The organism is bacterium, from assembly GCA_035505375.1.
GTDB lineage: Bacteria > Hydrothermota > Tepidihabitantia > Tepidihabitantales > Tepidihabitantaceae > UBA2258.
Genome location: DATJQV010000004.1, coordinates 1 through 57,671, shown reverse-complemented (window position 1 = coordinate 57,671; position 57,671 = coordinate 1). Strand labels below are relative to the sequence as shown.

Annotated in this window: 50 protein-coding genes and 1 pseudogene (1 of these 51 running past the window's edge); 23 read left to right on the top strand and 28 right to left on the bottom strand. The window is 62.1% G+C overall.

Annotation, left to right across the window (positions count from 1 at the left end):
- From VMH22_00910 to VMH22_00865, 10 genes are all read left to right on the top strand, one after another.
- Positions 1–38: the 3' end of a four helix bundle protein gene (locus VMH22_00910; protein ID HTW90255.1), read on the top strand. The gene continues 316 nt to the left of window position 1, outside the view; 38 of the gene's 354 nt are visible here — the last part of the coding sequence; its start codon lies off the left edge, out of view; it ends in the stop codon at positions 36–38.
- 55 nt (positions 39–93) lie between these two features.
- Complete coding sequence (locus tag VMH22_00905; protein ID HTW90254.1) at positions 94–495, top strand: cobalamin B12-binding domain-containing protein; 402 nt, start codon at positions 94–96, stop codon at positions 493–495.
- Positions 496–639: 144 nt separating this feature from the next.
- The gene (locus VMH22_00900; GenBank protein HTW90253.1) at positions 640–2,313 is read left to right on the top strand and encodes a carbon starvation CstA family protein; all 1,674 of its coding nucleotides are present in this window, start codon (positions 640–642) and stop codon (positions 2,311–2,313) included.
- 71 nt (positions 2,314–2,384) lie between these two features.
- A complete protein-coding gene (locus VMH22_00895; protein HTW90252.1) occupies positions 2,385–2,594 on the top strand; it encodes a hypothetical protein in 210 nt (69 codons plus the stop codon).
- A gap of 163 nt (positions 2,595–2,757) precedes the next feature.
- The gene (locus VMH22_00890; protein HTW90251.1) at positions 2,758–3,732 is read left to right on the top strand and encodes a TRC40/GET3/ArsA family transport-energizing ATPase; all 975 of its coding nucleotides are present in this window, start codon (positions 2,758–2,760) and stop codon (positions 3,730–3,732) included.
- A gap of 118 nt (positions 3,733–3,850) precedes the next feature.
- Positions 3,851–4,294 carry a GxxExxY protein gene (locus VMH22_00885; GenBank protein HTW90250.1) on the top strand — a complete coding sequence of 148 codons (444 nt, stop codon included), beginning with the start codon at positions 3,851–3,853 and terminating at the stop codon, positions 4,292–4,294.
- A 162-nt stretch (positions 4,295–4,456) separates the two neighbouring features.
- Positions 4,457–5,437, top strand: coding sequence for an ArsA family ATPase (locus VMH22_00880; protein ID HTW90249.1), 981 nt, complete (start codon positions 4,457–4,459; stop codon positions 5,435–5,437).
- Between the two features lie 73 nt (positions 5,438–5,510).
- On the top strand, positions 5,511–7,733 hold the full coding sequence (locus tag VMH22_00875; GenBank protein HTW90248.1) for a hypothetical protein: 2,223 nt from the start codon (positions 5,511–5,513) through the stop codon (positions 7,731–7,733).
- Between the two features lie 962 nt (positions 7,734–8,695).
- Positions 8,696–10,213: a right-handed parallel beta-helix repeat-containing protein gene (locus VMH22_00870; protein ID HTW90247.1), complete on the top strand. Its 1,518-nt coding sequence runs from the start codon at positions 8,696–8,698 to the stop codon at positions 10,211–10,213.
- A 163-nt stretch (positions 10,214–10,376) separates the two neighbouring features.
- Positions 10,377–11,228, top strand: a complete 852-nt coding sequence (locus VMH22_00865) for a carboxypeptidase regulatory-like domain-containing protein (protein HTW90246.1) — start codon at positions 10,377–10,379, stop codon at positions 11,226–11,228.
- A 23-nt stretch (positions 11,229–11,251) separates the two neighbouring features.
- Here VMH22_00865 and VMH22_00860 read toward each other — a convergent pair whose 3' ends face one another.
- Both VMH22_00860 and VMH22_00855 read right to left on the bottom strand, forming a co-directional pair.
- Complete coding sequence (locus VMH22_00860) at positions 11,252–11,992, bottom strand: hypothetical protein (GenBank protein ID HTW90245.1); 741 nt, start codon at positions 11,990–11,992, stop codon at positions 11,252–11,254.
- A gap of 84 nt (positions 11,993–12,076) precedes the next feature.
- Positions 12,077–12,763, bottom strand: a complete 687-nt coding sequence (locus VMH22_00855) for a CPBP family intramembrane glutamic endopeptidase (GenBank protein ID HTW90244.1) — start codon at positions 12,761–12,763, stop codon at positions 12,077–12,079.
- A 172-nt stretch (positions 12,764–12,935) separates the two neighbouring features.
- On the opposite strand from VMH22_00855, the gene VMH22_00850 reads away from it, so the two are divergent.
- From VMH22_00850 to VMH22_00835, 4 genes and pseudogenes are all read left to right on the top strand, one after another.
- Complete coding sequence (locus tag VMH22_00850; GenBank protein ID HTW90243.1) at positions 12,936–13,574, top strand: hypothetical protein; 639 nt, start codon at positions 12,936–12,938, stop codon at positions 13,572–13,574.
- Positions 13,575–13,646: 72 nt separating this feature from the next.
- Positions 13,647–16,757 carry a M14 family zinc carboxypeptidase gene (locus VMH22_00845; GenBank protein ID HTW90242.1) on the top strand — a complete coding sequence of 1,037 codons (3,111 nt, stop codon included), beginning with the start codon at positions 13,647–13,649 and terminating at the stop codon, positions 16,755–16,757.
- An 83-nt stretch (positions 16,758–16,840) separates the two neighbouring features.
- Positions 16,841–17,278 (top strand): annotated as a pseudogene (locus VMH22_00840) (cytidine/deoxycytidylate deaminase family protein).
- Between the two features lie 154 nt (positions 17,279–17,432).
- On the top strand, positions 17,433–17,726 hold the full coding sequence (locus VMH22_00835) for a T9SS type A sorting domain-containing protein (protein HTW90241.1): 294 nt from the start codon (positions 17,433–17,435) through the stop codon (positions 17,724–17,726).
- 127 nt (positions 17,727–17,853) lie between these two features.
- On the opposite strand, the gene VMH22_00830 is transcribed toward VMH22_00835, so the two are convergent.
- The 5 genes from VMH22_00830 to VMH22_00810 all read right to left on the bottom strand — a co-directional run bounded on the left by VMH22_00830 (position 17,854) and on the right by VMH22_00810 (position 20,106).
- Positions 17,854–18,309: a HEPN domain-containing protein gene (locus VMH22_00830; GenBank protein ID HTW90240.1), complete on the bottom strand. Its 456-nt coding sequence runs from the start codon at positions 18,307–18,309 to the stop codon at positions 17,854–17,856.
- Positions 18,294–18,854, bottom strand: coding sequence for a nucleotidyltransferase domain-containing protein (locus VMH22_00825; GenBank protein ID HTW90239.1), 561 nt, complete (start codon positions 18,852–18,854; stop codon positions 18,294–18,296). The genes VMH22_00830 and VMH22_00825 overlap by 16 nt, the downstream gene beginning before the upstream one ends.
- Before the next feature lie 40 nt (positions 18,855–18,894).
- Positions 18,895–19,155: a hypothetical protein gene (locus VMH22_00820; GenBank protein ID HTW90238.1), complete on the bottom strand. Its 261-nt coding sequence runs from the start codon at positions 19,153–19,155 to the stop codon at positions 18,895–18,897.
- 93 nt (positions 19,156–19,248) lie between these two features.
- Positions 19,249–19,476 carry a type II toxin-antitoxin system HicB family antitoxin gene (locus tag VMH22_00815; GenBank protein HTW90237.1) on the bottom strand — a complete coding sequence of 76 codons (228 nt, stop codon included), beginning with the start codon at positions 19,474–19,476 and terminating at the stop codon, positions 19,249–19,251.
- Positions 19,477–19,854: 378 nt separating this feature from the next.
- Positions 19,855–20,106, bottom strand: a complete 252-nt coding sequence (locus VMH22_00810) for a DUF433 domain-containing protein (protein HTW90236.1) — start codon at positions 20,104–20,106, stop codon at positions 19,855–19,857.
- Positions 20,107–20,395: 289 nt separating this feature from the next.
- Between VMH22_00810 and VMH22_00805 the strand changes: the two genes are divergently transcribed.
- A complete protein-coding gene (locus VMH22_00805) occupies positions 20,396–20,728 on the top strand; it encodes a hypothetical protein (protein HTW90235.1) in 333 nt (110 codons plus the stop codon).
- A gap of 804 nt (positions 20,729–21,532) precedes the next feature.
- Here VMH22_00805 and VMH22_00800 read toward each other — a convergent pair.
- Together VMH22_00800 and VMH22_00795 are read right to left on the bottom strand one after the other, a co-directional pair.
- The gene (locus VMH22_00800; protein ID HTW90234.1) at positions 21,533–22,987 is read right to left on the bottom strand and encodes a hypothetical protein; all 1,455 of its coding nucleotides are present in this window, start codon (positions 22,985–22,987) and stop codon (positions 21,533–21,535) included.
- Between the two features lie 78 nt (positions 22,988–23,065).
- Positions 23,066–24,733, bottom strand: coding sequence for an NAD(P)H-hydrate dehydratase (locus tag VMH22_00795; protein ID HTW90233.1), 1,668 nt, complete (start codon positions 24,731–24,733; stop codon positions 23,066–23,068).
- Between the two features lie 244 nt (positions 24,734–24,977).
- Between VMH22_00795 and VMH22_00790 the strand changes: the two genes are divergently transcribed.
- The gene (locus VMH22_00790; GenBank protein ID HTW90232.1) at positions 24,978–25,535 is read left to right on the top strand and encodes a signal peptidase II; all 558 of its coding nucleotides are present in this window, start codon (positions 24,978–24,980) and stop codon (positions 25,533–25,535) included.
- Positions 25,536–25,541: 6 nt separating this feature from the next.
- A complete protein-coding gene (locus VMH22_00785) occupies positions 25,542–26,708 on the top strand; it encodes an aminotransferase class V-fold PLP-dependent enzyme (GenBank protein ID HTW90231.1) in 1,167 nt (388 codons plus the stop codon).
- Positions 26,709–26,801: 93 nt separating this feature from the next.
- Here the strand turns inward: VMH22_00785 and VMH22_00780 are convergent, their stop codons facing one another.
- From VMH22_00780 to VMH22_00725, 12 genes are all read right to left on the bottom strand, one after another.
- Positions 26,802–27,221 carry an archease gene (locus VMH22_00780; protein HTW90230.1) on the bottom strand — a complete coding sequence of 140 codons (420 nt, stop codon included), beginning with the start codon at positions 27,219–27,221 and terminating at the stop codon, positions 26,802–26,804.
- Positions 27,222–27,353: 132 nt separating this feature from the next.
- Positions 27,354–29,486, bottom strand: coding sequence for a hypothetical protein (locus tag VMH22_00775; GenBank protein HTW90229.1), 2,133 nt, complete (start codon positions 29,484–29,486; stop codon positions 27,354–27,356).
- Entirely contained in the window at positions 29,483–31,153 is a 1,671-nt protein-coding gene (locus VMH22_00770; GenBank protein ID HTW90228.1) for a SpoIVB peptidase S55 domain-containing protein, read from the bottom strand. Before VMH22_00770 ends, VMH22_00775 begins: the two co-directional genes overlap by 4 nt.
- 100 nt (positions 31,154–31,253) lie before the next feature.
- Positions 31,254–31,805 (bottom strand): hypothetical protein, encoded by a 552-nt coding sequence (locus VMH22_00765; GenBank protein HTW90227.1) that lies wholly within the window; start codon positions 31,803–31,805, stop codon positions 31,254–31,256.
- Positions 31,805–32,467, bottom strand: coding sequence for a hypothetical protein (locus VMH22_00760; protein ID HTW90226.1), 663 nt, complete (start codon positions 32,465–32,467; stop codon positions 31,805–31,807). The genes VMH22_00765 and VMH22_00760 overlap by 1 nt, the downstream gene beginning before the upstream one ends.
- Positions 32,468–33,442: a hypothetical protein gene (locus tag VMH22_00755; GenBank protein ID HTW90225.1), complete on the bottom strand. Its 975-nt coding sequence runs from the start codon at positions 33,440–33,442 to the stop codon at positions 32,468–32,470.
- Positions 33,443–33,471: 29 nt separating this feature from the next.
- Positions 33,472–35,151, bottom strand: coding sequence for a tetratricopeptide repeat protein (locus VMH22_00750; protein HTW90224.1), 1,680 nt, complete (start codon positions 35,149–35,151; stop codon positions 33,472–33,474).
- 110 nt (positions 35,152–35,261) lie between these two features.
- Positions 35,262–35,996, bottom strand: a complete 735-nt coding sequence (locus VMH22_00745) for a 2-phosphosulfolactate phosphatase (protein ID HTW90223.1) — start codon at positions 35,994–35,996, stop codon at positions 35,262–35,264.
- Positions 35,993–37,345, bottom strand: coding sequence for a biotin carboxylase N-terminal domain-containing protein (locus tag VMH22_00740; GenBank protein ID HTW90222.1), 1,353 nt, complete (start codon positions 37,343–37,345; stop codon positions 35,993–35,995). Before VMH22_00740 ends, VMH22_00745 begins: the two co-directional genes overlap by 4 nt.
- Before the next feature lie 140 nt (positions 37,346–37,485).
- Entirely contained in the window at positions 37,486–38,043 is a 558-nt protein-coding gene (gene efp, locus VMH22_00735; GenBank protein ID HTW90221.1) for an elongation factor P, read from the bottom strand.
- A 37-nt stretch (positions 38,044–38,080) separates the two neighbouring features.
- The gene (locus tag VMH22_00730) at positions 38,081–39,139 is read right to left on the bottom strand and encodes a Xaa-Pro peptidase family protein (protein HTW90220.1); all 1,059 of its coding nucleotides are present in this window, start codon (positions 39,137–39,139) and stop codon (positions 38,081–38,083) included.
- A 32-nt stretch (positions 39,140–39,171) separates the two neighbouring features.
- On the bottom strand, positions 39,172–40,092 hold the full coding sequence (locus tag VMH22_00725) for a hypothetical protein (GenBank protein HTW90219.1): 921 nt from the start codon (positions 40,090–40,092) through the stop codon (positions 39,172–39,174).
- Between the two features lie 404 nt (positions 40,093–40,496).
- Between VMH22_00725 and VMH22_00720 the strand changes: the two genes are divergently transcribed.
- From VMH22_00720 to VMH22_00700, 5 genes are all read left to right on the top strand, one after another.
- Positions 40,497–41,360, top strand: coding sequence for a hypothetical protein (locus VMH22_00720; GenBank protein HTW90218.1), 864 nt, complete (start codon positions 40,497–40,499; stop codon positions 41,358–41,360).
- A gap of 50 nt (positions 41,361–41,410) precedes the next feature.
- Entirely contained in the window at positions 41,411–44,557 is a 3,147-nt protein-coding gene (locus VMH22_00715; GenBank protein ID HTW90217.1) for a hypothetical protein, read from the top strand.
- A 187-nt stretch (positions 44,558–44,744) separates the two neighbouring features.
- Complete coding sequence (locus VMH22_00710) at positions 44,745–45,329, top strand: hypothetical protein (GenBank protein ID HTW90216.1); 585 nt, start codon at positions 44,745–44,747, stop codon at positions 45,327–45,329.
- A 181-nt stretch (positions 45,330–45,510) separates the two neighbouring features.
- A complete protein-coding gene (locus VMH22_00705; protein ID HTW90215.1) occupies positions 45,511–45,654 on the top strand; it encodes a hypothetical protein in 144 nt (47 codons plus the stop codon).
- 270 nt (positions 45,655–45,924) lie between these two features.
- A complete protein-coding gene (locus VMH22_00700) occupies positions 45,925–48,111 on the top strand; it encodes a hypothetical protein (GenBank protein ID HTW90214.1) in 2,187 nt (728 codons plus the stop codon).
- A 362-nt stretch (positions 48,112–48,473) separates the two neighbouring features.
- Here VMH22_00700 and VMH22_00695 read toward each other — a convergent pair whose 3' ends face one another.
- Both VMH22_00695 and VMH22_00690 read right to left on the bottom strand, forming a co-directional pair.
- Positions 48,474–49,082 carry a hypothetical protein gene (locus tag VMH22_00695; GenBank protein HTW90213.1) on the bottom strand — a complete coding sequence of 203 codons (609 nt, stop codon included), beginning with the start codon at positions 49,080–49,082 and terminating at the stop codon, positions 48,474–48,476.
- Positions 49,083–49,348: 266 nt separating this feature from the next.
- Positions 49,349–49,735: a hypothetical protein gene (locus VMH22_00690; protein HTW90212.1), complete on the bottom strand. Its 387-nt coding sequence runs from the start codon at positions 49,733–49,735 to the stop codon at positions 49,349–49,351.
- A 1,499-nt stretch (positions 49,736–51,234) separates the two neighbouring features.
- Between VMH22_00690 and VMH22_00685 the strand changes: the two genes are divergently transcribed.
- Positions 51,235–52,671: a tetratricopeptide repeat protein gene (locus VMH22_00685; protein ID HTW90211.1), complete on the top strand. Its 1,437-nt coding sequence runs from the start codon at positions 51,235–51,237 to the stop codon at positions 52,669–52,671.
- A 178-nt stretch (positions 52,672–52,849) separates the two neighbouring features.
- On the opposite strand, the gene VMH22_00680 is transcribed toward VMH22_00685, so the two are convergent.
- From VMH22_00680 to VMH22_00660, 5 genes are all read right to left on the bottom strand, one after another.
- The gene (locus tag VMH22_00680; protein HTW90210.1) at positions 52,850–53,311 is read right to left on the bottom strand and encodes a hypothetical protein; all 462 of its coding nucleotides are present in this window, start codon (positions 53,309–53,311) and stop codon (positions 52,850–52,852) included.
- 192 nt (positions 53,312–53,503) lie between these two features.
- Positions 53,504–54,391 (bottom strand): nucleotide-binding protein, encoded by an 888-nt coding sequence (locus VMH22_00675; GenBank protein HTW90209.1) that lies wholly within the window; start codon positions 54,389–54,391, stop codon positions 53,504–53,506.
- A gap of 31 nt (positions 54,392–54,422) precedes the next feature.
- A complete protein-coding gene (locus VMH22_00670; GenBank protein ID HTW90208.1) occupies positions 54,423–56,552 on the bottom strand; it encodes a hypothetical protein in 2,130 nt (709 codons plus the stop codon).
- Between the two features lie 311 nt (positions 56,553–56,863).
- Positions 56,864–57,157: a DUF2442 domain-containing protein gene (locus tag VMH22_00665; GenBank protein ID HTW90207.1), complete on the bottom strand. Its 294-nt coding sequence runs from the start codon at positions 57,155–57,157 to the stop codon at positions 56,864–56,866.
- Positions 57,158–57,165: 8 nt separating this feature from the next.
- Positions 57,166–57,306, bottom strand: coding sequence for a DUF4160 domain-containing protein (locus VMH22_00660; GenBank protein HTW90206.1), 141 nt, complete (start codon positions 57,304–57,306; stop codon positions 57,166–57,168).
- Between the last annotated feature and the right edge of the window lie 365 nt (positions 57,307–57,671).

Below are 57,671 nucleotides of genomic sequence, written 5' to 3'. Positions count from 1 at the left end.
CTATTCTCAAGAAGCGCCGTGCTGGAGTTGAGACTTGATACTTGCTTTGTCCTTTGTACTTCGGACTTTGGACTTGGCAGTGATGGAGGACTGATGGGTAAGAAGTTGCGAGTTCTAGTTGCGAAGCCCGGCTTGGATGGTCATGACCGTGGGGCAAAGGTCGTTGCCCGCGCCTTGCGTGACGCCGGGTTCGAGGTGATTTACACCGGGCTGCACCAGACCCCGGAGATGATTGCCGAGGCGGCGTTGCAGGAGGACGTTGACGTCGTTGGGCTGTCAGTACTGTCCGGCGCGCACATGACGCTCTTCCCCGAGACGTTGCGCCTGCTCAAAGAAAAGGGCGCTGGGGACATCCTCGTGTTCGGCGGCGGAATCATCCCGCGCGAGGACATGGAGGAGCTGTACAAGCAAGGCTGCGGTCGGCTCTTCGGCCCTGGCACACCGACTACCGACATCGTCACCTACCTGAAAGAGAAGTTCCCAGATCGCGTCTAGAAAAGTACAAAGGACAAAGTACGAAGGACAAAGCAAGTACGAAGTGAAAAGCCGAGTCGCGTCCGGACTTGGTACTTTGTCCTTTCCACGTTGGTTTGTCCTTTGTCCTTTGGACTTTGGATTTTCCTCGCTAGGAGGCTCTGAATGAACTCGGTCGTCCTTCCGGTGCTGGGTGCGGTGGTGTACCTCGTTGGCATGAGGGTGTATGCTGCGTATGTAGACCGCAAGGTCATCGGGGCTGACCCGAAGAGGGCTACCCCGGCGCGGATGTACGCTGACGGCGTGGACTTCATGCCGACCTCGCGCAGCATCCTGTTCGGCTATCAGTTCAAGTCCATCGCCGGTGCCGCGCCGGTGCTTGGGCCTATTATCGCCATCAAGTGGGGCTGGCTACCAGGCCTCGTCTGGATTCTTCTGGGTACGTTCTTCATCGGGTGGGTGCAGGACTACACCAGCGCCATCGTCTCGGTGCGCAACGACGGCAAGACCTTCGGCGGCATCTCGTTCTCGCTCATCTCGCCACGGGCGCGCACCATCCTGATGACGTTCATCTACCTCTACCTGCTGCTGATTGCGGCCGCGTTCGCCAACATCGTTGCGACCGCGCTGGCCAACGCCCCGAGGATACCTCTTGCAATCCTCATGCTCGCCGTGGCCGGCGTGATTGTCGGATATCTCATTTACCATGGCCGGATGCACCTTGCCGTCGTCACCGTCATCGGGCTCGTCCTGTTCTATGGCGCGCTGGTCCTGAACGGGCAGTTTGACATCAGGTTCGGCTCAGTCCACACCAATTGGCTGGTCTGGGTCGTCTTCGCGCTGGTCTTCTCGCTCTTCGGCTCGCTGCTACCGATATGGAGCTTCGTCCAGCCCATCAACTATCTTTCATTCTACATCGTGCTCATCGGCATGGCGATCGCGGTCGCGGGCCTCATCGTCAAGCACCCGGTCATGCAACGGCCGATGTTCACGGGCTTCACTGCGGATAACCTGCCGCTCTGGCCCATGCTCTTTGTGACCATCGCCTGCGGCGCTATTTCCGGCTGGCACGGCGTGGTTTCTTCGACCGGAACGTCCCGCCAGTTGCAGAGCGAGACCGACGCGCGACCGGTTACGGCCGGCGCCATGTTCCTCGAGATGATACTGGCGCTGATTGCGCTGGCGATCGTCGGCATCACGGCCGCGGGCACCACGGGTTCGCCGGACCAGCTCTTCGCTTCCGGCCTCGGGAGCATATTCGGGTTCCTGCACCTGCCGGCGAAATGGGGCCTGGCATACGGCCCGGTACTCATCGCGATTCTGGCGATCACGATTCTGCACCTCGTGGTCAGGTTCATGCGTATTGCGACCAACGAACTGCTGGGGCGGGTCCTGCCGGTGATGCGCGTGCCCGTAATCGGCACGGTCGCGGCGCTCATCCTGACCTTTGCGCTCGTGACTACCGGTACGTTCAAATACATCTGGGTGCTGTTCGGCTCGGCCAACCAGCTCATGGCCAGCCTGGCTTTGATGATCGGGAGCATCTGGCTGGTATCTGAGAAGAAGAAGGCCGGATTTGCGCTCGTGCCCATGGTCTTCATGTATTTGACAACGATGGCCGCATTGGTGTTGACCTGCTGGCAGTTGTTGCGGCAGGCAGCGACCGGCCTGAGTCTGGCCGGGGCGAAACTGCCCGCAGGACAGATTGCGGGCAATTGGATAGCAGGCGTCATCGGCGTGGCGCTGTTCATTGCGGCGTTGGTGCTGGCCTACGATGGAGCGAGCGCGCTGTTCCGATTCGGCAGCAAGAAGCGAGAGACTGCGAAAGGAGTTGCCTAGTGGGCGACGACAAGAAGGACAAGAAGAAGGGTTTCGGGCTAGGGAAGAATCTGAGGGAGTTCGTGTACGGCATGGCCGCGCACGACACGGCCCGGTTCGCATTGAAGACGCGCGGCAGCATGGAGCATCTTTTCATCCTGATAACCATGGGCGACATGCTCGGCATCCCGATTCTGCCGCCGTACTACTCGCTCCGGCTGCTGCCCTACGTGGTGCCGCAGATCTCCACCTGGAAGCGCCGGATGCTGCGCGAGAAAGACTTTACCGATACGCTAGCATGAAGGAAAGTACAAAGGACAAAGTGGTAAGGACAAAGCAAGTGACAAGTGAGAAGCCCCGGTCCGGTCCGTACTTGTTACTTTGTCCTTTTCGTCTTGCTTTGTCCTTAGTCCTTTGTCCTTACTACTTCACGGCCTCGCAGTGGTCGAGTGCAGAGGAGTTACTATGAACTTGAGCCAAGTCCTCACGAACAACCCCCGCATGAAGTATCTCATGTTCGGGGGCAAGGGCGGCCTCGGGAAGACGACGTTCTCAGCCGCGGCCGCGTACCATCTGGCCAGGCAGGGCCATAAGGTGCTGGTCTTCTCGGTTGACCCGCAGGCATCGCTCTCCGATATCTTCCAGCGCGACATCTTCGGCAAGGGCGCGACTGAGATCATGCCTAACCTGTTCGCGCAGGAGATAGACGCGGACCGCCGGATCCACGACTTCCAGAATGAGATCCGCAAGAAGATTCTCGACCGGTACGGGTTCGACAAGGTGCCGGAGGAAATAGAGTCGTACATCGCCGCGGCGTCGAGCGAGCCGGCGATGGAGGAGAGTGCCATATTCGACGCGGTCGTGGATATCGTGTTTCAGGGCCAGTACGACTACTACATCTACGACCTGGTGCCGCTGGGACACGCGCTCTACTACCTCTCGATGAGCAGTATCTACGACGAGTGGATAAACAAGGTGACCGAGCTGCGGTCCGAGATGCAGAAGTACGACAGGGTTGCGTCCAAGCTCAAGTCCGAGGAGAAATCCGAGGAGGACGAAATCCTGACCGAGCTCGAAGAGATCCGCCGGCGCATCAACCTCTCGTCGTCCATCTTCACCGACAAGGAGAAGACCGGTTTCTTCTTTGTGGTCACACCCGAGGAGATGACGATTCTCGATACCAAGAAGGCCGAGGGCCTCTTCTCCAAGTTCGGTGTCCCGATTGGAGGTTTCATCGTGAACCGAGTCATCCCGGAGAGTCTGCTCGGTGAAGCGATACCGGACTACCTGCGGCACCGCATCGAGTTGCAGCGCCAGCCGATGGCACGAATCGCCGAGACGTTCGGCGACCGGGTGGTCGGGAACGTGCCCGAGTTCGAGCGCGACATTACGGGTCTGGACATGATTGCCAAGGTAGCCGACCAGCTCTTCGGCCCGTGAACCACAGACTACGGACAGAGGAGAACCGCAGATGATGCAGATGTCAAAGATGGCAAGAAACCCGACGGACGGAAGTGAACCGCAGATTACGCAGATGTCGCAGATGGTCTGAACGGACATGACAGCCGAGGATACAAAGAAGGACCCGAGAACCTACGCTATCATTGGTGCCGCCATGGAAGTACACCGGGTGCTGGGAAGTGGTTTCCCTGAGGCGGTCTATCAGGAGGCGCTGGAGATTGAGCTGCGGGCTCGCGGCATTCCCCATGAACGGGAAGTGGAGTTGCCCGTGTCCTACAAGGGTGAGAGACTGCGGACATCGTACAAGGCAGACTTCGTCTGCTTTGGGGAGGTGATTGTGGAGTTGAAGGCGATCGCGAAGCTGACGAAGGTGGAGGAAGCACAAGTCATCAATTACCTGAACGCATCAAGCATCGAGACCGGCTTGCTGTTGAACTTCGCCGCAGAGCGTCTCGAGTATCGCCGCTTCGCCCTGACCAAGTCAGCGTCATCTGCGGCTAGTCCTGACGGGGATCCGTATCCCAAGGACCGCGTACCGTGAGGCCGTTCAGTCTCCGTCGGGAACTGCGGCCCGGAAGATGCTCCCTCTGTTCTGTTTCGAGCCATCTGCGTCATCTGCGACATCTGCGGTTAATCTCGGGTCCTGTTCGGGACCTTGCACCTTGGACCTGCTGCAGTCTGCGGTTAGAACTGGAGTGTGACTATGTCTATATCCGAGTCCGAGAATCTGCGGACTTTCTTTGCGGAGCACCCGACTCTGAAGTACATCTACTTCGGTGGGAAGGGCGGCGTGGGCAAGACCGCGTTCGCCGGGGCGACGGCGCTCTATTTGGCGGAGCAAGGGCGGAAGGTGCTTCTTGCCTCGACCAACCCGGTTCACAGCCTGAGCGGGCTCTTGAAGCAGGATGTGTTCGGCAACGAGACCCAGGTCGCAGGCACGCCGCTCATCGCCGTCGAGATCGACACCAAGGATACGATTCTCAAGAAGAAGCAGGAGATCAAGGGTAAGATCGAGTGGTTCCTGAAGTACGCGGACCTGTCCGGTCAGAAGACCGAGGACTTCGTCGAGTCGGCGACCATGAACCCGGCGTTCGAGGAATCCGCCATGTTCGAGCGGATGGTGGACCTGATGTTCGAGAACCGCTACGACGTCTACGTGTTCGACACGGCTCCGACCGCGAACGCGCGACGTCTGCTCGGCATGTCAAAGGTCTACGGGCTCTGGGTCGAGAAGATGCTCGCCAGCCGGAACGAGGCTGCGTCGCTGGCCAAGACGCTCTCATTCTCCAAGAAGGAAGAAAAGGACCCGCTGCTCGACTACCTCCTGACCTTCCGCGACCGGATAGACAAGGTGCACAAGCTGCTGACCGATGAGCAACTGACCTCGTTCTTCTTCGTCACTCTGCCGGAGGCGCTGCCGATAGCGGTCATCAAACGGTTCATCGGCTGGTTTAAGGACTTCGGCATCCCGGTCGGCGGCGTCATCGTCAACGGCTTGATTGACCGGGCGCTGGTCACGGACCAGACCCACGAGTTCGTCCTCAACCGGATTGCCTCGCAGGAGAAGTACATGGAGGACATCCGGAGCTCGTTCCCGCACGTCCGCGCGGTCGTCCCGCGCCTCGAGCACGAAATCCAGGGCGTTGATCGCATCCGCGAGACGTTCCGCTACCTGTTCGCCTAGCCGCGGGCCGGCCATGTCGGCATGGCAGGCTACGGCTGCTTGACTTGACTGGAATCCGGCATAGACTGGTCGCGTGAACAGACCGGTGGCCGTTCTCCTTTGCGCGGCCCTCGCGGCTGCGGTCCTCGGCCGTGAGCCGGGGTTCGTGCCGTATCGCGCCGTGCAGGAGTCGCTGGCGCGAATGCCAGCGAGGTACAGGGCGGAGTGGCTGCAGAAGCACGGGCTTGATGCGTCGCGCTACACCGAGTACCACAAGCCCGAGTCTGCGTCTACGGGATTGAAGCTCGTCGGCAAGTACGGTCGTGGCGAGTCGAACGCGGTGACCGGCAGGGGGAGCCTCGTGGCGCTGACTCTCGGCAGCGAGGTGGCGCTCCTCAACTTCGCCAAGCCGGATAGCCCGGTTGTGCTTTCCGAGATACAACTCGACTTCACCCCCGCTCAGAGCGCTTTGCACGATTCCTTTCTCTTGACCTGCGGGAACGGTATCGAGATCTGGAACATCGTCGACTCGACGCATCCGGTCTACCGCAACGTGATACCCTACGCGGTCGGTGACTTCGCCATCTTCGACACCTTCCTGTATTTCGCCAGTTCCGGCACGTTCTACTCCTATAGCATCGCCAACACGGCCAATCCCAGACCGCTCGGCACGTGTGCGGAAAACGGAGGTGTCACTGCGGCCACGAAGAAGGTAGTCGTAGCGAAAGAACCGGGTGGCCTGGCATTCATCGACGTGTCGAATCCGGCTGCACCCGAACGGGTCGGCACCTATGGTATTGGTGCCCTCGGTGTTGACGCGCGAGGGAACATCTGCGTTGCCAACGGGTACCAGAACGGGGATCAAGACAGGCTCTGGGTGGACGTGCTCGATATTTCGGACCCGACCAACCCTCGTTTGCTGGGCGAGGTTGATAGCGTTGGTGGATACGATGTTCACCTGAGCGGGCCATTGGCTTTCACATCCGGATATTACTACGGTTGGGGTTTCGCCATCATCGACATCAGCGACTCGACCCGGCCGCACGACGTCTCGCAAATAAAGACACCGAACGATGGCTTCGCCGTGTGGGCCGATTGGACTTCCAACCACGCATATGTTGCCGACGCAATGGGCCTTGCTGTGATGGACATCCATGATATCAACCATCCCGTTTATGACACGACCGTACTGCCGGCCCATGATGCTTGGGATGTCTGGTTGGACGGATGCCGAGCATACGTTGCTGATGGCGGCGCGGGACTGCGGATTCTGGACGTGACGAACCCAGCCAACCCGATTGACCTTGGTGGCATTGACACAGCCAACATCCATGCGTTCGAGACGCGGTCAGCCGTTGGACAAGACAGTTTTGCGTTCATGAGCTGGTCGCAGCCACCGCCCTTGCGGACCATAGACGTTACCGACCCGGCCCGGCCCTCTATGGCTGGTGCCTGCTCGCTCTTCGACCCCCCGAAGGATATGGTGCTTCGGGATAGCTTCCTTTACTGCGCCGAGGCCTATCGCTTCCAAGTCGTCAACGTTGCCCGGCCGCGTCAGCCGGTGCTTGTCGGGAGCTGCGTGCTGCAGAATGACGTCATGGACTTGTGGCTCAAGGATTCATTGGCGTACGTATCGAGTGTCCCCAGCTACATCATCAACGTTGCGAACCCAACCAACCCCTTCATCGTGGGGAACATCAGCAGCGGAACATATGGTATTGCGGTCATCAGGGATACGTATGCTGTCACGACACCGGGATACGACTCGATTGTCGTGTACAACGTCTCCGTTCCGTCCGTGCCCTACCCTATCGCGAGCTTAGCCCTGTCTGGTGGTCATCAAGGCGTATACGACGTCGAACTAATGGACGACACCCTCGCGGCGGTAAGCGGCAACTACGTGCACCTGGTGAACGTCAGGGACCCGCTGAGCCCGCGAGAAGTCTGCCGATGGAGCACGCCGAGCGGCGGTTCGCCTCATCTTAGTTACGTGGCGCCTTATCTCTATGTTGCGTGCAGTGACGCAGGTGTCTGCGTGCTTGAGACGACGGCGACAGGCGTTGCCGAGCCCAAGCAAGTCGAATCAGTGCGTACGCGGAAGGGGGCGACCGTGGTCAGGGGAGTGCTGATGATAGGAGACCGGGGACAGAAGACGGGAGACCGGGCGGAACTACTGGACGTCAGCGGGCGGAAGGTGATGGACCTGAAACCGGGCGCGAATGACGTGCGGGCGCTGGCGCCGGGCGTGTACTTTGTGAGAGAGGCCCAAGCGCAAGCACAAGCGGTCCGCAAGGTCGTGCTGACCGGTAGGCGGTAGAGAAGACAGTTTGCAGTAGACGGCAGATCAAGCGGGGCGGCCTTGGGGCCGCCCGCAATACTGCCGGGCGCGTCTCTTCGCATGAGTCCAATAAGACTCACGCGGATCGATGGCTAAGATGGGGGATAAGTCCTTGTATTAGTGGCGGTTTGGGACGCTGGGCGACTCGCCTTGGGGGTCACCCCGGGAACGGTTCCCAGAGTGGTTCCGATGGTGATTCGGCTCAGGACTTGGAGGGGGACTCTCGGAGAGACTTGGCGGGCGATGTTCAGGGTGACCTGTGCTGCGGTTTGGAGTGCGACCTGCACCATGACTCGGCGCGTGATTGTCGGCATCTCTCGGACGGCAATTCGCGACGTGACCCGCGGCGTCATTCGCGAGATGACCTGCACTGCCACTCGCGGCGTGACCCGGAGGATAACTTGCGGGGCGATTCGCGGGGCAAGTCCCCAAGCTTCCTGGGTCTGGCTTCCTGGTGACACATACTGACGGCACTTGTGTGGGAGTGGAATCTGCGTTCACTCCGACAATCTGTGGGCGGTCCGGTCTTGGCGTTCTTGGGGCCCTTGGTGGTTTTCACGTCTGCGTCATCTGCGGGGGAGCAGTGGTCAAGTGGTCTAGTGATCTAGTGGCGGAGGAAGAGTGGATGTAATCTGTGTGATCTGCGAAATCTGTGGATAGTCTCCTTCGGGTCGGGCTTGGGACACGATTGCGCGCGAACGCCAAATGGGGACAGTCCCACGGAGCGCTTGCGTCGGACTCAGCGCGGTACAGTCCCCATTTGGGCCGATCCCAATTCTTCAGCGGAATTGGGTCATGTCCCCGCCCTCGGGACATCTGCGTCATCTACGGTTGATGTTCTCCGGGTTGGGCTAACATGGCGCTTGACTGGGGCGAGGTCGGGGCATAGGATTAGCTCAGGTGAGAGATGCAGTTGAGCCTTGCGCCTTAAAGGAGGCCAGATGGAGTTGAGACTGTTGTTCGCGCCGGCAGCGCTGGTTGCGTTAGCCGGTGCAGTGGTAATTCACGTGCCGGGCGATTCGGCCACGATTCAGCGCGGGCTTAGAGGGGCGCTGGCCGGGGACACGGTGCTGGTAGCGCCGGACACTTATTATGAGAGGATTGTCTGGCCGGCCCGTGACAGCATTGTGCTCTTAGGTGAGTCCGGTGCGGACTCGACCGTGATTGACGGCAGTGATTCGGGCCGGGTAGTGAACATGACCGACGCGAGCTACACTAATGCGACCGTGCTGGAGGGGTTCACGATTGCGCACGGCCTGGTTGCGATCGTGGACGACGGAGGTGCGGGCATCAAGTGCACGGGTTCGCCGGTGATATCCCGCAACCGCATCGTCTGCAACAAGCTGACCGAGTTCGGATACGGCGCCGGCGTGTATGCGTCTGGTGGGCCGGTGCTGAGCTACAACCTCATTGCGTGGGATACGATTATCAATCAGGGCGGAGGGGGCTGGCGGTACGGGCCGGGCGTGCATTGCGCCGGGTCGGGTGTGTTCTACCAGAATGTGTTTGAAGAGAATGCGGCGCTGGGCGGCGCGGGAGGCTTCTGGTACGGCGGCGGGCTGGCTCTCGCGGGCGGCGAGCCGCTGGTCTTCTCGAACCTGTTCCTGAATAACCGGGTTGGCTCGACCGCCGGCGGCTTCGCGTACGGAGGCGGTCTGTACATCGGTGCGGGCTCGGCGTACGTCGCGAACAATACCTTCTTCGGCAATCGGTGCTCAACCGGCGTAACGTATGGCGGCGGCATCTACGTCGACCAGTCGTGGACCTCGACGATCAAGAACAACATCATCAGCGGGAACGCGGCCGAGGGAATCGGGCACATGGGCGGCGGTATCGCGTGTTACACCGATACGGCTCACCAGCCCCCCGTTTTCGACTACAACGATGTCTGGGGCAATTCGCCGGACAACTACTATGCCTGCTTTCCCGGCTCCAATGCGTTATCGCTGGATCCGCTATACGCCACAGGCTCGAAAGGCGACTTCTATCTTGGCTGCGTCGCGGCCGGGCAGGATTCAAGCAGTCCGTGCATTGATGCCGGGGACACGCTGCTCGCGACTGCCCCGCTCCGGCTCGATTCGCTGGTGCACGCGTGGACGACGCGCACCGATTCGGTGCCCGATGCCGGCGCGATAGACATGGGTTACCACTATCCACTGGAGCCGATGGTCGTCGGGCTCGACGGACGTCTTGCGAACGCGAGTCTGGCGCGCCTGAAGGTGCGGCCCAATCCCGTGCGCCTGCGCGCGGCGGTCGAGTACTCGACTGTTCACGCCGGGCGGGTCGAGGTCACGGTCGTGGACGTGGCGGGTCGGGTGCGGGCGATTCTGCTGGACCGGTGGCAGCCGGCCGGCGACCACTCGCTGCCTTTGGGCGGGCGACTGACCCCGGGCGTGTATCTGGTTACGCTCAAGTCCGGCGCGCTCCGGGCTACGGCTCGCTGCGTCGTGGCCGAGTAGGGGAGCGGTCAGAGAAGAGAGGCGAAGTCAGAGTGCAGAAACTGCTGGGCCTCGCACAGGTTGTAGCTCACCTGCGTCACCCTCACCCTTCCCTCCCCCTCAAGGGGGAGGGAATAGAAGGGAGGGGGCAGAGTGCTGCATTGCTGTTGTGGAGGTCAATGGAATGTTGAAAGCAGGAGCAGGAATCCGCGCGGCGATGATTCTGTGCGCCTGCTTCTTTGCAGGCAGCGCCGCACCGGTCTTGATTACGCGAGTGCAGGACGGCGAGACTAGGCAGCCGTTGGCCGGGGCGATGGTGATGAGTGCGGGCAGCGACATCATGGCAGTGACCGATTCGGCCGGGCAGTGCATGGTCGTGTCTCTGCCAAGGAAGGGTGGGATGCTCGTGGCCTCGCGCAGCGGCTATTCCGACCTGCGGTTTCCTTGGTCGCCGCCCGCCAGGCCGGGTCCGGACACGCTGACTGTCGCGCTGACGCTCTACACGAGCGGGCCGCGCGTGGTCGTGGGCCGGGTTTCTGACGCCGCGACCAAGCTGGCCATCGCCGGAGCGCTGGTTTCAGTTGCCGGGGCCAGGTTGGCAGAATCGACACGCGCGGATGGTGGATTTCTATTGAGCGGTTTCCCGCCCGGCCCGCAGACACTGGAAGCGTCTTGCCTCGGGTATCCTGCGAAGTCCGTCGCGGTTCAGGTCAGGAGCGGAGAGACGGACACCGTTGAGCTGTACCTGATGGACACAACGAATGTCGGCAGAGCGGAGGGGACGGTGTTCGATGCCGGCACCGGTAGGCCTGTAGCCGGTGCGCGAATCAGTGTGGAGGGGACCGGCTGCGAGGCGGTCACCGACTCAATCGGACACTACTCAATCGGAGACGTGCCGGTCGGCATGAACAAGGTTCTGGTCAACTGCGAGGGCTACCTCAAGGCCTACACAATTGTCAGGCTGGTGAAAGACTGGGCAGTTACGGTGGACCTTCAACTGCGGCAGTCGCCTTCGCAAGCCGGACCCGGCAGGTAGTCGCCGCGCTCCGGCATCGGCTGCTATTGGTTGTAGGCTCCTGCGTAGTGAAGAAACGCCGCGACGAACATGATGGCAAAGGCAGCGACCGCGACGGCAATAACGAGCAGCGTATAGCACCCGACGAGGTTGGCCGTGACGAGTCGCTTCTTGTGTTTGGCAAGCTGCCGGGCGCCGATGACGAGGAGGGCCGCACTGGCAAGGAAGAAGGCCGTGCTCGCGGCAACTTTGCCCATCTGTTCCGGTATCAGTTCCGCCAGCCGTCGGTAGCAGTACGCGACCGATGCTACGAAGCCGATGGCGAGCACGATGACCAGCATCTTCATCCATCGGTCCGGGTCGGACTTGACCGTCCGTGCCTCGGGCGTGCGGCCGTTGCAGAGCAGGATGAGCCGGTCGCGCAGTTCGTGAAGTTCCTCGGCGCGGGCGTGGAGCAGCGCGCGGCCCTCGGGCGTGTCGTTGCCCTCACGCAGCTTCTGGTCGAGCTCGTCGTGCGCGGCAAGCCCCTGGTCGTAGCGGGTTTTCAACCCCATTATCTCGGCGACGCGTAAGGGGTCGCCGATCTGGGTCTGCTCGACTTCCTCCGCGTTCCAGCCCTCGTCGGTGCGCGTCACCAACCGGTAGAAGCGACCATTGACGGTCACGAAAACGGTCCCCGGCTGGACCCAGATTCCCGGAATCCATGACCACGGTTCCGAACCTGAATACGGGAATCCTACCAGCGGGCGCGAGGCTACTGCCGTGTCGGGAGTACGAGTACCCACGCGATTCAGGATAGGCCGCGCGCCAAGGATGTCAAACGAAGGCAGAAGTCAGGATGCACAAGTGACCAATCCGAACGAACCGCGCTAGACGTGGACGACGGCGAGAATGTCCATGGTCGCCGCGACCGACCAGTGCAGGATCGTGCCGGGAATGAAGCTGCGGCTCCTGAGGGCGATGATGCCGAGGGCGATGCCGGCGACGATGGAACCGACAGCCTCGAGACCGGGCTTGCCCGCGTGCATTATGGCAAATGGGATGGTCTGAATTGCGATGGCCGCAGGCCCGCCGACCCGGCGCTCGAACCCGAACAGCAGGTAGCCGCGGAAGAAGAACTCCCAGATGAACATCTCGACCGCCTTGATGCCGAGCCCCAGCAGCAGACTGCCGGCGCCGAGACGCTCAAAAGCGAAGTAGGGATAGGCATGCTGGAAATCGGGACGGCGAGAGGCAAGATAGACGATGGGCAGCATCACCAGGTAGAGCAGTCCGATGTCGCGAATCCAGCGGCCGTGTTTCTCCAAACGGAAACCGACCTTCCCGAGAGGCAGCCGCAGCGGGATGAGCGACAGCAACGGCAATACCAGGTAGAAAGCGCTGCGCCAGAGCACCGTGACCGCGCCCTGCCATCCCGGCCAGAGATGGGGCGTGCGCGGTCGGAGATACGGGGGGAGCAGCGCGGCCAGCGCGAAGGTCGCGCTCAGCAGGAGCAGGTCGGGCGCGGCCGAGATGTTCCTGCGTGCATCGGTCCACAGACCGCGGAGATAGTCCACTGTTCTAGGGAAGGACGAAGTACAAAGGACAAATGACAAAGCGAGGAGGGCGGGCAAAGCTGCGCAGAGCCGGCGACCTGCGGTCGTCCATGGGTGAAGATAGGCAGGGTCGGCCTGGCGGTCAAGTCGGGCGAGGAATTGACAAGGCGAACTCCCGGCATAAGCTTCAATCATGCGTATCTGCCGAGTGGTTCCGATTGCCTGCCTGTTGGTTCTGGCCGCCTGCTCGAACAACCACGCGCCGATTGTGCCGTCGCTGCTGGTTCCCGATATGGCCCAGCGCGGCGACTCAGTCTGGGCCCAGGTGCAATCGTACGACCGGGGCGGCCACCTGATGTACTTCCTGATTGACTGGGGCGACGGAACCCAGTCAGGCTGGGTCGGACCGGTGCCGTCCGTCACAGCGTACGCCGTCCCGCATGTCTACACCGACACCGGGGTCTTTGGCGTCCTGGCAAAGGCGAAGGACTCAACCAGTGAAACCGGCTGGTCCGACACTTCTTTCATCCATATCGGCGAATTCGGGCCGTTTGTTCCGAACCGACCTTCAGGCCCGGATACAGTAAAGGTCGCAGATTCGGTGGACTACTTCACGTCGGCCGGACATCCTCTTTACCGACGAGTTTCCATTCAGTTCGATTGGGGCGACACCCTGGGCGACTGGAGCGAGTTCATGGCTCCAAGCGCATCCTACTACGCGCGGCACGCATTCTCTCGCTCCGGAATCATGCCGGTGCGGGCGCGCGCCAAAGACAGCCTTGACCACGTGTCCGACTGGTCCAGACCGGAGTCGGTCACGGTGGTGCCATGATGAGGCTCAGCCTTCAGGCCGTTCGTCCTATTGGTCCATTCGTCCTATGCCGGACTCTTTCCCGGAGGCACCATGAATAAGTTCCTGTTGTTCTGTCTTGTTGCCCTTGCCGCGGTCGCGTCGGCGGCGAGTTCTCGCTATGTCGTCGAGAAGAAGGTCAAGGTCTACGCAACGCCGGACCAGCTCGCCCGCATCGCGCCGGACGTGCTCGAGTTCTACGGCAAAGGTGAGGGCTGGTTCATCGGCGCGGTGAAGGAGCCGGTCTACGAGAAGCTGGTGAAGGAAGGGTTCAAGATCGATGTGCTCGTGCCGGATGTGCGTGCCGCGGCGCTGCGGAACACTGCCGCTTTCCATACCTATGAGCAAATCCGCGATACCCTGGCCATCATCGCTCAGAACCATCCGGACATCTGCCGGCTGGATACGATCGGCTATTCGGCCAACGGCAACCTGATGCTGGCGATGAAGATAGCGGAAAGCGTGAACGTATTTCGTGGTAAGCCGCGCATCTGCTTCGACTGCTCGATTCACGGCATCGAGAATAACGGCTGCGAGATCGGTCTCTATGCGATTATTCAGCTTGTCAGCGGCTACAACGTGGACCAGGACATCACGCGCTGGGTGAAGGAGCGGGAAATCTGGATTATCCCGATGACCAACCCGGACGGCCTGATTGCGCGCACGCGCGAGAACGGACACGGCTACGACTGTAACCGGAACTACGGCTACGCCTGGGGTCCGAACGCGAACGGCGGCACCGGGCCATTTTCCGAGCCGGAGGATCAGGCGCTATACCACCTGGCTGAGAACCATCCGATGCAGGCATGGAGCCAGTACCACAGCGGAGCGACCGACGCAATGTGGTGCTGGGGATACACGACCAAGGCGGCAATGGACTCGGTCCTGGTCGATTCCGAGATGACGCGCTATGGTCAGATATGCGGGCTTACCGCGGGCCAGATATCGCGCATCCTGTATTCGGTGTCCGGCGGCTCGACCGACTGGTACCAGGGTGCGCTCGGGGCCATGGGCTACGCGGTCGAGGTGTGTACGGGTCAACCCAGCGACCCGTCGCAGATTGACACCATCAACCATTCCAACTGGACGGCGATGAAGGGGGAGATTGAACGAGTGATGTGGGGCATCCGGGGCAGGGTGCTGGATTCAGTCACGGGCAAGCCGGTTGACGCGCGCATCACCGTGAACCCGCCCAACTGGTTCACCTACACCGACTCGATGGGCTACTACAGCAAGAGCCTCCGCGTCGGCACCTACGCAGTCACCGTCGAGGCCAACGGGTACCATGTCAAGACCGTCAACAACGTGGCGGTCTCGGCCGACACTTTCACGGTCGTGAACGTTGCGCTCGCTCCGGACACGGCGGGCCCGATCTGCGCGTACAAGGTCATCACCTGCGACATGAACGAGAAACCGGCCAACATCAACCCGACCTTCGCCTGCTACGCGCTCGGCCGGCACGACGGTGTCCGATTCTCAATCGGCGACTCCGGGTGGTGCAGCTTCGACATGGGCCGGAAGACGCCGATCATCAATGGACCGGGCAGCGATTTCACCGTCTACGAGGGCGACTCCAGCCCGGAGGCTTGCAGCGTGTGTGTTTCGAACGACTGGAACGGGTCGTGGCGCCTCTGTGGAGTCGGTACGGGCACGCAGAGCTATGACCTGGCCGTGGCCGGCCTGTCCAGCGCCCGGTACGTTCGGATTGCGGACGTCGGGAACGGAAGTTCCGGCCCCTACGCCGGGTTCGACCTCGACGCGATTGAGGCGGTGCCGGTCAACGCACCGGCTGTCGGCTATCAGGCGCAGACGGTGATTGACTCCCCGCCGGGAGGCAACGCCAACAACCGACTGGACCCGGGCGAGAATGCTGACCTCGTGGTCGCGCTCAAGAACGCAGGCCGGCGCGGCGTCGACAGCCTCAGGGCCGTGCTCAGGACCACCGACTCGTACGTCTCGGTTTCCGACTCGACCGCCTACTACGGTACTGTTCTGTCGGAATCGACGCGGGACAACAACGCCGACCGATTCCACGTTGCGGCGGCAGCCAACACACCGCTGGAGCACCTGGCCCAGATGAAGCTGTACCTGACCGGCATGGGCTACTCGGACAGCACGTCGTTCACCATCACGGTTGGCAAACGGTTCGTGACCGACCCGGTCCCGGACGGGCCGCGGACGCCGCCTTCGTATTGGGCGTACGATGACATCGACACCCTATACGATGAACACCCGACCTACAACTGGGTCGAAGTGAACGGCGTCGGGACCCAGATGAGCTTCTCCAATAACGACGCCGTCAACCTGACAAGCATTCCGGCCGCGTTCGGGCCGCTGAAGTTCTACGGCCAGCGCTACACGCAGTTGTCCATCTCGGCCGACGGCTGGATTGCCTGCGGTAACTACACCACGTCTAACTACACGAACACCAACCTCCCCAACGCTTCGGCCCCGCGCGCCACAGTCTTCGCCAACTGGGATGACCTCTACCCGAAAGTCGAAGGCTCGGGGTACGTCTACTACTACCCCGACACGGCCAATCACCGCTTCATCGTCGAATACGATTCGGTGGCCTACGTGAGCAACACCTCGACGCGCGACAAGTTCGAAGTCATCTACTACGACACCACCGTTGCCTCACCCTCGGGGGACAACGTGATCGTGGTTCAGTACAAGACTGCGGCCGGGTTTACCAGCTCGACCCTCGGCATTCAGGACCCGACCAGGGCCATTGCGATTCAGGACCTGTTCAACGGCACCTACGCCGACGGCGCGGCGCCGATTGTTCCGGGCCGGGCTATCAAATACACGACCACTGCGCCGACCGGCATCGCCGAGCGACTGTCCAGCCTGACCCCTGTCGGACGGCTGACGTTGAAGGCCCTTGGCAACCCGAGCCGGGGCCGCATCACGCTCGCCTACACTCTGCCGATTGCAGACAAAGCAAGGCTCTGCGTCTACGACCGCACCGGCCGGCTGGTCAGACATTGGGACCTGGACGCGGGACATGACCCAAATCTCCGAGATTTGGGATCGTGTCCCAAGTCGGTTCTCACCTGGGACGGCACCGACGCCATGGGCCGCAAGGTCGGGGCAGGAGTCTACCTCGTGCGGCTGGTCGCGGGCGACAAGTCAGTTGTGGCAAAGACAACGGTCGTAAGATGAGACCAAGGAAAAAGGACAAAGCGCAAGGGACAAAGCAAGCCCGAAGTCCAAAGTCCAAGGTCCGTAGTCCGTCCCTAGTCCCTAGAAAGAGTTGGGACCACTATTTCATGGACATCGCACAACTGGTGAGCGAGCGTTCCACCTGCCTCCGGCGCAAGGTCGGCGCGGTGCTCGTGCGCGAGCGCAGGATACTCTGCACCGGATACAACGGAGCGGCGCGCGGCCTTCCCCACTGCGACGAAGCCGGTTGTCTTCGTGAGAAGCTGCACATCCCATCCGGCGAACGTATCGAGATCTGCCGGGGAATCCACGCGGAACAGAACGCGCTCGTCCAGGCTGCTGCCTTCGGCATCAACGTCACTGGTGCGATGCTCTACTGCACCCACGAACCGTGCATCACCTGCGCCAAGATGCTCCTGAACGCGGGCATCAGAGAGTTCGTGGTGGAGCACCCGTACCCGGACGAACTCGGCCGCCAGATGCTGGCCCAGGCGCAAGTCAAAGTCCGCAAGCCGGTCTAGCCGGCTACACGCAATCGGCCGCCGGGCCTCGGGGCCCGGCGGCCTCCGGTTCTAGGAAGACGGTCTACGGCCGTGGCTCACGGATTGAAGCTTGCAGCTTGAGGCTTGCAGCCGTGACGAAGTCACATACCATTGACGCGCTTGGGATGTGTAAATTTGGAAGTGTCACTCTTTTCCCCGCGCACCGCAGCAATGGTCGCTATCCTTCAGCCCGAACCCTGCCCGCGGCGCGTTCTCGGTGCGCTACGAGGTGCCGGATCAGGCCAACGTATCAGTCGGCGTCTACGACGTCGATGGCAGGCTGGTTCGGTCGCTTCGTGAGGGCGACGCTGCGCCGGGCCGGTACGAGGCCAGGTTTCCTTCGGGTGCTCTTCCTGCCGGAATCTACTTCCTTCGTCTCGACGCGCCGGGATTCCAGGATACGAAGAAGGTGGTAGTGACGAGGTAGGGAGAAGAGGTTAAGGCTGAGGTTAAGGTAGAGGCGCAGAGAGCGGTATAGAGAAACCAGAAGGGGCGGGCGCAAGCCCGCCCCAATCCCCTGAACCGGCCTCAGTCGTCGGCTGCAGGCCGGGACGCTATGTCGGTCCTACCGGCTTACTGGTGAGCGTGCGCGCCCGGGCAAGGAACGAAGCGGCCAGCTCAACTGCCTGGCGAGAGCCGGCTTCGGAGAAGCGACTGTAGTAGTCAGCGTTCTCCCGCAGCGTCTTCCCTGCCTCAAGCCCTTCGACAAACTCCAACTCGAGTAGTCGGGATCCGACGTAGAGTTCACGCAGCGCGATGACGAGACAACGGTGGCTGCGTTCACGGTATCCCCGGGCGTACAAGAGCGCCCGCGCACTGTGAAACATGGAGTAGTAGGCTTGGATGGTCGCCCATTTGAGCCCGCCTGCGACCAAGGTCCGGCGGGCCTCATCGAGGTCCTGGCCCGCTGCCGCCAGTTCGCCCGCGACAAGGGTCGGACCAGGCGAAAACCGCCGAATCCTGCCCGACTTCAGACATGACTCGAACTCCGGGCCTAGCTTTCTTTCCATAGCTCGATGCCCCGCCTGAGTTCGGCGCCGAATACGGGGTTGGCGCGCTCCAGGTCGGCAAGCCCGACCGGCGTCACGATGACGGTCTGCAACGCGTCGCCGCCGGCGGAGACGATCTTCCGCACCCGGTCCGGCGAATTGGTCACCACCAACAGGTCAATATCGCTGTCGGGAATGTTCGTTCCCTCGGCGGCGCTGCCGAACAGCACAACTCGCAGCGCCAGTCTGGACAGGCGGTCAAGCAGAGGGGCGAGAGCGTCGATGTTCAGCAGCATCTTGAACGATCGGACTCGCGGGTCGCCAAGACGCGCGCGGTAGAATCGCATCCGGCCGCGATCCTCGGCTTCAACCAGACCGGCTTCGGCCAGTTCACGGAGCACGCGGTTCACCCCGCCGCGTGAGAGGCCGGCTTCGCCCGCCACTTCGACGCCGTAGAAACTCCGGTCAGCGTGGGCGCAGAGAAACGCCAGCACGGCTTGCTCCAGCGACGCAACAAACAATCGACCCGAGTCGCCCTGGCGCCGGCCTGAACTCACGTACTTCATGGTGAACTCAAGTTCATCATAATGAACTAGCTCTCGGGAGTCAAGGGGCGATCAGGATGGGCCGATACGGACCGGTTAGTGGGCGGACACTGAGAAGGCGCGGACGGAGACCAAACCAGCTGAGCCACTTCTTGAGTCGGTCGCGTGCAACGGTCTGCGTGATGCCCTTGCCTTCGTCCAGCTCCTTCAGGCCGGTTTCGACTTTGAGTCTGAAGTAGATCTCGGCCATGATGTCCGTCATGCTGGCGTCGTCGGGGAGCCGCTCAATCATCTCGATGGCTTCATTCTTCACCTCGGGCACATGTAGCTCCTCTTCGTGATTCTAGGCTGGCTGAACCATGAGTCAAGGCCGGGCCGCGCGCACGCTGGCGAGCGGATTCCGGCGGGCGGGTCTCTACTCAGTGCGCTGGGATGGCACGGATGACCGCGGGCGCGTCGTGCCGAGGCTCTGCGGCTGGTCGTCGGAGCCGAAGCTTTCGAGGTACAGCTTGACCGCTTCTTTGAGGTTCGCCTGTGTCTCTTCAATCGTCTTGCCTTGGCTGACCACTTCGAGCTCCAGACAACGGCCCACGTACCAGTTCTCTTCCTTGGTAACAACGGCCGCGAACCTGCGGTCATTCATGCGCCTTCCTTTCGAGCCAAGTTTAGCGATGATGTCGGGCGCGTCAATGGCCGTCGTCCGGTCGTCTTTGCGGGATGTCCTGTGGCACCTAATGCCTGATCAAGCGCTGCCGGCTCCGCGCCGGGGTTCCGGGCGGTGAAGAAGGCGGTGGTGATGAGGTAGGTGGAGAGTTAGCAGGTAGCAGTCAAGAGTCAGGAGTTGGGGCCGGCGAAGGCCCGCCCCGCAGCATGATGACCTCTCGCGTGCGCCTGGCTTCGGCAACGATGCGTTCGTCCGATGCCGAAGCAAGTCCGATGTCACCGACGTGGCGACAAGAGTGCCCTCTCGACGACAGTCGCCTGCCGAGTTCGCGCGGCAGGTTCATGTTGAGGAGGAACTTCAAGCGGTGCTCGCCGGCTCCAGCGAGACCACGCGTTCTTCCTTCGCCCACGAGGCGTACGCCAGCGCCTGTTGTACGTCTTCTCGCTCAAGCTCCGGCCACTCGCGGAGAATCTCATCGACTGTCATACCGGAGGCCAGGTAGCTGAGGATAGAGGCAACCGGCATCCTCAGGCCCCTGATGCAGGGCTTGCCGAAGCACTTGTCGGGGTCAAGAGTAATGCGGCTGAATCGGTAGTGACGAATCTCCATGTCTCAGTTTATCGGCGCGCCTTTCCGCATCAAGTCGATAGACACCCTCTGAATCCGAAATTGAACCACAGAAAACAGGAACACTGAGGCCGTTGAAACCCCCGTTCATGTCACCCTGAGCGAAGCGAAGGGTCTTCTAACTGCCGTAGAATCGTCCTCTCGAAGACTCTTCGCCGCGCTCAGAATGACGAAAGGAGGCCTTCTTCAGCAGCTCAATCAAGGCGGCGGCTGCCTGCGGTCTGCGACCTGAGCCGGCGGTGGCGTTGCCAAGAGGGGAGTCAATCCGGGGGTGACTGCGGCATTAAAGGCCGCACACGATGCGGTGCTCAATGTGGCCGTCAGTCAAGGATTTAGGGCGGTTGTCTGTAGCGCGACGAGTTCAGAGTTCAAGGCCGCGGGCAATCGCGACCAGACTGGGGAATTCAGCGCCACTCTGAGTGGGGACGTCAACGCCAGCCTCAGCCCGGCCATCGGCCGCGCGGCGAGCCCAGCCGCGAGTTCGGGCCTGACCTGCGCGCTCAGCCGTGAGGCCACCGCGGCGGCCAGTCACGCCGTCAGCGCCTATGCCACTGCCGAGTTCAGGACGGCATCGAACCGCGGAATCCTGATGCGAGCGCTTTGACTCAACCCGGACTTGGACACGATCCCAATGCCCCAGAAGGCGCTTTGACGCGATGCAAGATCGAAAATGGGGACAGTCCCAAGGAGCGCGCGGACGCTCTAATACCGGTGATACGTTGACGTGCCGTCGCCAAGATGGGGACAGTCCCTGGAAGTCGCACAAGGCCCTGCGAAGGGACAGTCCCCATCTTGGGCTCAGTGGCCGGCATACTATATGTAGTGGCGTAACCGTTCTCGGACCACAATTCTGCCGCCCACCCCTCAGTCCGGAGACTGCCCACCCCGCAGCCCTTGCCGATGCAGCGCGAGGTACTTTGTAGCCTGCAATGACCCGAGCTTTGAGTCGAGCAACGAGCCGAGCAATGCTGCGAGCTTTGTTTCGAGCAATGTCCTGAGCAATGTCGCGTGCAGTTCGCCGAGGAATTCCGTGTGCAGTTGCTCACGCAGTTCACGACGCGCTGGCCGACGCAGTGCAGTGCGCAGTGAAGGATACTTTGGTCCGAGCTTTCCGACGAGCAATGACAGGTGCTTTGAAGGACCAAATCGCGCGTCTGACGTGAGGTCACATTTGCCAGGAATCAGTTCTAGGAACAGGTTGAGGTTGAGGTTGAGAATGAGGAAGAGGTTGAGGTTGGCGTGAGAGCAGAGGAGCGGGCCCAAATGTGAGCCATCTGCGTCATCTGCGTAATCTGCGGTTCTCCTTGTCTCTTGCCTCCTCCGGCAATCCATACTTCAGGGATGGAACGAAGTCAGATGTCAGAAGCTGGATGCGAGATGTCAGAAGTGAAGGGACGGACAGAGGCGGCTAGCGGAGTTCTTTGGTGTAGTCCAAGCGAGAAATCAGACCGGGCGAGGCGATCCAGAGGTAGTGGTCGTCGGCGTAGAGTGAGTTGATTTTCGCGACCGGCAGGCCGCGGGACGCATCAATTGTGGTGTATGAGCCGTCTTTGGTGTCGAGCACTGTGATGACGGAGGACGGGAGACCGGGGACGGGTGACGGAGTGGCCATGAAGACGCGGGTGCCGGCCGCGGCAAGGGTACGGATGGGCTGTTTCAAGTCAAACCCGGGCGGGACGTAGTGGAACCACCGGCCGTCGGCAGTGCGCGAGACGATTCCTCCGATGGCGCCGAAGTAGGCGGTGCCGTTGCCCGCGCTGGCGATGTCGAACACGCCGAAGTTGGTCGCGCCGTACGGGTCGGTGTACTCGGCGGCGCTGTCGCGGGTGGAGAGAAATAGCCCCTGGTCGGTGCCGAAGATGAGCGAGTCGTGAAGCCGGAGCAGTCCGTTCGCCTGGCGCGGCAGGCTGAGCAGTTGCACGAGCTTCTTGTTCGAGCCCAGCGAGTAGATGCCGTCCGTGGTGCCGAGCAGCAGTCCGCTCGAGTCGGCCGAAATCGCGGTGAGGCCGTGGTCACGTTCAAGCGACGTGACGTTGCCGTAGAGGAGCTGGAAGCCGCCGGTGACAAGGTCGCCGGGCCGGGTGAGGAAGTAGTACCAGTCACCGGTCGAGTCGAGCGATATTGCGGTCGAGCCGCCGATGAACCAGAGCCGGTTGTCGACGCGGGCGATGTGGGAGACGGAAGACGGGAGACCGGAGCCGGAAGTTGATGGGCCGAAGCGGATGTGCCCTTCACTGAACCCGGAGCGGGGGTTGTATACGACGATGCCATAGCCCTGAACAGCGGCAAACAGCCGTTTGTTGCTTTTGTCCGGCCGCACGAGCGTAATCGGGTGGTTGATGAGCTGCTCGTCCGTGACGAAGTACGGCGTGAGGAAGGGGAAGTTGCGGGGTTTGAGCGTGTCCCTTCCTCCGTACCAGGTAAGGTCGGACGGGAATTCAGAGACCCGGTTGAAGTCGAGCGCGTTGCTCGCACGGAAGTAGGGACCGGCGTCGGTTTCGAAGTAAGCGCCGTTTTCGGCAATGCCGATGGATGAGACGTTCTTGAACGGTGCCGTGAGTTCCTCGACCAGCCCGGTGGCCGGGACATAGCGGTGGATGTGGCCGTCGGTTGCGATGAAGACGTCGCCGCGCGACGGGTTGTGGGCGCAGAGGCGAACTTCGCCGGTGAGACCATCGGCCACGGTCAGGGCGCGGACGAAACGCAGCCGCGGGCGGTCAAAGACACAGACGCCGGTTGGTACCGCGACGTACACTTCGGAGACGGACGCGGAGATGCAGCGGACCTCGTCCATCGAGGGAAAGAACTGCCAGTTCTCGGGATGGTACATGCCGAGCAGGGCGAGGAGAAGCAGGGAAACCATCAGGTACCACAAACCCCAATGACCAAGTCCCAATGACCAATCAATGCCGGAATGCCGAATGCCCGATTGGTCATTTCCTTACCTGGGGTTTGATTGGGAATTGGCACTTGACAATTGGTCATTCCGACGCATCGAAGCCTGGGCATCTCCATTGAGCACTGCCGCGAACGCCTGCGGCAGGAAGTGGGGCAGGTCACCGGCGGCGAGGCAATACTCGGTGAACGTCCGCACGGCAATGTCGGCGGCGAGACCGTGGAGGAACACGCCCGCACAAGCGCCGTCCAGCGGCGACATGCCCTGAGCGATCAGGCCAGCGATCAGACCGGTGAGGACGTCGCCGGTTCCGCCCTTGGCCAGGCCTGAATTGCCGGTCGGGTTGACGAAGATGGTGCCGTCCGGAGCGGCGACCACGGTCGAGGCGCCTTTGAGCACGAGCACCACCTTACGCTCAGTCGCGAATTTACGCGAGATGCCGACGCGGTCGGCGTTGACGTCACCCGCCTTCAGCCCGGTCAGGCGTGCGAACTCGCCCGGGTGAGGCGTAAGCACGAGTGGAGCCTTGACGCGCGAGAGCAGGTCGATGCGACCGGCGAGGTTGTTGATGCCGTCCGCGTCAATCACGGTCGGCCGTTCGACCTCGGCGAGGAAGTCGAGCTCGAGTTCTCGCGTGCGGGGGTCGGTGCCGATGCCGGGGCCGAGCGCGACTGCCTGAGCGTCGCCGGCCAGTTCAAGCAGGCTCTCGGTGGCGGCCGGGGACAGTGTCTCGGTATCCGTCTGCGGCAGCGGGATTTTCACCGCCTCGACTACGTCGGATGACACGACATCGGCGATGCCGGCAGGAATGGCGATCCGTATCAGACCGCACCCGGAACGGACCGCAGCCGAACCGGCGAGGACGGCCGCGCCGGAGAAATTCCGCGACCCGGCGATGATGAGCGTGGTGCCGAATGTTCCCTTGTGGCCATCGGGTCTGCGCCCGGGCAGAATCGAGCGGACGTGTTCGGCATCGAGCAGGAAGGCCTGATCACCAGGGATTAGGGGCTGGGGATTGGGGATTAGGGTCCGAGCCCTCGTCCCTAGTCCCTCGTCCCTAGTTCCTATCTCTGGCATACCGATGTCGCCGATTTCTGCGGTGCCCACGCAGACACGGCCAGGGTAGAGCCAGAGGCCGACCTTCGGCATGGCCATGGTCACGGTCAGGTCGGCGCGGACGCACGGTTCGTACGGCACGCCGGTGTCGGATTGAAGCCCGGAGGGCAGGTCGATGGCCACCACGTATGCGCCGGACTGGTTGATGAGCGTAATGGCCTGGGCGGCGAGCCCGGCAGGCCTGCGGGTCAGGCCTGTGCCGAAGATCGCATCGATGATTACCTTCCTGTCTTGGAGAAGCGGTGCGACGTCTGCGGCCTTCGAAACTTCGCGGACCGAGAGACCGCCGTCCTTGAGTCGGTTGCAGTTGGCGAGGGCATCACCCGCGAGGTCGGCTGAGCTTCCCAAAAGGACGCAATCGGGCTTCGCGCCATTGTCGAGCAGCAGCCGAGTGACCACGAAGCCGTCACCACCGTTGTTGCCCTTGCCGCAGACGACGAGCGGCTGAGTGCCGGCGAGGCTGCCAAGGTGTTTTTCCATGAACTTGATTACGGCCTGACCGGCGTTCTCCATCAGCGTCAAGCCCGGGATGCCGTGCTCCGCGGTCGCGCGACGGTCGAGGTCCTGCATCTGGGCTGCGGTCACAAGACGCTGCATGGCGGTTAGTGATTATAGAAGCGGGCTGGTGAGTGTCAACGCAATGGAAGACGCAATGGAAGACGTCCGGTGGGCCGTCGGACCAAGCACCAATGGCCAAGCGTCAATGATAATTAAATGCCCAAAGCAGGAACGGCGGGGCGTTCGAGACCATTCCGGAATCGAGGCTTGATTGGTCATTGGAACCTGGTACTTGGTCATTTCCGTTGCTTGACACCAGCGCAGTCAGGGCTACGCTTTCCTGATGAGTCGTCGTTTCTTTATCTGGGCCGCGATTGTCGGTCTGGTCCTCGACCGGATTCCGAAGCTTATCGTGCATGGGATGTTCATCAGTGGCGTGCTCAGCGACGGGCGCGAGCTACGTCTCATCGGCAACGTGCTCAAGGTCACGTACGCGATGAACCATCAAGGCCTGTTCAGCCTGAACTACGGGCCGCCGTTCATGTACTTCGTACTGCCGCTGTCGGCGGCGGGGCTTGTAGCGTGGTACGGTCTCCGGGCGAATGACATCTGGTCTTCCACCGCGTTCGGCCTGGTTCTGAGCGGCGCGCTCGGCAACGTGATTGATCGAGTGGGGCTGAGCTACGTGATTGACTTCCTGCTTTTCGACATACCCGGCCATCCGGTTGTCCTGTTCGGGCGCTTTCCAATTGTTCCGTGGCCGGTGTTCAACCTTGCCGACGCCTTTGTCCTTGTCGGCGTCGTGATGTTAGTCGGCAAGGAGCTGTTAGGCCGAGCGCCAGGGGCCAGAAGGTCAGAGGCCGAACCCATAACCGCGGCTGCGACGGCAGAGGGAGACTAGCCAGCTATGACCAGAGTCTATCTCGACAACAATTCGACGACGCCGATTGACCCGCGCGTTGCCGCGGCGATGGAGCCGTACCTGCACGAGCTGTTCGGCAATCCCTCGAATATTCACAGCTTCGGCCGGGAGTGCGCCGAGCCGGTGGCCGAGGCAAGAGAGCAGGTCGCAGCCTTCCTTGGCGCGAGCCCGGACGAGATATTCTTCACCGGTGGCGGAACCGAGGCGGACAACTGGGCGGTGAAGGGCACCGCCTACGCGCGGGTGGATCGAGGGAAGCACGTTGTCTGCAGCGCGATTGAGCACAGTGCGGTATTGGAGAGCTGCCGGTACCTTGAGTCGCTAGGGTTCCGGGCGACGTATCTGCCGGTGGACAAGTCCGGTCTGGTTGACCCGGACGAGGTGAAGCGCGCCCTGACCAGGGAGACCGCGCTCGTCTCGGTGATGCTTGCGAACAATGAGATAGGGACCATCGAGCCCGTTGCAGAGATTGCCCGAATCTGCCGTGAGGCCGGCGTCACGAGTCACACCGACGCGGTCGCGGCCGCGGGCAAGATCCGTGTGGACGTGAACGAGCTGGGTGTTGACCTCCTGACGATTTCCGGGCACAAGCTGCAGGGCCCAAAAGGCGTTGGCGCCCTTTACATCCGTGAAGGGACGAAGATACACCCGTTGGTGCACGGTGGCCATCAGGAGAAGGGACTCCGCGGCGGCACCGAGAACGTCATCGGCATCGCCGGGCTGGGCAAGGCCTGCGAGCTCCTCGCCGCCGAGTGGCAGACGAACGCCGAACATGAGCGCAAGCTGCGGGACAAGTTGGAGCGGGCGATTCTCACGCGGGTTTCGAAGCTCATCCTGGACGGCCATCCGACCAGGCGTCTGCCGAACGTCTGTCACGTGTGTGTGGGCTACGTCGAGGGCGAGGCCCTGCTTGTGAACCTAGACATGGAGGGCATTGCGGTTGCGTCGGGGTCGGCATGCTCGACCGGGAGCGCCGAGCCGTCGGCGACGATGAAAGCAATCGGGGTGCCTCCGCTCTTCGCCAATTCTCCGGTCAGGATGTCGCTCGGCCCGGGCAACACCGAGGCCGAGATCGACTACACGATTGAGGTCTTCGAGAAGGTCGTAGCCCGGCTCCGTTCAATCTCGCCTATCTGGAACCGGCGCACGTAGCCGCCAGGACAGGTCCCCGGTCCGAATCTGTCCGCAGATCACACAGATTATTACGCGGATTCCTTCATTCCCGACGAGACGACCGTAAGTCGCCTAGACGTCGAGGATGACGGTGGCGCGGTAGCCGTCGTCGGTCTTGTCTATCCTGTACTGATGGTAGGTCGGGGTCTTGACCTCGACTTTGAGGCCGTGGCGTTCCCGGTCGAATTCCTCACCATAGACGGTGGCACTGATATGAGTTGGCTCGACCGAGTTGATTTCGATGCGGGCGATTGCCAGAGAGCGCGTGGAGAAGAGGAACAGGAGTTCGCGCAGCCAGTCGAGGAAGAGTTCAGAGAGTGACTCGGTCTCGAGGTATACGGGCTGGCGTACGGTCTCCCGCACCTTGTCTCGGTCGAGAATCAGGTCGAAGAGGCAGGTGGCAGCGTTGGTGAAGAGCTCGGCAAGGTCAGAGCCATAGATCTCGGCCTTGACGTCAGAGGTGTGTTCGAGGAGACGGTACGGCGCCTTCATGGCGCAAGTATCAAGGACAAAGGACTAAGGACAAAGCAACGCAGAGAATGACAAAGTACGAAGTCGGGGTTCGTCTTGTGACTTGCCGCTTTGATTAGTCCTTTGTCCTTACTACTTGGTCCTTGTGCGCGATTACTTGGCGCGCACAATCGTGCGTGCCGCGGCGACGTTTCGCTGGGCATCGGCAACCCAGACGCTTACGACAAAGGACGGAAGACCAATGACGGAGGACGGAAGAGAGACGTCGGCGTTGAAGCGTTCTGTGCCGGAGTCGAAGACGTGGTCCTCAGGCTCGAGCGTTATCCAGTCACCGGCGTTGACCGAAACCCGGGCCGCGGCAATCGTGGACAGGGAATCGTGGGCGGAGAAGCTGACGCGGCAGAGTCTGTAATTGGCGATTGGCGATTGGCGATTGGCGATTGACGAGTCGCCGGCAGAGAGGACTTGGGTGCTCAGCCCGGTCACGGTCGGAGCGGTGTTGTCGACAAGGAAGGGCCGACTCACGTACTCAGTCGTGAGGGCCGCGCCCGCTGGTTCGGTCGGCTTGTCGCTGGCCACGAGCTTGAGTTCGTACCAGCCATCAGGCAGGGCCCGGGTGTCGAGGTCGAAGCGGCTGTCGGAAATGTCATGCTCCACCCGCTGCCACTGTGTTTCGTGCTCTCGCCGGAAGCAGAGCTCGAACGAGAGCGAGTCGGAATCCGGGTCGGTAGCTTCCCATGTGATTTGGCGTGACGGCTTGTTCAAGCCCTTTCGCGCGTCTTCCAGTGACGGCTCGGGAACGTCAAACTTCTTGATGACCGGCGCAAGGTTGGCAGGGCGGTAGTAGACATCCACGCGCTGCAGTTCGGGGGTGAGATTGGGGAAGGATGTGCGGAAACGGCTCCGCCACTGAATGAAGCGACGCGACGGAGACTTTATCCCAGGGTCTGCCGCTGTCCATTGGCTCCATGTCGAGTCCGGTTTCTCGGAGTTACCTGACCGAGTTTCGAAGGTCAGCCCGGTTCCGGCCGGGACGTTCGCGCGGAAGGAGAGCGTGCCGAACAGCGCCGGGTTGGCGCAGTCGTGCGGTGCAGAAGTGAGGTGGCCCGAGTCGGCGTAAGCCGCGCCCGCCTCATAGAGCTTGCCCGGGTTGCCGGTTCCGAGCCATAGTCCGCCTGGCACCGGAGACAGGCAGAGCGCCTGAGTTTCTTTCATCCGGTACCGGACCGAGACATGGCCGAGCGTGTCGAGTTCGTAGACCATGGCCTTGTTGCCGGTTGCCACGAGCACGCCTGAGGACGAGAGGGGGGCGATGGCGAACACCGTGGAATCGGGCGCGCGCCAGCACCATCGGCGAACGCCGAACCTGTCGATGAAGAAGACTTCGGCACGGGCTGAATCCGCGTCTGCGTCACCCCCTGCGTTCGCGCCGATGTAGACCCGGCCGGCTGCGTCCGCAGCAATTGCCCGTACTTCGTTCAACGGTGTGTCGTACAGTACGGAGACGCTCGGCCGCTCAGCGCCGGCGGTGAAGCTGAGACGGTAGACTGTGCCGTCAGGGGAAGTCCCGACCAGCATTTCCTTGCCGGGAATCAGCCAGGCCAATGCGGTCAGACTGCCTTGTTTGGCTGTAAAGACCTCGGTTGCCTTGCCATCGGGCGTGATGCGCAGGAGCTTGCCGTGCTGGCCGGTAGCGGCGAAGACTGATCCAGAGGGGTCGCCCGCAGGCAGCAGGCAATAGACATAGCTCTCACCGGTGGAACAGAGATGCTCGGGTTTGCCGCCCGGGCGGATACGATACACGTTGCCGTCCGGCGTGGTGCCGAAGTAGACCGTGCCGGACGCGTCTGAAGTCAGGGCAAGTATCTCTCCGGACGCGGAATCGTACACCAGTTCGGGCAACGATGAACGACTAACGATGGACGGTGAACGCAGGCGGTAGAGGCGTCCCTGGTTGCCGGTCGCCACGTAGACATTCCCGCGGCGGTCAGCGGCCGTCTGCCAGACCGCAGCCGCGTTGTCGAGCGTCCGGTTGGCCAGGGCTGGTGCCAGCGTCACCGTTCCCTGGCTGTGAATCGACACGTTCTCGAATTCGATGCGGTCGAGTTGCTGAAGCAGGCTGTCGGTGCCGTCAGTGGTCCAAACCGACGCAAGTGTAAAGGATAAAGTACAAAGGACTAAGCAAGGGGAAAGGATGAAGGATGAGAGATGAAACTGAACCCTTCCCGGCTTCGTTTGGAGCTTGTCTTGTCCTTTGTCCTTGCGACTTTGTACTTGTGTTCTCACCTTTTGACCTCCAGGTCGAGCTTGACCACTCCGGAGATGACGCGGTCCAAGCGGAGCGTCTGACGGATTACCGGACTGTCGTTTGTCGCCGTGACCGGCTCGTCGGCCTGGCGGTTGAGCAGTACCGATCGCAGTGAAGGCGGAGGCGTGGGAAACTCCTCTCCGGCTAGTGTCAGGCCCGGTCCGGTGATGAAGCCTGCCGCCACCAGCTCGTTTTCCCGGCCGGTCTGCGAGAGCAATTCGACAAGGCGGGCGAAAGACCCAGGTTCAAGCGTTGCCGGGGCGCGCATGGCTTCAAAGGCAAACAGCGAGTCACGAGGGGCGATGATGATTCTCAACTTCCCCTCGGGCGTGGGTTCGGGCACGCCGATGGCAACGGTTACCTCGGTATTGCTGCCGCGGTAGTCGCGCAGCCCCAGCGTGACGTTGACCGAATCGCCGGGGCGCACGCGCACCCGGTCCGGTCGAGCCGAGAGCAGGTACGCGAGGTTCCGGCCCGGAGTGAAGCGGAGGTCGAATCCGACCGATGCGACCGGCGCCGGCAGAAACCGGTTGCTGTACAGGGCTCCGAGTTCGCTTTGGGCAGTTCGGAAGAGCTCTTCGGCCGGGTTCGTGCCGCTGAAACGGTGCTCGACGACAAGCGAGTCGGCGGGGATTTGCGATTGACGATTGGCGGCAGGCGACAGGCGTACCGTCATCCGTGAAGCCAGCGTCATTTCCTCGAGGTTTCCCTCGGTCTGGTAGACCACATCGGTCAGCCCGGCTGCCGCGAGCGTTGGGGCGAGGTCCTCAAGCTCGACGATGCGAAATCTGTACGTGTCAAGGCCGGAAGGCGAGGAAATGACGGCTGTGACCGGCAGCATCTCAGGAGCCGCACCGATGTTGCCGCCAATCCCGGCCAACCGGTCCTGGTTAATGGTGCCGAGCGGAGCGGTGGGGGAGAAGAGCTTGAACGAGCTCATTTCCGATGGTACGACCGAATGAATGACGCCGCCGACCATCGGCATACGGATGTTGCCGGCCCCCAGCATCGGGTGTCCGAACGCGATGATTCGCTTACCTTCGCGACAGGTGAGAGTTCCCATTGCGGCGACACGCACATCTCCATCAATCAGGGCGATGCCGACGGCCGCACCCGGGACCAGGCCGGACGTGTCAGCAGCACCAGTCGAGGCAGCACCGGCAGCGGCGACCGGCGTCAGGCCGAACTTGCTGAAAGCTGGCTGGATGAGTTCGGCCAGTGCGGGCGTGAATCCGGACAGAGCTACGGGCAGCGGGAGGGGCGAGAGACCGGTCGGCGCGATGCCTTCAGACAGGCGACCGGAGCGTGAGCCACCCTGGCCTCCTGACCGGTCAGGCTCATTCCAGATTCGCAGCATCTGGGCCGCCGGCGTGACCCCGGCGAGCGGCTCTTTGGCGAAGCCCCACGCGTAGGCGACAGCTCCGATGAGCTTGCCTTCAATGTAGACCGGGCTGCCTGACATGCCGGCGACGACTCCCGATTCTTCAAGTCCCTGCCCGGATAGCCGGCAGATTATCAAGTCGCCCCGCGGCCAGGCCTTGTGCATGACATCGACTACCTCGACGCCGAACTCCTTGACTTCGGTGCCGAAGAAGACCGAACGGCCGGTGCCCTTCATGCCAGGCTTGAGCTGATCCACGGTCATGATCGGGATACCCGCGAGGCCGATGGTCCAACAGGCAGCAAGCAGCAGGGAAAAGACCGCTGCGGGTCCGGGCCGCGCTACGATTGGCAGAGTCGGATGTCTAGCGACTCGAGAGCCGGGCAAGCCTCTCCCACTTCTGGTGCCACTCGGCGTAGTTGCCGAATCCTCGGGAATTGACCGGCAGCCAGAAACACGACTGCTTTTCCCATGCCGCCTGGTCAGGATAGAACCATTCTTCCTTGGTGTCGTGGACGGCGACCATGTAGCCTTTGCCGCTGCTCGCGTCCGGCGGCGAATGTCCGGTGTTCTCAACGGTCTTACGCAGAGCTGTCATCCTCTCATTCATTACCGATGTCGGGAATCCCCCATCCATGCCCGGGGTGAGGTGGAACTCGAATCGGAACAGCGCCATCAGCTTCCGGTCTGAGAACAGGGCGAGATCAGGGCATGGCAGCGGCGGACGTCTCTCATTCGCGCTGAGTGGAGGGGTGGCACGACAGGACCAGCCAGGCTGAACGAGCAGTAACCGGCGGATGTGGAAGTAGGCGGCGCAGGCGAGGTCGTGGCGGCTGAAGACGCGGAAGTCGCGCACGTCGTCCTTGAGCTTCGGCCAGATTGTGCCGGTTATGACGTGGTGAATGTCCTCAGCCATCAGCTCTTTGTGTCCAGACTCCTGGTGAGAAGCGTCTTCACGACCACAGTCTGGATCTCCGGCAGTTCGCGAAAGTTCAGCATTGTCACGCCCAGGCTCAGGGTATTGGTCCGCCAGCGGACTCCATCCAGCACGCCTGTGATCTCGACCCGCTGGATTCCGGGATGGATGTTGAAGAACTCGTCGGTCAGGAGATCGTGCAGGTTCTGCCAGCCGGCCGCGGTAAGCCGGACCGTCGAGCCGAGCAGCAGCACGCCGAGCGGTTTGAGGCCGAACGACACGGCGTCGCGATCGTAGTTCAGAAGCGCGACGCGGTTGGGCGGGTCGGCAACAAACCATGCAGTCTTCACCGCTGCGTCGGTCGCCAGGAAGACATCGAGGTGCCCATAGACGTTCTTGTAGTTCTCGGAGAGCGGCAGTTTGTTGCTGAAGGCGTTTTCGTGAAACTGTTTGAGCAGACCCGGGTTCGCGACCAGCCTCTGGGCCACCTTGTCGCCGGCCACGTTCTGGTAACCGTAGTTGGACATGATGTCGAGCAGGGGGTCGGAGGAGCTGAACCGCGGCAGGCTACGCAGCATCGAACCGCATCCGTACGTCGGGCTGAGCGCCGCAAGCGATATTCCGAGCATCCGGTTCAGTTCGAGCCTGAGCTTCGTCGGCATTCAGTTGGCCTCGGCGGCCCCGGACGGGCAACACCGCGCACCGCGACGGAGGGCAGCGGTGATCTGCCCCATTTCAGCCGGGCTGTTCGCCAGTCGTGCGGCAAAAGGCTCAATCGCGCCACGCGGCAGGATGTAGTCGATGTTGCCGATGACTGCCCGGCCGGCCAGGGCCTCTCTAAGCAGGTGCCGGGGGTTGACGAACTGCTCGTACGCGTGACGGTCAGAAAGAGGATGACCGGTGTCGGTGTCGATCAACGCCGCGACCAGGAGCCCGGGCAGGACTTCCAGCCGCAGGAGCAGTCCGGGCGGACTCTCGGGCGTGGGCGGCAGCGCCTGCACCGCTTTGACGTTACCCGGGGCGAGCAGGCGCTCGAGATCAGGTTCCGGCCTGAGCCCGAGCCGCAGTGCGACCAGACCGATGCCGAGGTTGTGAAGCGAGATCGGGGGCGGCTGAATCGGCAAGGGGTTGGCGGATTCGATGTCTGCCTTCTCGATTTGCGGTCTGGCCGAGCCGGGCGATGCACGACCTCCGAGCGGCACGCGGCGGCCGGCCTCAGAATCGACCTGCATCAGCTTGCGGACGGCGAACCAGTGACGTTCGCCCGAAGTCATCAGTTCACGAAGTGTGGACCGGACAAAGAGTGTGGCCAGACGTCGGTGCCGGTACTCGGCCCGCACGAAGATGCCCCAGAGGGTTTCCATTCCCGTTTCCGGGTCGCGGTCAAAGTGGCAGTGGGCGATCGGTTCACTACGCATGACGCGCGACGCATGGTGCGCCGTGCTTGTCTCGTAGAATGCGAAATCGGCTCTGCTGTCCGACAGGCGGCGCTCGATGCGCAGGGTAGTGCCGGCCAGCGAACCGGATTCGATAGCCAGCCGGTCGCCCGACAACGCATAACGGGGGCCGAAGCGGACCAAGCCTTCGACCTGTTCAGCGGGAGCGTTCCTGAGAACGCGACTCAGCTCCGCCGGCAATTATGCCTCCTCGACGCATGACGCATGCGTTACCTCATCAGGTTCGGGTTGATGGCCACTGCCTTTTCCAGCGCTTCGACTGCCTTCTCGGTCTGGCCCTGATCGCGGTAGGCGATCCCGAGATTGTGCCATGCGCCGAAGTGTTTCGGATTCAGCTCGACCGCCTTCTGATAGCAGCGGATGGCTGCGTTGAGGTCGTGCTTTTCATACTCGGCGCGCCCCATGTTGTAGTAGGCGGCAACGAAGCTCGGTTGGATGCGAAGTGTCTGGCGATAGTGCTCGATTGCCAGGTCGTAGCGCTGCTGTTCCATGTGCAGATTGGCGAGGTTGAAATGCGCCTCGGAGTAGTCGGGCCGATGCTGGATGGCCGCTTCGAAAGCTGCAACCGCCTGCGGGTCGTTGCCGCAACGGAGGTAAGCGAAGCCGAGGTTGTTGTAGACCTCGGCCGTGTCCGGGCTTATCCGCAGAGCGCGTTTGTAAGAGTCGGTAGCCTTGGGCCAGTTCGACTGCATGGTGTACGCGTTCCCCAGTTGCTGATGAGCCATGGCGGAGTTCGGGTCAAGTTCGAGACAGGCCTTGAGCTCGCGAATCGCATCTTCAGGACGCTGCTCCCGCAGCAGGCAGATCGCCAGGCTGGTTCGGGTTTCGACCGACTCGGGATTGAGCTCCAGCGCGCGTTCGTAGGCTTCGGCCGCGCGCTCCCACAGGCTGCGCGTGAAGCACATCGTGGCGAGGCTGCCATAGGTAATGGCGAAGAACGAACGCAGGTCGACGATGCTGCCGCTGGAAACGGGCGCCAGCGAGAGCGGCAGCGGCTTGACCAGTTCCCAGAACACGCTCTGGCTGCCGATTTGCACATGGAGCCGGAGCATGCCGTCCTGCATGACGTAGTTCACACGGAACCCGAGCTTGCCGAGGATGATGCCGTCGAAAAGGGCGAGTCCGAGCGAGTTGCCGACGCCGCTCCGGTCACCGAGATAATTATCAATGACGTGGGTGAGCAGGAACTCGGTCGAGACCCGGTTCGGCTTCATTGCCCACAGCTGTTCGCGCACGGCCCGGAGCAGCGGAAACAGCGCCTCGAAGAGGCCGTGGGGGCTCTCGGGGACCCTGGCCTCGAGAGCTTTGCTTACCGCCGGGGCGGCTACCACGCGCTCGAAAACATTGTCCAGACGTTTTCCGTACGTGACTATCTCCTCTTCTTTGTGCTGGCCGGCCAGGGTCAGCATGCAGTAGGCAAGCGCCGTCGCGCGGCCGACGTTGTGTTCGATCTGTTCGAACACCGCCATCGTCGTTGGGGCGGAGCGGGCAAAGTGCCGCGGCTGCAGTTCGGCACAGGCGAAGACCTCGCGCAGCCGCTCGGCCTCGTGGCCGGGCAGAATTCCGAGCGCGCGCCGGTTCAGTCTTTCACGCTGCTCGGCATCGAGAATGACATCGCCGAGCAGTTCGGAGACGAGCAGGGCCTCGGCGTGCGCCCGGGCGACCTCGAACTGACGCCGGAGCGGTTCGAACCGGGCGACAGCATCCGGGCGGTGGCGCAGTATGCCGTCCACGCGCTGTGGTTCGAAGTGCCAGTTCGTGCGTCGGGCGTAATGGTGGGTCGGCAGGTCGGCCGGATAGTACTTGGCGGTTCGTTCGAGTGTGGTCTCGACCGCCGCGACCGCGCGGGTCACTCGGTCGTTCCGGCCCGGCCTAACGCTGTTCAACATGTTTGACGTGTGGGCGCGGACGGCCCCGACGGCCGCACGCAGCGGCCCGGGTAACGACCGGTCCGTCCGAACTGCGATGATGCACTATCTTAGGTCGCCGCGTCGACAAGTCAAGCAGTCAGCGGCGCGATTCGGCCTTCGCTCAGGCAGGGCACGACCGGCAGCGAGTCGACTTTGAGCGCGAACTCGAGGTCGGCGCGGAACCCGAGCTCGGTCAATCGGCGGGCGTGTTCGGTGGAAAACAGGGCACGGGCAAGATCGGTTCTCAGGTTCTTGTATGCAGCCCGGGCGGCCAGCGCCGCATCGTTCAGTTGCGCTGTTTCTTTTGCCAGCCGGTTCACAAACCCGCCCGCGCAGACGAAGTCCTCGAGGCAGAGCCGGCCGTTGTTGCCGGCGCAGAGAATTGTCACGGCCTCTTTGTGGACGACGGCTTCCACGATCGCGCTGAAATTGACGAAACCGCCCACCAGGACCATTCCCGCGTCCTTGGCAGCCTCCAGCGCCCGGGTGCCGTTGGTTGTCGTGAAGATGACGACCTTGCCGGCGACGACTTCCCGCGTGTACTCCCGGGGGGAATTGCCGAGGTGGAACCCCTCGATTCGCTGGCATTCGCGCTCGCCGCCGAGCAGAACTTCATGTTCGGCGTAGGGTTCGGACAGTCTGACCGCCTGCTCGACGTCCGGGACGGGTAGCACGAACCTCGCGCCTGCACCCAACGCTGCGGCAATCGTAGTCGAGGCGCGAAACAAGTCCACCACGACGACCGCTGTACCGGTCTCGACGGTGCCCTGTCCGGCCGAGGCCAGGGCCAATTCACGTGGTACCGGGGCGACGTTGATTCTCAAACCGCCAGCTCCTCATCGAGCATGCCGATTCCGAGTTTGCCCCGGCGGAACCGACCGCTAACCATCAACCGGCGGTGGAGCCCGATAGTTGTTGTAACGCCAGTGACCGCGGTCTCGGCCAGAGCCCGTGCCATCCGTGCGATCGCCTGGGTTCGGTCCGGCGCCCACGAGATTACCTTGGCCAAGAGCGGCTCATAGAGCGCCGGCACGACGTACCCGGGCGTGAGGTAGGAATCGACTCTTATGCCGGGACCGCCCGGCATCCGTACTTCGGTCACAAGTCCGGAACTCGGTTCGAACCCCGCATCCGGATCCTGGGCATTTATGCGGCACTCGATGGCGTGACCGCGGGGCACGGACGGCCCGGCCGGCAGCGCAAGCTGCTCGCCGGCTGCGATGCGGATCTGACATTGGACAATGTCCAGGCCGGTGACTGCTTCAGTTACTCCGTGCTCAATCTGCAGCCGGCAGCTGAGCTCAAGGAAGAAGCAATTCTCTTTCTCGTCCAGCAGGAACTCGACCGTGCCGGAATTGGTCAATCCCACCGCACGGCCGACCGCTGCCGCCTGATCGCCGAGTTTCTGTCGCAACTGCTCGCTGACCGCCGGCGACGGGCTTTCCTCCAGCAGCTTCCGATAGCGGAACTGCACCGAGCAGTCGCGCTCGGGTAGGTACGCGAGACTGCCCTGTCGGTCGGCGAGCAGTTGAATCTCCACGTGACGGGCGTTGGCGAGGTGCTTCTCGATGAAGACCCGGCCGTCGCCGAATGCAGCCTTGGCCTCCGCCTGACACATCCGGAATCCGGTCTCAATGTCCTTGTCTCGTTTCACCAGGCGCATGCCGCCGCCGCCGTGCCCGGCGGCAGCCTTGACCAGAACCGGATAGCCCAGTTCCGCTGCCAGCTTCGCGGCGTCAGCCGCGGTCGCGACCTCGCCTTCCGAACCGGGAACCAGCGCCAGCCCGGCTTCGCGGGCGAGCTGTCGCAGACGTATCTTGTCTCGCGCCAGCCGCAGGGTGTCGGCGGTCGGACCTATGAACGTGATCTTGCACGACTCGGTCGCGTCCACGAACTCGGGTGATTCAGCCAGGAAGCCGTAACCGGGATGGAGCGCGTCCGCCTTGGTGATTTCCGCAGCCGACAGGATGCGCGAGACGTTCAGGTAGCTGTCCGGAGCGGGCGCCGGGCCGATGCAGACCGCTTCGTCGGCGACGAGCACCGGCAGGGAGTCGCGGTCGGCCTCGGAATAGACCAGGGCCGACGGAACGCCCAGCTCACGGCAGGCGCGGATGACACGCAGCGCCACCTCGCCGCGGTTGGCGATCAGGACTTTCTTGAAAGGCAGAGACATGGCTAGGAGGAATGCCCAATTCCCGATTGCCAATTCCCAACGAACGACCAAAGAGGGGAAAACCGAAGCAGGCACTGGAACATTGGGAATTCGTTGGTCATTGGGACTTGGTTATTGGTCATTCGAGCGCTGGGTTCTGCTCACGCCCGTTCGACATAGGTGTTTGTCCGCGTGTCCACCCTTACCTTGTCACCGGTCTTGACGAAAAACGGGACGGTTACAACCAGGCCGGTCGTGAGTTTGGCCGGCTTTCCGCCCCCGGCGGCGGTGTCGCCGCGGAAGTTCGGCTCGGTCTCGGCGACCTCAAGGACGATGAACATCGGCGGCTCCACGCTGACCGGCAGGCCTTCCATGTAGGAGACGTCGATTTCGAGGCCGTCGCTCAGGTAGAGCGCGCTGTCGCCGAGCTGTTCCGCGTTCAGGGCGAACTGCTCGTAGGTCGAAGTGTCCATGAAGTGATAGCCGACGTGGTCGTGGTAGAGGAACTGCGCTTTCTTCCGTTCCCTCTCGACCTCATCGAACTTGGCCTCGGATTCGAAACTCTCTTCAATCTGGACCCCGGTCTTGATGTTGCGCAGCTTGGCCACGACCCGGGCCCGGCGCTGCGCGGTCCGGCTGCGTGAGTAGGACAGGACCTGGTAGATGCCGTCCTTGAACTTGATGAGCACTCCGGACTTGAATTCATTGGGGGTGATCATTGGATACTCCTGTTCCTTAGAGCGGAACCCGGTTCGGCTAAAGCTCGATGAGCCGCTTCGGACTCCGGGTGAGATTCGTGTAGCCGGTCTTCGTGATGTGTACCATGTCTTCGATGCGGACCCCGCCGACTCCCGGCAGGTAGATTCCCGGCTCGACCGTGACGACGTCGCCCGGCGCGAGTTCGTCCTTGCTGGCGGCGGCCACCGCGGGCATCTCGTGGACCTCGATGCCGACGCCATGACCGAGGCCGTGGCCGAACTGCTCGCCGTAGCCCTTCTCGGTGATGTAGTCGCGCGCCGCGGCATCGGCGGCTTTGGCCGCGATGCCCGGCTTGATGGTATCGAGGGCGCGCCGCTGGGCCTCGTACACAATCTCGTACACCTTCCGCAGCTCGGCCGAGGCCTTGCCGACGAATACGGTCCGGGTCATGTCCGAGCAGTACCCGCGCAGCCGGCAGCCGATGTCAAAGGTGAGCGCGTCGCCCTTCCTGAGCTTCCGGTCGCTGAATCCCGCGTGGGGCTTGGCCGCGTTCTCACCGGACGCGACGATGGAATCGAACGCCACTTCGCCGTGCCGGCGGAACTGGAACTCAATCTCGAGGGCAAGGTCGCGTTCGCGCACGCCCGGCTTCACCATCTTCAGCACGTCTCTGAACACGTGGTCCGTGATGCTCTGGGCTTCGGCAATCGTCTCGACCTCAACCGCTTCCTTGGTCCGGCGCAGCTCCAGCACGAGGTCCCTGGTCGGGACGAGCCGGGCTTTCGGAAAGCGCTTCCGGAACTGCTTGAACCGGGCGACAGTGATGTGGCTCTCCTCGACCCCAAGCCGTCGGTAGGAACTGCCCCATTCCGGGGGCGGGTGCGACACGAGATCGCGCACGAGCACGCGCTTACGGCAACCCTTAACTTCGGTCTTTATCTGCTCGGCATACCGGAAGTCGGTGTAGAACCAGCAGTCATGGCGCGTGACGAGCATCAGCCCGTTCGAGCCGGTGTAGCCGCACAGATAGCGGACGTTGGGCAGGTTCACGACGACGAACCCGTCCAGTTTCTCGCGGCGCATCAGGCCGCGCAGCCGTTCGATTCTCCTAGACATGGTGACGTATTCTAAGGGAAGTCAACACAGTGTCAAATGAGGCGCGAGCCAAGCAGCGACTCGACCTGCCCGATGGCCTGCGTTTCCTTGCCCTTCAATTCGGTGAGGATGGCCGTTTTGTCGGCGGGGTTCATGTTCTTGTCGGCCGCCTTGGACAAGAGGTCGGCGATCTCGCGGTATGCCGCGCTCAGGTCCTGAGCCTGTCCGGCGACCGGCGTGAACTTCTGCCCGATTTCCGAGAAGTAGCCGGAAGCCATCGCCCGGCACTCTGACCAGACCGTTGCGTTCCACCAATTGCCGTGCGATGAACCGTGCCCGTCCGCTACCGCTCGCAACCAGTTGTCGTAGGCGTTGGGGCCGATTCCGTAGTGCTCAAAGCTGAGCTGCTCCGGGTTCCGGAACAGGTTGAGCGCATAGCTCAGGCTGTCGCGGACGACTGTCCGGTCATCCGCCGGTGCGAGCTTTCGGAATGTGAAAAAGGTCACGTGGACCTCGTCCTTGAGTTCCGGCCACGTGCCGAAGGTCAGGGTCGCGGGCGGGAAGCCGCCGCAGCTGTCGCCCCAGGGTTGAGCGGTGAAGAAGGCCTTGTCGTCGTACCCATAAATGACCTGGTGTTCCATGTTCACGAGCGAGCAGGGCATTCCTGAGTCGAGGGCCTGTCTCAGCTTCAACTCAACGGCGGCGCGCTCCTCGGGTCTGCTTCCGGAGTGGAAGAATCCAAGGTCGGTCATCTCGATGCCCAGGTTGCGGATTAGCCTCTGCACTCCTTCGTACTTCCAGCAGTACGGACCGCTTGGACAAATCTGTTCGTGAATGTTGACAAGAAAGGCGTGGCCCGACCCGCCAAACGCCCACGCCGCGCTGGTGCCGGGGTGATAGTAATCGAGCACGGCTTTCACCACGCCCAGCATCGTCGTGTTCAATCGGCTCTGAGTAAGGTTATCAAGCTTCACTGTTTCCTCCCGTGAAAGACAGCTTTGCGGGCCCGGACGTCGCGACAGCATGGGCATTATGCTGCCCCAGGCCGCGGAGTCAACTGCAACCTGCGAACTGCAATTCGGGAACTCGCGGCGAAGCCGCTCTGTGTCGAGTGGTCGAGCGGAATTGGGGTGGGCTCGATGCCCATTGCCGCGCAGCAGAACCCATCTCGTGTTGTGTCCCGGGAACTTCTGGTGGACGACCGCGAGCATGGCATCAGGATTGCGCAATCCGCGGTCGATTCGGAGCCCGTGTCGAGAGGGCTTGACTTTGGCCATCGGGTGAGAACAATAGAAGGGCAGTCATGCAAGAGACGAAGTCGGAAGCCAGATGACAGAACCAGAAGTGCGGACTCAAAGAAGATAAGGCAGAAGTCAGAATGACGAATCTAGGCGGGCTGGGGGGCGCGGTGGTGCTGTGGCTTGTCGCGGGCTGTGTCGGCGGCGGCCGCGTACCGCCTGCGAAAGAGCCTCCGCGGCCTCCGGCGGACAGCGCTTTCGCACCGCTCGAGCCGGAGGCGACGGTTCAGCTCGGCACGCCGGCAACAGCAATGTGTCGGGACGGTGACTCTCTGTTGGTGCTGGAGAGTTCGGGAACGCGGGTCGTCAGATTGGCGGTTGGCGATTGGCGACTGGCGACCGTACGGCAGGAGACGTTGCCCTTGATCGAGCGGATCACGGCACCGGCCGGGGTCGCGGCGGACCGGTTCTACATCTACATCTATGACAGCCATACCTTGTACCGGATGTCCAAGGACAAGCTCGACCTGCAGCCGTGGTTTGACAGTGTGCGGGTTACGGGACTGGCGGGTTTCGAGCCCGGGATAATGCTGGTGAGCGATGCCGACCGCGGCGCAATCTGGTACAAGGGTCTGTTCGGGGACAGCCGGCAGTTCATCAGCGCGGCCGAGGTCGCCCGACCCGGAGCGATGGTCGCCCTTGAGGACGGGAGCTTCGCGGTGCTGAGCCCGGCCGCGAGGCGGATTCACTTCTTCAACCGGAGCGGGGTTGTCACGCACTCGGTCTCGCTCCCCGCGGCCTGCGACCTGCTGGCGTACGACGGGCACGGGACGTTCTGTGTCGGCCAGCGCGGGAAGCCGCAGGTGTGGCTGTTACGGGGCAAACGGTGGACCGGCTGTGCCTTGCCGGGCGCAGTCAGCCCGCTGTCACTGGCGATCGTTAACACTCGACTCGTGGTCCTCGACGCGGGGACGGGGCTCGACGTCTTCAGGATTGGCGATTGACGATTTACGATTGGCGATTGGCTCAATAGCTCGCGGCTAGACGGCTGACCTTGATACGTTTGTTCCTGTTCCTTTCGCTGGTTGCGGCGCTCGCGGGCGCTGAGCCCTTCGGCGTTCCCTGCCAGACGCTGATCGTCAGCGACGGCATCAGCACGTGCTACCCGGTTGAGCACGGATTCCTGGTTCCGGGCACCGATACGGTTTATGTCTCCGGGGTAAGGCTCGACTCGGTCGACTACACGTTTGACTACAACTCCGGTTCCGTCATATTCTGGCGCAGGCCGGAGAAGTGGGTTCCGATTCGGGTCACGTACCGATGCGTTCTGCTTCCGGGCGTGCCGAAGGAATACCGCCTGCGCGAATTGCCAATTGCCAATTCCCAGTTACCAGGGGCCGAGACGGCCGCGGCGTCGGTGGCGGCGGCGCCCGCGGGCGCGGCGGAGTCGACCGGGCTGGGGCTATCCGGCAGCAAGACGTTGGGTGTCAGTTTCGGAGGGGAGAACGCCGGGATTGACCAGGCGACGCGGGTCAAGATAAGCGGCAACGTCGAGGGCGTCGGTGTGGATGCCGAGTTGTCGGACCAGAACTCGCCGATTCCGCCGGAGGGTACTACCACCAACATCGAACAACTGGACAAGCTCATTATCAACCTGACCGGCAAGCAGTGGAAGGGGTCGTTCGGGGACGTCGACCTGTCGCTTCCGGCCGGGGATTTCGGAACCATCGAGCGGCAGGCGATCGGTGCGACCGCCGCCGCAACGCCGGTGAGCGGGCTGCAACTGAACGGGGGGTACGCCAGCCCCAAGGGTCAGTTCGGCCGGGTCGAGCTGTCCGGCGCCGACGGCTCGCAGGGGCCGTACGTGCTGGCACCCGACGGACGGTCGACCCAGATCGTTGCGGGCAGCGAGGAAGTGTACCTGAACGGCAGCCGGATGACGCGCGGCTGGGACGCGGACTACACGATTGACTACTCGACCGGCGAGTTGACGTTCACCAATCGCCGGGTGATTGACCGGCTGTCGCGGATTGAGGCGACGTTCCAGTACGTCACCGGCGACTACAGCCGGGCGATTGTCGTCGGCGGCGCAGGCTATTCTCAGGCCGGCGCCAATCTGAGCGTCGGGCTATTCAATGAAGGCGACGATACGAGTCACAGCACCATCGAGAACCTGACTAGGGCGGAAGTAGAATCGCTGGCCGCGATCGGCGCCGACACCTCGCGGGCATGGCTCGACGGCGCGGTCTATGCGGGTGATGGCAAGGGCGACTACGTCAAGTCCGGGGACCACTACGTCTACGTCGGCCGGGATTCGGGCGACTACCAGGTGTCGTTCGCGCTGGTCGGTGATTCGCTGGGCGACTACCGGTACAATGATACGACACTCGCCTACAGTTACGCCGGCGCGAAGGCCGGGAACTACGTCGCGAAGCGCCACATTGCCCTGCCCCAGCGGACCGAGGCGGCGTACGCCCGTCTGGGCTACAGGAAATGGGGATTCAGTGCCGGGGTGGACGGGTTGTTCCAGCGCCGGGACCTGAACCTGTTCGCGGCAGGCGGAGCTCCGGAAGACGCGGGCGCGCTGGGCGTGGATGCCGGTTGGCAGGACAGCTCCTACGGCGTCACCTATCACCACCAGTCGCAGGGCGCGGGTTTCGAGCTGCCGGGCGCAAGGCCGGAGGTCGATTTCACGTACCGCTGGGGCGGGACGACCGAGAGCGAGCGACGTTCGAGCGACGAGGTGTCGGCGCGTGCGAAGCCGGCCTCGTTCCTCAGCCTGACCGGCGAGGCGGGCAGGCTCGACCGGTTTGAGGGCGGGCAGATTGAGCGGTACGAGGGAAACGCCAGGCTCGGCTGGGTGGGATACGATGTGGCCCGGGTCGGTGACCTGACCAGACAGAGTCTCTCGGCCGCACCGCGGGTGGGCTGGTTCTATCCCAGTGCCGGCTGGCAAACCGAGGCGGATTCGGGCGAGAAGTCGCTGGTCTGGACCTCGGGGCTCGACGTGAAACCGGCGTCGGCCCTGAGCGCCGGGGTCGACTTCCGCAATTCCGGGTTCTACGCGCCCGATTCGGCCGGCGTCTGGGCAAGGACGAACCTCGCGCGGCTGCTGGAGGCACGGGCGGACTGGACCGGCGGGACCGCCTACCGGGTGAGCGCGATGGCCGGTCTGAACAATCAGCACTTCGACACGAGTTCCAGCGGTGACTGGAACCAGTTGCTGGCCGCCGTGAACGGGTCGGCGACGCCGAGGGCCGGGCTGCGGTTTCAGGCGGATTTCAACCAATCGTACCAGAAGACGCAGCTCAAGGACGAGCTGTTCCGCTACGTGGGTGAGGGAGAGGGACAGTACCGGCGCGACTCCCTGACCGGACGTTACTACCAGGACCCGCAGGGCGACTACACCAGGGCGGTGGTGGCGACCGGCAACTTCACGCAGGCGCGCCAGTGGACGCTGAACGGCTCCGGCGACATCTCGGCCTTTGACCCGGTGGCGTTGACCGGTTCCTTCAGCGAAAGCCGGACCAGCACCGACAGCGCGGTGCTTGCCGGTCTCAGCCGGGAGGACCTGAGGCTGGTGATAAACGCGCTCCAACCCGTGCTCACCCCGACCATCGAGGCATCGTCCGACTTCAGCGCCGACCGCTCGCTTGCGGCGACCGGCCTCGCATCGTCGCATCAGGACGGCTACCTGGAACTCTACAGCGACAAGCTGCCCGAAGTCGAGGGCCGCGCGAGGATCGAGCTGGAACGCACGCTGCGCAGACTGAACAGCGGAGATGTCGACCGCGATGAGGACGGGTGGAAGCTCGAGGCCAGCCCGGTACTCGGCACTGCGCTCAAACTCGAAGCCGTGGTCGGCTATGAGCGGAAGTCCATCGCCGAGCCGGCCTCGTATCCCGAACTCGGCACCTTCTCGCTTACATCGGTGGACGCAAGCCTGGCCCGGACGTTCAGCATCGGCACACGTGCCCGCGTGCGTGCGCTGGTCGAAGTCGCGCACCGGACGGCCACGGTCGCGACCCTACCGTTCGACGTGGAACTCGACGAACCGCTCGGTACGACTCCGGGTATCGAGTTGAGCTACGAGCACTCGTTCAGCGACGTTCTGTCCGCCTCGGTGCAGTATGGATTCCACCACCGTCCGGACCGGGCGAGCGAACACACGCTGAGCGCCCAACTCAAGGCGTACTTCTGACATTGGCGATTGGCGGGTGACGAATGTCGAATGCTCCGGCCAATCGCCAATCGGCATTCGCCAGCCGACAGTCGTCAGCGCGGTGCTTGACAGGGTGGCAGTGACCGCGCTATGTTATAGCGTGTCTCAAACGAGTCCGGGCCGAACCGGTGACATTCAGATAATTGTCAGTGCAGGAGGCTAGAACATGACGCCATCGAAGAAATCAAACGCCGGGGCATCGAGACCCAGGCAGACGCCGGGTAAGAGAAGCGGGACCGGGATGACGCAGGTCATCATGATCGTGGCCGGAATCGTGGTCCTGATAATCATGGCGGTGCTGCTGTTCCAGAGCGCCGGCAAGAAGCCGGTTGCGGCCCCGACCGGAGCCGTGGTCGATACGGCACTAGGGGTCGGGGGGACTCACGCGGCCCGGAAACCGCCGGCTCGTACGCTGGCGGCGAGTCACGCCAAGCGGGATACGACAAAGAGGCGGCTCGAACAGCAGTCGAGGCTCGGCACGACTGCCGCGGGCGGCGGCGCCAGGACCACGCGCACCGCGACCGGCGGCTACGTTCATACCACCGACACCCACGTCGCGAGCAGCACGAACCAGCTCACTGCAATACTCACCGACGCCACCGGCTCACGGGTCGCACTCATCGGTGATCAGCGGCTGAAGGCCGGAGACGACGTAGCGGGCCATCGGATACTCGACGTCGAAGGCGACGCGGTCAAAGTCCAGTTCCGCGACAACACCTACACCGTCAAGATCGGAGAAAAGGTCTACTAGGGACCTTCTCCAGAACGAGGCCGGGAGGTCGGCTGGCGGCCCTGCAAGCCGGCCGGTGTATATTCGACAAGCATGCCGCAGGAGAAAGCGTTCGCCTGCCTCGGCGGCACAATTCCACGTGGGCAATCCTCAATCTCATTCGGTGGTCCGATGCCATAGGCGCTTTGGATTGAGACAAACAATGTGTACCCGTTTCTCCGAGGATTATTCGGCCATCTGGAACGGCCGGGACGGTTCCGGCAGGCCGGTGGCATCCGGCATCTACCTTTGCCGGCTCCAAGCCGGCAACTACTCAGCCACCGGCAAAGTTCTGCTCAGTAGCTAGCTCAGCGGCGAATCTCCCCGGCGGCGGCTTCGGCTGCCGCCGGGCCCTGTCGCGTGGTGGATTGTCAATGGTCGAGCAGCGGTCTGACGCAATATCACACCCGGCGGATGTTTGTTGACTTGACGGGACACGGTGTCTACAATGACCGAGCTGGGTCAATTCGCAGCAGACGCTATGTCGGCTGGACGAATGTGGCCTCGCTGATCTGATGGCTGCAGAGGGTGCCCGTAGCATGACTCGGGCCCCGACCAACCGCAAAAGGAGGATGCAATGATGCTCAAGGTGAGAGTCCCTGCCGTGGTCCTGCTCGCGTTGCTCAGCGTGTCCGCAGCGGCGGGTCCTTCAAGGCAACACCGTGCGAGGATCGCCGCGCCAAGCCCGGTTCGCGCCGGGAATCCCCATCAACTCCCCTGGTCTGACTCGAACGCCTGTCGGCTGGTTGGGAACTGGCCGTTCGGCCCGTCGTACGCGGTGGAACAGGATTCGGCCCGTAGTCTCGCCTTCTGCGGCTCGGGCGCCGGCGTGTACGTACTGGACGTCAGCGACTCGTCCCACCCGGTCGTGCTGTCCGAGGCAATCCACACACCCGGTCTCGTTAAGTCGCTTCTCGTTGATTCAGGCCGACTCTACGTCGCAGATGGCGCGGCCGGCGTCGACATCTGGAACGTTTCGATGCCGGCCAACCCGACACACGCGGGCCACGTCGGCACGCCTGGCTACGTCAGCACCGTGTCTCGTAGCGGGAACTACCTCTACGCTGCGGACTATGATTCCGGCGTGTGCGTTATCAACGACTCAGACCCGCAGAATCCCCGCGTCGTCGGGCACTATGCAACGCCGGTTCCGGTCTGGGGCGTGACCGTTGCCGGGACCCACGCCTACCTGGCCGGCTTCGATTCACTGCTGCGTGTCGTCAATGTTGCCGACCCGCTGCATCCGCAACCGGCCGGCTCCTGCGTCCTGCCGGGCATCCTGGCGTACGCCGCGGTGCGCGACAGCTACGCCTTTGTCGGGGTGGGTGACTCCGGGCTGCGGGTGGTCAAGATCTCCGACCCGATGAATCCTCACGAAGTCGCGCACTGCTCGGCCCCGGGCAGCGTGAACTCGCTGACCTTGCACGGTAACTACGTCTACGTGGTGGACGACGACAGCGCAGGCCTGCACGTAGTCAGTGTCGTCGACCCCCTGAATCCGCAACAAGTCGGCTACTGTCAAACGCCGGGTTGGACTGATGTCGTGGCCGCGAACGCGCACTCCGCGTATGTCGCCGATGCCGATGGCGGCATGCGAGTGGTCAGTGTGTCTAACCCAGCGAATCCTCACGAGACCGGTCACTATCTCACGCCGGACTTCGCCAACGATGTGGTGCTCGCCGGCAACTATGCTCTCCTCGCTGACGAAACTTCGGGATTGGTGATTATCGACGTCTCGGACCGGCAGAACCCCGTGGCAGTCGGGCATTGCGACGTGCCGAGCTATGCCGAAGGCGTGACAGTCAGCGGGAGCTACGCCGGGATTGCGGATGGTGATTCCGGCCTGCGAGTTATCGACGTCTCGGACGTGCATAACCCGCACGAAGTCGCTCACTGCGCCCTGCCCGGCTACGCCGAGGCAGTGGGGGTCTCGGGAGCCTACGCCGCGGTGGCGGACGGCGACTCGGGGTTGAGAATAGTAGACGTTTCCAACCCGCTAAGCCCCCACGAGGTCGGGCACTGCCTGACCGCGGGCTATGCCTCGGATCTTGACGGTGACACTACCTATGTCTATGTCGCAGCCACCGATTCCGGGCTGCGTGTGTTGCACTTCAGCGGCTCGCCAAGTCCGCACGAGGTCGGTTCCTGCATCCTGGCGGATAACGCCTACGGCGTAGCAGTGAGAGACAGCTATGCCTTCGTCGGCGACGGTGATTCCGGCCTGCGCGTGGTCAACGTCTCAAACCCGGCCGCCCCGCACGAAGTCGGACACTGTGACCTGGACGGTTCGTCGGGCGGCGTCGCGCTCAGCGGCAAGTATGCCTACGTGACGTCGGGCAACCAAGGCATTCACGTCGTTGACGTCTCCAACCCGCTCGCACCGCAGGAGGTCGGGTTCCACGATGCGCCGAGCTCGGCCTGCAACGTAGCGGTAGACAGCAACTACGCGTATCTCGCCGACTGGGAGGCCGGCCTCCAGGTCTACCAGTTCTACGGCGGGGCCGGCGTCCAGGAGAGCCACAGGCCCCAAGCCACAAGCCTCAAGCCGGAACCGACAATCGCCCGCGGCGTCCTGAGATTGGCGAATGGCCAAGGGCGAATGGCGATTGGCGAGTTGCTGGATGCAGCCGGCCGTAAGGTGATGAACCTGCGCCCCGGAGCGAATGACGTCAGCCGGCTGACCCCGGGAGTGTACTTCGTGCGTCAGGTGTCCAGCGTGGAGCATCCGGCGGCGAGCATCACCAAGGTCGTCCTGACCAACTAGCCCAGACACTCACTCGGCCGCTGGCGGACGGGCGGGGGTGTCAGCGGAAAAGGTGCTGGGGGCTTGGGGCCACGGTTTAGGGATGAAGGCAATCGCTGTCAGCCGTCGGATGTTGGGTCGTCCCGGACAGGACGCTCGGCTTCCTGCTTTCTGTTCAAAGACGCCGCGTCGCTCCGCCCGCCAATCGGCAATTAACAACCTGGAATTGGTCGGACTCGGCTAATCCAAAATCGGAAATCTACAATCCAAGATGGGATTGCTCGCTGCCTCCGGCAGCGCGATGTCTCGCAGCTTCCAGCTTCAGGGTGCCTGTCCCTGGTCTGCTTTGCTGCGTCCATGGATTGTGTTCGCGTAAGACTAGACTAAAACCTGAATGACAGCAGTCGCACGTTCGCTTGTACCTCGATCCGACTCTGTCGTGCCGTTCTGACCGGGGAGATCGAAAGCTCCGGCGAAAGCAGCCTTGACTCGAGCCCCGTCTGCGCGAGCGACCGCCTGCTCATGTTGTACCCAATGACCGCGCCCGCAGGTGGGCAAAAGGGCGCGGCCATCGCAAATGCCGTGTTGGCGACGTGGTTGCCTCTAAAGCGGTCGCTCGCAAACACGCACGCTCCGAATGCGACTACACCCACGCCCGCCCCGGCCAAGGATCCGAGAAACGTCCCGTGCTGCCTGGTCCAAAGCCCGACCAGCGATGCGCCGCCAGCGCTGCCGAGCGCAAGCGTAGCTGCCACAGCTGCTTCACCCGCCACCGCGACCGCCGGATGGTCGTTTGCATTGCACCACATGACGAAGAACAGCACAGTGCCCACTGTGTAGTCTGCAATGAACTCTCCGGCTACGGCGCCCGCCGCCTCGCCTACGACCGGCCAGCAAGATTCCTGCCTGGTTCCGTCCGGAGTTTGACCTGTACCGGCCGATGGAGTCTCCCCAGCTGTCACCGAACACGTCAGCGCCAGCACCGCGAACATGAACCGCGTCAACGCATGATCCTTAGATGAGACACAGGATTTTAGTCTCGCGGGCGGGGATGTCAAATCGGCGGGCGGAGGGCAGCGGGTTCATTTTACTGAACCGCGGGGATTGGCTCTCTCGGTGGGGAGAAGGCAAGAGAGACCGTGGGAGGGGAGAAGACAGGACAAGGTGTTCGAAGCTGTTAGCCAATAGCCGTTAGCTGTAGGCTCGCCTGATGTCCCGCAGCTTCCCGGAATAGCGTGCCTGTCTCTAGTTCGGCCCCTTATGGGCGCGTGAGCGTGCCAGGGACAATGTGGACGGTGCAGGGATTGGACCAGTCGCCTCCTCTGGGTCCACCGAACTCGAAGTCTTCCATGTACGCGTCAATCATCAACCGGCATTTCACTGTGTATGTGCCCGGTTCCGGGTACTCATGCGAGGGCTGGTCGCTCGAGGCAAGAGACGCGCCCGCGCTATCGCCCCAGTTGACGAAGAGAACAGTATGCCAGCCACCCGTGCTCGGGTATGTGACCGCGAACAAGGTTGGCGTGTGAGTCCAGCCGGTGTCCGGGCCAGAAAGAGTGGGCGTTGGTGGTTTGGGCGTGATGACGATGCAGCCCGGCAACGTAACCAGCGCAGCCAGAACGATAAGGACGGTACAGGGCCTCATCGCAGACATGATAGGATTCGCAGGCGGGGATGTCAAATCGGCGGGGATGGACGGCTGTCGGCTAACAGCTTATGGCTTGCAGCACGCGGTTCATTTAAGTGAACCGCGGGACTTGGTTCCAGATGTAGGGGAGAGGATTGGGGAGGCTGAGAGGGTAGGGATGAAGAGCTGGCCGGAAGCGGTCGGCCGGCGGCTCGCGGGCGGGGGTGGGGCAGCAGGGGATTAGGGGAAGGCGTTAGGGACCAGGGTCTGGGGAGTAGGGCGGAGGGACTGGGGACAAGGGATTGGGGGCGAGGGGTTAGGGGCCAGGGATTGGGGACGGGCCTGAAGCGGTCAGCCGTAAGCTGTCCGCCGTCCGCCTTCTTCTGCCTGGGCTGCGACGCAGTTCCGCTCCGACCCTCATCTTAGCCTCGACCTCAACCTTAGTCTCGCGGCGAAGTCGCGGCCAACCGCCAATCTACAATCGTCAATCTAGAATCTGCAATTCCTCGTGGGATGTCCCGAAGTTTCCCGAAATTCGGTCCTGTCCCTGGTTTTCCCTCACGCGCTCCCGAACCTATTTCGCAATGTGTCCCCGTTTCACCCGTTTCTCCCACATTGCAGCTAGCTACGAGTCGTGGGCTTGGACGCGACCCGTCGACGAGTCTGTCTTTCGAGCCAAGCTCTTGATACTCGCCCACCACCCCATAGTAGTGCGGCGAAGAAGCCAATCATGAGTGACAATATGCGGATGTTACTACCCGGGGTATCCGTCCCAGCCGGAGGTTCAGGATGGAAGTCTATATCATGGAGTCCCTCTATGCGCGCTTGGGCCGAGACGGATGCAAGCGACGTATCAGCCACCGGCCTAGCTAGGTCGTAGATAACACCGACGAGCATGCTGTCTCTCTGGTTCAGCAAGGGCCATGAAACGTTAAGTGTTGAATCACGTAGGACAACTGTCGCCGCAAGGTTCTCAGGCCACCTCGCGATGATGTCCGCGCCCATGACGCGTGCGCTGCCTCCCAAGCTAATTGACAGTGGGTCGACAATGTCCCTGTCGCGGATGGCGGACCCGCCTGAATTGCGGACCTTGACTAGCAATTGGCGCGGGGACGCCAGGACTGAGTCACCGTAGGCAACGCGGAGTCGTTGGTCCGCGACCACCGGACTGCGTGAGAACAGCGGAGCATTCAGTAGGACCGTAACATCGAGTCGTTTCGTAGGCAGCCCAGAAGAGTGGAACGCACTGCGACCGGCGAAATACAGCCCGACTAGTGAGGCCAACATGATAATGGACGTGGTTGCGATAGTGAACTTCTTCATTGTGAGTTTATTCCTTTAGGGGTATGCTTGCCTTGGACCAACCAGGGAATTCCAGGGGCATCATGCTCTATTCCATATCCGTCAAGGCCGAGCGGGGTTTGGGTTCCACAACAGGGCGAATGTTACTTCTGCGTGCCGGGAAGTCAAGGCTGTGGGATTTGACGGCGAATGCGGTATGAATAGACTGACTGCCGATGGTGCATTTCCTCGGGCACTACTTCGACCCTCTTGTCTTCTGGGCAGTCGTACCCGCCGCAGTAGGAATCGTTATTACAGCTATCGTAACCACAATCGTGTATGAGCTAGGACCAAGCAGACGGCATGCGAAGACTGTCGAGACCATACTCGACGGCATGCGGCGTAATGTGGACAGGATGGCTCTGTACCTCGACGGGCTGCCGAAGTCGTCCGGGCCGGTCAGGTCAAGCTACGACCTGGGCTGTGCAGCGATGGAGGTCTGCAAGTGGGACGAAGCAATCATGCACTTCCGGGAGGCCATCAAGTCCGCATCCGGGACACAACTGGTCGCGCTCTACAACCTCATCGGCCTATGTCATGACACGCCGGGGCGGTGGAACGATGCGCTTCAGGCCTACGAAGAGTCGCGCAGGCTGGCCGTGGACTTTGGCGAAAAGCAGGGCGAGGCCGCGGCCCTCGGAGACATCGGGATCATCTACGGCGACAAGGGCGAACCCGACAAGGCGCTGAAGTACCACGAGGAGGCGTTGGCGATTCACCGCGAAACCGGGTATCAGCGGGGCGTGGCGGTCCAACTCTGCAACATCGGGCTCATCTACCGCGACAAGGGCAAACCCGACAAGGCGTTGAAGTATTTGGAAGAAGCGTTGGCCATAGACCGCGAGATTGGGCATCAGCATGGCGTGGCGAGCGACCTCGGCAGCATCGGGATCATCTACCGCGACAAGGGCGAACCCGACAAGGCGCTGAAGTACCACGAGGAGGCGTTGGCGATTGACCGCGAAATCGGGTATCAGCGGGGCGTGTCGAACCACCTCGGCAACATCGGGCTCTTCTACCGCGGCAAGGGCGAACCCGACAAGGCGCTGAAGTACTTAGAGGAAGCGTTGGCGATTGACCGTGAAATCGGGTATCAGCACGGCGTGGCTATCCACCTCGGCAACATCGGGCTCATCTACAGCGACAAGGGCGAACCCGACAAGGCGCTGAAGTACCACGAGGAGGCGTTGGCGATTCACCGCGAAATCGGGTATCAGCAGGGCGTGGCTACCCAACTCGGCAACATCGGGCTCTTCTACCGCGGCAAGGGCGAACTCGACAAGGCGCTGAAGTACTTAGAGGAAGCGTTGGCGATTGACCGCGAAATCTGGTATCAGCAGGGCGTGGCTATCCAACTTGGCAATATCGGGATCATCTACGACGACAAGGGCGAACCCGACAAGGCGCTGAAGTATCTTGCTGAAGCTCTGTTGGTGTTCTCAGCCATCGGTGCACGACTTCGTGTAGAGCAAACCATGGGGAACCTTGAACCGCTGCTGGAGCAGATGGGCCGAGAGATGTTTGTGGCTGGATGCGTTGATGCCGGGTTGACGCCTGAGGATGCCGGGAAGCTGGCCGACACGCTGGCCCGGTCGGGCGAATCGCCAGACTGACTGCCGATGGCGGCTGACATGCGTGAGCTAGCGCGGCAGGTTGTGCTGGTGACGGGCAGGGCCGTGTATCTCGACGGTCTACCCGATGCCAAGGAGCGGGGCTTGCGGGGCAAGGTCGAGCGGGGTCTCGCGGCGGAGCCGCTCCAATCTGCAATCGACAATCGGCAATCTGAAATGCCTATTGGTGGTCCGGCGGATTCGGGGTGCGGGCCTGCATACGGCGGCGGATTTCGGCGTCCGCTGCCTGCAGCCGTTCAAGCGACCCCTTGAGCATCTGGGCACAGGGAGTGATATCGGAGCTCCCGACGCGGGTCACGCGCATGCAAATCAACTTGGCCTGGTGCCGCCGAAAGAAGAGCAGCTCCTTGAGGTGGACGCGGGCCAATGCCTGCCGGAACCGCTCAGCCGCTTCCTCCTCCGTTTCCCTCTTGACCGCCTCGTCCTTGTCCTCAGTCGCCACCTCGGGTTCCTGCGCCGCTTCCGGGAACATGCGGTCGAACTCGGCCGCTTGGCGTTGTATATGATCCCAGAACTGCTCGGACGTCATCTCAGCTTTATGCGCGTGTTGCGCGGCGTCCTTCGTCAGGTCGTCGATGACCTCAAGAAAGAACTCCCGGTCTGCCTCAAGCTGATTCTTCATTAGCCCTCCTTGTGCGGCTCACGGATAGCGCTGATGGTAGGGGCGAGGCCGCTACCAATCTGCAATCGACAATCCGCAATCTGCAATGCCTCGTGGGGTGTCCCGAAGCTTCCCGAAATGGCGTGCCTGTCCCTGGTTCGTTCTGTTGACGGGACGCGGATCGGAAATGGGAAACTGCCCACCGCCGGCCCATCAGAGAGCATTCAGGTCTACCGCCGGATAGAAGCTCTTTAATTCCTTCGCCGACCGCAGCTTCCACGCGTCCTGTGTGTCCATCGGAACGTACACCACGCCGCTCCAGTCCGACGGGATATCCATTTTCCCTGAGCAGAGGGTACAGACTCGCGAGCGCCCGAGTTTCGCCAGAGAGTATCCCAGCTCCAAGATCACATTCTGGCGCGCTCTCAGCGTCAACTTGTCACTCTCAGATACGGCCGCACCCACATCGTCTGGAGTGAGGAGCACGATGGCGAAACCTACGTCGGAGTGTGCCTCCAACTTCTCAATGATCGTGTTGCTCCGGCTCACTTGCTCGTTGAGGACTATGGGCTTGAGTCCCAGTTTCGTCACCAGAAGTTCAACCTCTGCTTTGACTGTCTGATCGTGGCCGTGTACTATGAACACTGGTAGCGCATCCGTGGATATTGCAGTTGGCTGCCCGCTATCCGGCAGCTTCTCCAATGGTGGCAGGTCCGTCTGCACGCCAGCCATCACGGCCAATGCAGTGATTTCTGATCGGAAGTCTGCCAACGCTGAGTCGAACCGACTGAGGGCGCTTGTGTCGCCACTGTACTTCTTGACTGCCTCGACAACGTCGGAGAATGCAGCAGTCATGTCTGCCAGCCGGGATTGTGCCGCGGCCGAATCCCCAGGACTCCGTGCCCTAAAATCACCGATGGCCTTGGATATGGCCCGGATGATCCCGCGGCATTCATCTAGCATGGGCTTGATGTATTCGTAGTCTGAATCCAGGGCATATTCATCCCACACCTCGCCAAAGGACCGGTCGAGCGTTACGGACGCCCTGACGAGCCACTTGATTCTGTTGCCCTCAGCCGACACAGACGAGTTGTCGTTCAAGGGACCGACTCCCCTGCTAGCGAATCAGTGGTCAATCGGCCTGCCGGTGACGGTACGATTCTAGGTCTTTCACGGTTACGTCATCAGGCGGCACGAGCTTGTAGTGCCTCTCGCTGGCGATTCTGACGCCGTCTTCGCCCTGCTCGAACTCGAAAAGCGCGATGACATCATCCGGCATGAACTGCGCGGCTATCGGGCGGCAAATGAGTGAAGGGAACTTCTGGGCGCAGACCGCAAAGTCCTGCTCTATCTGCACGACGTTCAGTCGGTCAGTGCCGCCTTTGGCCTGGACTGGGAATACGTAGTGGGCGCCTTTCTTGTCCACGCCTACGTATATCTCGTCGGTCTCCACTTGGCCAATTCCTTGAATAGCCGTCCGCAGGTGGTTCTGCAAGGAGTAGCACGTCACGCCCGAGAAGATGTCCACGAGCCGGTTGTAGCGCACGCGCGCCAGCAGAGCTTGTTCGTCATTGAATGCGTACTTGGCGACGACGCCAGGTGTGCAGTCGGGCACCTTGGTTATCCCCATGCTTGCGTTCGGGGCAATCGGGCACTCCGCGACCAGGGCGAATCGGTACTTGGCCCGACCGATGGGGCGGATGATCCATGCCTTACCGGCACTGGCCTTGGCCTGTACTGAGGCGGGAAGGGTTGACCGATACCTGAAGCTGTAAATGACGTCGCCGAGGTTCTTCGGCACGGCGACGCCGAGCTTGCGCCCCGCTTTGACCATATCCTGACGTTCGAAGTCAACGGCGACCATCCCCGACTTGTATTTCGCCATGAAGATGTGCTCGATAATGGAGGAGTAGTTGTTTCCTTCTCTCACAGTCGGCCTCCTTGAGTCAAATTGCCAGCCCGGCCACTCCAGTACGACTACCTCTTCTCGCAGTTGCTCGCCCGTGGCCGTTGCGAGCCTCTTGCGAAACAGGTCCACACTTTCGACGCGAAAGCCCAGAGACGACGCTATGTCCGCCAGCACTTCTCCGGTGCGTATCATCACTCTGAGATATGAGGCCTGGTCACCTACAACGTACGCCAGGTGGGCGCCCGGCCTGAGCACGGAACGGAGACCACTCAGGTGGCGCGTCATGCCTCCGAAATACAGCTTGGTGACACGCGCGTACAGCCGCTCGAACCCGGACGTCTTGCCGAGCTCTTCTCGTCGTTTCTCAATGGCCGATGCCAGGCTGAGCACGTCCTCGTTGTCCTCGACCAGAGCGTCATCGCGGTCGCTCTTGTATACGCCGCGCGTGTTCGACTTCACGAGCGCCTGCTTCAGAGCACGCAGGTCGCTCTTGGTCTTTATGAAACCGAGGAGCACGGATTCGAGCCGCGTCGTGCGCGTGTAGTCTTTCTCGTTTGGATAAGGCGGAGACGTAATAACCACGTCTACCGACAGCGGCGGCAGTAGGTCACCTACCTCCCTGGAGTCTGCTTCCAAGGCCCTGGCCGGCACGGCCGCGTTGGTTCGCAAGAGTCGGATGTCCTCGGCCATAGCGCGCACATTGTCGCGCCACAGTCTGCCCACTGCGGCGTCCTGCTTTGCGGGGCCGACTCCGACCTCTGGGCCAAAGGCCAGGTTACTCGCGCCGAACACGATTGTCTTGGCAAGGGCAAGACGCGCGTGGTCGAAGACGGGCGATTCTTTGCGACGGTTCAGGGCATCGATCAGCAGGAGTGTGCGATGCAGAGGAAGCGGACTGATCGATCCGCGCAGGAGCAGCGCTGCCTGTTCTTCGGGCAGACGTCTCAGCCGGTTCTGATCAACGGGTTCCGCGAAGAGAGGGAGTCCCGTGGTGTCGTGTATGCCTTGCTCGACCAGAGCGTGTTCGGTTTCGTCGCAGACTTCGTCCGCAAGGCGCAGGAGGTCATCGGGGTCTGTCGCCCAGTTCAGCTTGGTACGAGAGGCGAAGCAGACAATCGGGTTGGCCTCGATGCCGACGCTCGGTATCTTCCGTTTCTTGCATTCGACAAGGACGGTCCCGGTTCCGCAGAACGGGTCCAGCACAAGTGTTGACGACCCGGCCTGAAAGCGGGTCAGGTACTCTTGGACAAGGTGCGGCGGGAACGAGAGCACGAACCGATACCAATCGTGTACCGCACGGTCGCTGGGGAGAATGCGATTGGTCCTGACGAGCTTTGGCGCTACAGCAAGCATACAGACAAGAATAGAGTGGCGTTGTCACATGCCGATGCGCCGAAGTCTTCAATACGGCGCAGGATGTCGAGGTTGTCTCCGTAGCAGAGCAGGTTAGGCTGATTCCCGTCTGACATCAGTGGTGAGGATAGTCAGGGCAGACTCAGTGTCAAGCCGCGCCACTGCGCCGAGAGGCGGTCAGGGACTGGGGTGGAGGATATGGCGCATGAAACGGCCGGGCTCATCACGCAGGACATGATGTAGACCATGACTTTGGTCATGGCCGGGTTCGTGGCGGGTCTTGGACTCCACAATGGCGAGGGACGGGCCGGTCACTTGGCGGACGCCGGCTTGTCGCGCGCGACCGGAGCCTGTGCCTCAACCTGAGCTTCGATGCGTTCGTAGAGGGTCTCGGGCGCGATGTCAGCGCCATTGGGCCAGGCAATTGTCCCGCCCTCGATTTGAGCCTGGCGGAAGTACGTGAGGTCCCGCAAGGGGGCGAAGACCGGACCCCGGCCCAGGTACTCGGCGAAGTCTACGTCGTCCGATAGGCCGTCGTCAAACGTGATCCGGTAGACGTAGCCTTCACGGTACTCGATATTCGTCACGTCGTTCAGTTGCCACATAGCAAGTTCTACTTCTCGCCTCTGACCACGTTGCCGTGGAAGTCGAGCAGAGCCTTGTCGTCTTGGCACTGGACGTGCACATCCGGCGGATTATGGTCGTCGTGGTACATACGGACGACAATCCCGAAGAATCTCGAAATCTCAGGCACCCTAGTGCATTGTGCTACGGAAATCGTTCGCTGTCAAGCGGAATAGACAGGGGCCAGCGGGTCGGGGGGAAAGAAGGACGCTTCCCATATTTCTAACTCCGTCAAGGCTGAGAAAGGACCAACTTCCATTGACGGTGATTTGTAGACGGGCCTAGCCCGCAGTCAAGCCGAGAGCCGCGGGGGCGGGCGGGGCGGGAGTCTGGCTCGGACACCGGCCGGAAAACGAAGCTCAGGATAAGGCTCGGGATTAGGCCCGGGATTAGATTCCGGAGTAGGCTCGGGAATAGACCTGAAGAGTGCTCCGGCAAAAGACCCGACCATAGGCTCTACTTGTGCATGGGCCTAAGGCTCGACCGTAGGCGGTA

Excerpts from the sequence above, each read along its gene's own strand:
- VMH22_00905 (HTW90254.1), top strand. The coding sequence starts at position 94 with ATGGGTAAGAAGTTGCGAGTTCTAGTTGCGAAGCCCGGCTTGGATGGT.
- VMH22_00900 (HTW90253.1), top strand. The coding sequence starts at position 640 with ATGAACTCGGTCGTCCTTCCGGTGCTGGGTGCGGTGGTGTACCTCGTT.
- VMH22_00895 (HTW90252.1), top strand. The coding sequence starts at position 2,385 with ATGGCCGCGCACGACACGGCCCGGTTCGCATTGAAGACGCGCGGCAGC.
- VMH22_00890 (HTW90251.1), top strand. The coding sequence starts at position 2,758 with ATGAACTTGAGCCAAGTCCTCACGAACAACCCCCGCATGAAGTATCTC.
- VMH22_00885 (HTW90250.1), top strand. The coding sequence starts at position 3,851 with ATGACAGCCGAGGATACAAAGAAGGACCCGAGAACCTACGCTATCATT.
- VMH22_00880 (HTW90249.1), top strand. The coding sequence starts at position 4,457 with ATGTCTATATCCGAGTCCGAGAATCTGCGGACTTTCTTTGCGGAGCAC.
- VMH22_00870 (HTW90247.1), top strand. The coding sequence starts at position 8,696 with ATGGAGTTGAGACTGTTGTTCGCGCCGGCAGCGCTGGTTGCGTTAGCC.
- VMH22_00865 (HTW90246.1), top strand. The coding sequence starts at position 10,377 with ATGTTGAAAGCAGGAGCAGGAATCCGCGCGGCGATGATTCTGTGCGCC.
- VMH22_00850 (HTW90243.1), top strand. The coding sequence starts at position 12,936 with ATGCGTATCTGCCGAGTGGTTCCGATTGCCTGCCTGTTGGTTCTGGCC.
- VMH22_00845 (HTW90242.1), top strand. The coding sequence starts at position 13,647 with ATGAATAAGTTCCTGTTGTTCTGTCTTGTTGCCCTTGCCGCGGTCGCG.
- VMH22_00830 (HTW90240.1), bottom strand. The coding sequence starts at position 18,309 with ATGGAAAGAAAGCTAGGCCCGGAGTTCGAGTCATGTCTGAAGTCGGGC.
- VMH22_00825 (HTW90239.1), bottom strand. The coding sequence starts at position 18,854 with ATGAAGTACGTGAGTTCAGGCCGGCGCCAGGGCGACTCGGGTCGATTG.
- VMH22_00815 (HTW90237.1), bottom strand. The coding sequence starts at position 19,476 with ATGAATGACCGCAGGTTCGCGGCCGTTGTTACCAAGGAAGAGAACTGG.
- VMH22_00810 (HTW90236.1), bottom strand. The coding sequence starts at position 20,106 with ATGGAGATTCGTCACTACCGATTCAGCCGCATTACTCTTGACCCCGAC.
- VMH22_00800 (HTW90234.1), bottom strand. The coding sequence starts at position 22,987 with ATGGTTTCCCTGCTTCTCCTCGCCCTGCTCGGCATGTACCATCCCGAG.
- VMH22_00795 (HTW90233.1), bottom strand. The coding sequence starts at position 24,733 with ATGCAGCGTCTTGTGACCGCAGCCCAGATGCAGGACCTCGACCGTCGC.
- VMH22_00790 (HTW90232.1), top strand. The coding sequence starts at position 24,978 with ATGAGTCGTCGTTTCTTTATCTGGGCCGCGATTGTCGGTCTGGTCCTC.
- VMH22_00785 (HTW90231.1), top strand. The coding sequence starts at position 25,542 with ATGACCAGAGTCTATCTCGACAACAATTCGACGACGCCGATTGACCCG.
- VMH22_00780 (HTW90230.1), bottom strand. The coding sequence starts at position 27,221 with ATGAAGGCGCCGTACCGTCTCCTCGAACACACCTCTGACGTCAAGGCC.
- VMH22_00770 (HTW90228.1), bottom strand. The coding sequence starts at position 31,153 with ATGACCGTGGATCAGCTCAAGCCTGGCATGAAGGGCACCGGCCGTTCG.
- VMH22_00765 (HTW90227.1), bottom strand. The coding sequence starts at position 31,805 with ATGGCTGAGGACATTCACCACGTCATAACCGGCACAATCTGGCCGAAG.
- VMH22_00760 (HTW90226.1), bottom strand. The coding sequence starts at position 32,467 with ATGCCGACGAAGCTCAGGCTCGAACTGAACCGGATGCTCGGAATATCG.
- VMH22_00750 (HTW90224.1), bottom strand. The coding sequence starts at position 35,151 with ATGTTGAACAGCGTTAGGCCGGGCCGGAACGACCGAGTGACCCGCGCG.
- VMH22_00740 (HTW90222.1), bottom strand. The coding sequence starts at position 37,345 with ATGTCTCTGCCTTTCAAGAAAGTCCTGATCGCCAACCGCGGCGAGGTG.
- efp (HTW90221.1), bottom strand. The coding sequence starts at position 38,043 with ATGATCACCCCCAATGAATTCAAGTCCGGAGTGCTCATCAAGTTCAAG.
- VMH22_00730 (HTW90220.1), bottom strand. The coding sequence starts at position 39,139 with ATGTCTAGGAGAATCGAACGGCTGCGCGGCCTGATGCGCCGCGAGAAA.
- VMH22_00720 (HTW90218.1), top strand. The coding sequence starts at position 40,497 with ATGACGAATCTAGGCGGGCTGGGGGGCGCGGTGGTGCTGTGGCTTGTC.
- VMH22_00710 (HTW90216.1), top strand. The coding sequence starts at position 44,745 with ATGACGCCATCGAAGAAATCAAACGCCGGGGCATCGAGACCCAGGCAG.
- VMH22_00705 (HTW90215.1), top strand. The coding sequence starts at position 45,511 with ATGTGTACCCGTTTCTCCGAGGATTATTCGGCCATCTGGAACGGCCGG.
- VMH22_00700 (HTW90214.1), top strand. The coding sequence starts at position 45,925 with ATGATGCTCAAGGTGAGAGTCCCTGCCGTGGTCCTGCTCGCGTTGCTC.
- VMH22_00695 (HTW90213.1), bottom strand. The coding sequence starts at position 49,082 with ATGTTCGCGGTGCTGGCGCTGACGTGTTCGGTGACAGCTGGGGAGACT.
- VMH22_00690 (HTW90212.1), bottom strand. The coding sequence starts at position 49,735 with ATGAGGCCCTGTACCGTCCTTATCGTTCTGGCTGCGCTGGTTACGTTG.
- VMH22_00685 (HTW90211.1), top strand. The coding sequence starts at position 51,235 with ATGGTGCATTTCCTCGGGCACTACTTCGACCCTCTTGTCTTCTGGGCA.
- VMH22_00680 (HTW90210.1), bottom strand. The coding sequence starts at position 53,311 with ATGAAGAATCAGCTTGAGGCAGACCGGGAGTTCTTTCTTGAGGTCATC.
- VMH22_00670 (HTW90208.1), bottom strand. The coding sequence starts at position 56,552 with ATGCTTGCTGTAGCGCCAAAGCTCGTCAGGACCAATCGCATTCTCCCC.
- VMH22_00665 (HTW90207.1), bottom strand. The coding sequence starts at position 57,157 with ATGTGGCAACTGAACGACGTGACGAATATCGAGTACCGTGAAGGCTAC.